Below are 47,369 nucleotides of genomic sequence, written 5' to 3' on the forward strand. Positions count from 1 at the left end.
CTGCCGGCGATGGGGAGCGTGCGTCTGTGAACCGGGAAATTCCCGCGGAAAGCGCCAGAAATGGCGAAATTCCGAAGTTCCAAAAGCCACTCTTCGGAACGACGCCACCTTCCGCCCTGTCAGGTCTCGTTGTTCAGACCTTCCCTAAGGCGCGCTCGCCCTTCAGTGCCAGGCTCCAGGCCTGCTCGGACAGGCGCAGACCATCGGCAGTGTGTGCGAGGTGCCAGGCGGCATCTTCGTTGTTGGAAGGATCCAGGCCGGTGTACTCGTACCAGCGTTGATTGAAGTAGTGCGGCCGTCCGTCCGGATCGGCGATGAAGATGATCTGCGGCAGCGTATTGGCGAGGCGGCGCAGGCGTGCTTCGTTGGCCGCGAGTTGCTGCTGCGCCTTGGCCCGTTGCATCGATTCCCAGCAGCGTGCCACAACCAATCGCACCAGTTCGATCTCCGCCGACAGCCAGCGCCGCGGTGCGCGCTGATGGACGCCGATCGCTGCCACCAATCGGTCGTGCTTGTGCAACGGAATGGCCAGCGAGGCGCGCAAGCCGGAGCGGCGGTACTGCTCGGCCACATAGTCCGGTGCACCCGGCGCCAGCGCATCGGTCGTGAACCAGGGGCGGTTTTCCAGCAGCGCATCGCGCAGGCCCCGTGCCGCCTCCAGTGGGAAATCGCCTTGCAGGCTCGGCATGTCCTGCACATGGTCGCTGATGACATGCATGGTGCTGCCATCGGCAGCGACCAGGCCGAATGCACAACGGTTCGCCTGCAGATGCTCGCCGAGCAAGCGCACGCTGGTGTCGATGATCTGCCGCGGATCGGACACGTACTGCAGTGCGTCTTCGAGCATCAATAAAAAACTGTCGCGACCATCGCTGCGGCGTTGTTCGCTGACATCAGTCGTTGAAACAGCAACGCCGATGTAGAGCGCGCCCAACTGCTCGCCCGATTGCAGCACTGGGCTGCATGACCAGCTCGCCAGATCCAGGGCGATTGTCGCTGCTGGCTCGCCATCGCCATCGGATGCATATGTCAGCGCCGCAAGCGGCTGCCCGAAGGCCGCCGGATGGCGTGGCCCCAGTAGTGCAATGCAGGCATCGTTGTAGATGCAGCGGTTGTCGCGGCCCCATACGAGCAGCATCGGAACCGGCGCATGCAGGCATATCGATAGCGCTGTGCGTAGCGCAGGGCTATCGCTTAGCAGCGCGTCCGCAGGATGCACTGACGCGGCCAGCAATGCTGCGGTTTCGCTCGTCTCCGGCAGCAAGCCGGCCAACGGCGACACGGCGATATCCATCCAGCGACCCGCCCGTCATTCTTCGATGGCAAATTCTAGTAGCAACCGGCCCGGCGCCGCTGATACCGCGCAGACGGCGATTCAGCTAATCGCTGCCCGCGCACCCAAAACAGCGCGCCGGTGGCGGGATGATGGGGTGTTAGAGAGAGGGCATGCGTGCCGCACCGGACGGTGGCACCGGGGCGGGCTGGCAGTGCGCCCGTGCTGTTGCTCAGCCCTCAGCGCCGCGCGACTCGCGCGCTTTGGACAATGCGCCAACCAGCTCTTCGGACAGATAGGGCTTGATCAGGATGACGCCACGTTCGAAACCGCTCGGGATGCTGCCGATGGCAACGCCGGTCGCCAGTACGAACGGGATACCGCGCTCCGACAACAGGCGTGCGACCGGTTCGCTGGTTTCGCCATTGCCCAAGCGATAGTCCAGCACTGCGATATCCGGTGCGTCGGCGGCGATCAGTTGCAAAGCATCGCGCACCTCGCCGACCGGGCCCATGACGACGGCACCCGCCTGAACAAGCTGCAGATCGAGCAGCATGGCATTCATGTCATCGTTTTCGACCACGAGTACCCGAACTCCACGCAACACCGACATTGCTTACTCCTTCACCAAGTCGGCCAGTATATCGGGACTGCCTGGACACGGCGCTGCAGACCCCGCTTGCACCTGAATTCGTCAGGCGCAAACTGACACTGTTCGTTTCAACAACAAGTCGCTATACTGCGCGGCCACGCCGAAGTGGCGGAATCGGTAGACGCAGCGGACTCAAAATCCGCCGCCCTTAAAAGCGTGTGGGTTCGAGTCCCACCTTCGGCACCAAGTTGTTGCAGCACCAGCGAAAGCCCTTCTGGAGAAGTCCGGTGGGGCTTTTTGCTGTATAGCCTTTCGTCAGGGTGTGGGGCTTGGTTGATCACAACGCGGACAGCGAGGCTGCCGACCGTCAGCGCGGTCCAGCCGAGCACGAAGGCGCAAGCGTGATCGTCGCGTGGTGCAGGACTGGCTGGGGCCGGCAGTCGATTCGCTTGCAAGTGCGTCTGCGTGGCGCAGATGCCTGATTGCCGGCTGTCCACGCATCGGGCACACAACTGCCGTGCGCCATGCAGTGCGCAGGTAACGGATGACGTTGCAGGCACGCGACCATCACGCCGCTTGCGTACCTTGGACGTTTCTTTTGAACAGGTGGCCCCATGGACTTCGATGCTTCGCAACAGCTACGCATCCTGCGCGACATCCACGACACCAAGCCGGTAGCCGACGAGGAGGGGAACTGGGCGGTACGCGCCGGCTATGCCACGCAAGCCGAAGATGGCGCATCGACCTGACGCACGAAGGTCGCAAGGCGCTGGATAGCGGGCAGACCTGAGGTGTTCCGCATAGTGCACTGCGTGGCTGGCTTCGAAATCGAACGGAGACTCTACTCATCGCAATAGCGTGCGATGGGGGCCCTGCGCCGCACTCGGAACGGATTGCGCGGTGGCGAGATGATCGGCTAGCGACGTAGCGGTTTGCGAGTGCGTAGAAGGGTGTTGCATGCAGGCTGCATCAGCGAGATGCACTTGCACCCCTCTGGTTGCCGCCCGCAATGGCCGCGACATACGTCCTAGATGCAGGTTAGGGACAGGCAAGAAAAAACCCCGGCAGTGCCGGGGCTTTTAGATGATTGGCGTCCCCACGGGGATTCGAACCCCGGTGTCCACCGTGAAAGGGTGGTGTCCTAGGCCTCTAGACGATGGGGACGCGTATCAAAACCTCGTTGTCCACTTGCGACGGCCTAATGTCTAAAGTGGTGGAGCCAGGCGGGATCGAACCGCCGACCTCCTGCATGCCATGCAGGCGCTCTCCCAGCTGAGCTATGGCCCCGCGTTGCTGCGAGCCGGCAATCATAGCGACATCGCCACGCGATGGGAAGTGGCTGGGCAACATTTGTAGCAAGAGCGCATCTGCCGGGGGAACTGCAAGGCCGTACGCGTCCGCTGCGACGATTGAACGGCAGCCGCGCCCACCTGGAACGCTTCAAGCGCCATCAGTCTTTGGTGTTCGCGGCGCAATGAATCGCGGTGACAGCGATATCGGCGCACTGGAGGCGTCGATGCCAGTGTGCGCTTGATTCGACAGCTGTCGATTTGCGAGCAACGGCTCTGCCGGGCCGGGCGTCAGGTCCGCTGCATCTGGTTTACAAGCAACGCCCGATCTTGCGTCCCTCGCTCGTCGTCATCGACGGCATGCGAGAGCGCGACCATCGCGCACACTGCGCTTTCGGCGCGGCGATCCTTAGCGACGCCGCTGGCAACGTCGCAACGTGGCAGCTGCGATGGCGGGCAGAGACATCTTCGGCAGCAAAAAATCCGCATGCGAACGCTCATGGGTTTGAGTAACACCGCAACTGGTCAAGCGCTGTGATCGAGCAGGCGTTGGCAGGGCGGTAATGGCCCGCCGAATGCCCGTGCGCGCGTACCGATGCGTGCACCAGGCGCTGCGCTCGCCGCGGCATGGATTCAGCTCTTCTATCCGCTGCATGATGCCAATGAACCCAGGGCATGCCCAACGTTGCGCGCGACTGGATTCGGCCAGGTGACAGGCAAAAAAAGCCCCGGCAGTGCCGGGGCTTTCAGATGATTGGCGTCCCCACGGGGATTCGAACCCCGGTGTCCACCGTGAAAGGGTGGTGTCCTAGGCCTCTAGACGATGGGGACGCGTATCAAAACCTCGTTGTCACTTGAGACGGCCTAATGTCTGAAGTGGTGGAGCCAGGCGGGATCGAACCGCCGACCTCCTGCATGCCATGCAGGCGCTCTCCCAGCTGAGCTATGGCCCCACGAAACTGAGAACGAAATGATAGCGGCCTGTTAATGTTCGCGCAAGCGCTTTTTCATTCCGAATGAGACGGTGTGGCGTCGCCTCCGCCTCAATTGACGCCGTGCAGATCGCGCAACTGCGTCTGCCGAGCACCGAAGTACGCTGCCAGGTCGGCGATGTCCTGATCGCTCAGCGCGGTGGCCTGGGCGGTCATCAACGGATGCTGACGGTCGCCGCTACGGTAGGCCTGCAGCGCATGCGCAAGGTAGTCGCCGTATTGGCCGCCCAGCTTGGGATAGCTGGGATCGATCGGCGCATTGCCATCGGCACCGTGGCAGTCCACGCAGCTCTGGCCGGTCGCCTTGCCCTTGGCATGGGCGAGCTTGTCGCCGGCGTCTGCGCGGCCGGTGGGCAGACCTGCCGACGAGCCGGAGCCGTGCTCGCCGCTGGCGTGACCGGGATCGCCGGCGGAGTGGTCGGTGGACTCAACCTGCGATTGGGAGCAGGCCGCCATCATCAGGGCAGCGACCAGGGCGATGGCTAGACGCGGAGCGTGCAGGGCGTTCGGCATGTGGGCGCTTACTTGAGGGTGGACAGAAAGGCGGAGATGTCGGCGATGTCCTGCTCGGAGAAGCTCTGCGCCTGTGCCTGCATGGTTGGATGTTTGCGCTTGCCCTGACGATATTCGGTCAACGCCTGGGTCAGGTACTGGCTGGTCTGGCCGCCAATCTTGGGCACGCGATAACTGGGGTAGGCGTTCTTATAGCCGGTGACGCCGTGGCAGCCCTGGCAGGTATAGGCGAGCAAGCGCCCATTTGACGGATTGCCGGTCGGCGCGGCAGGGGTTGCCACCGCGGCAGCAGGCGCCGGGGTGGCCGGAGCTACGGGTGTGGCCTGCGGTGTTGCTGATGCGCCCCCAAACGGCAGGAAGACGACCAGAGCGAGACAAGCGGCGAGCGGCTGCGGGCGCATGGTTTCGTATCCGGAAGACTGATTGAGCGTCCGCACGTGGGGGCGTGGCGGAACCGGACCGAGTATGCCTGCGATTTGGCGCGGCGCAAACCGGGTGAATAGGCCAACTTGAATAGACCATGACCTTTGGCGCATTGGCGGCATGTGCACTTGGGTGGTCTACTTGCCTACAACACCTGTTCACGCATCCACTAGGACACGACGATGTCGCCACTCTCCTTCTTGCCGGGTCGCAGCGGAACCTGCGCCGCTGCATTGTTGATCACCACAAGCCTGCTGCTGGGCGGTTGCAAGGCAGGAGAGGGGGAGGCCAAGGCGGCCGAGGAGAAGAAGGTGGTGGATGCAGTGCCGGTGGAAATCGCCAAGGCCGCGCGCCGTGCGGTCGCCGCCAGTTACACCGGCACCGCTGCGCTGGAGCCGCGCGCCGAGGCGCAAGTGGTGGCCAAGACCTCGGGCGTTGCGCTGTCGGTGATGGTGGAAGAAGGGCAGAAGGTATCGGCGGGCCAGGCGCTGGTGCGCCTGGATCCGGATCGCGCGCATCTGGCGGTCGCGCAGAGCGAAGCGCAACTGCGCAAACTGGAAAACAGCTATCGCCGCGCCACGCAATTGGTGGGCCAGCAGTTGGTCAGCGCCGCAGATGTGGATCAGCTCAAATTCGATGTCGAAAACAGCCGCGCGCAGCACCGGCTTGCAGCGTTGGAGCTCTCTTACACCACGGTGCAGGCGCCAATCTCCGGCGTGATCGCATCGCGCTCGATTAAGACCGGCAACTTCGTGCAGATCAACACGCCGATCTTCCGCATCGTCGACGATTCGCAGCTGGAGGCCACGCTCAACGTGCCCGAACGCGAACTGGCCACGCTCAAGTCGGGCCAGCCGGTGACCTTGCTAGCCGATGCGCTGCCTGGCCAGCAATTCGTCGGCAAGGTGGACCGCATCGCGCCGGTGGTGGATTCAGGCAGTGGCACGTTTCGTGTGGTCTGCGCGTTTGGCCAGGGGGCCGAAGCGTTGCAGCCGGGCATGTTCGGGCGCATCCGCATCGATTACGACCAGCGCAAGGACGCCTTGGTGATTCCGCGCTTGGCGTTGTTGGACGATGGCGAACCGGCAGTCTTCGTGGTGCGCAACGGCAAGGCCAGCCGCGTGCCGGTGAAGCTGGGCTATGCCGAAGGGCCATGGCTGGAAGTGCGGCAGGGCCTGAAGGAAGGCGATCAGGTGGTGACTGCCGGCAAGGTGGCGCTGCGCGACGGGACTGCGGTGCAAGTGATCGGCCAACCCGATCGCACGCCGGTCGCGACCAAGGCCGCTGCGCCCGCACATGATGAGACGCACGCATGAGCGAGAACGGCAACCCGCATGGACCCGTGCATGATCCGCACGCGCCACTGGCTGGCGGCGGTGGCCTGGTGGCCTTCGCCACGCGGCGGCGTGTGACCATCGCCATGATTACCGTAACGATGCTGCTGTTCGGGCTGATCGCGTTACGCAGCCTCAAGGTCAATCTGCTGCCCGATTTGAGCTATCCCACGCTCACCGTACGTACCGAATACACCGGCGCGGCGCCGGCGGAAATCGAAACATTCGTGACCGAGCCGGTGGAAGAAGCCGTCGGCGTGGTCAAGAACCTGCGCAAGCTCAAGTCGATCTCGCGCACAGGGCAGAGCGATGTGGTGCTGGAGTTCGCCTGGGGCACCAATATGGACCAGGCCAGCCTGGAGGTGCGCGACAAGATGGAAGCCTTGTCGCTGCCGCTGGAAACCAAGCCGCCGGTGTTGCTGCGCTTCAATCCTTCCACCGAGCCGATCATGCGGCTGGCGTTGTCGCCCAAGCAGGCGCCGGCCTCCGATACCGATGCGATCCGCCAGCTCACCGGCTTGCGCCGCTATGCCGACGAAGACCTGAAAAAGAAGCTCGAACCGGTGGCCGGCGTGGCAGCAGTGAAGGTCGGCGGCGGGCTGGAAGACGAGATCCAGGTCGACATCGATCAACAGAAGCTGGCCCAGCTCAACCTGCCGATCGACAACGTGATCACCCGGCTCAAGGAGGAGAACGTCAACATCTCCGGCGGCCGGCTGGAAGAAGGCTCGCAGCGCTATCTGGTGCGCACGGTGAACCAGTTCGTGGATCTGGACGAGATCCGCAACATGCTGGTGACCACGCAGAGCAGCAGCGGCAGCGCGGCCGAAGCGGCGATGCAGCAGATGTATGCCATTGCGGCGTCCACTGGTTCGCAGGCGGCGCTGGCGGCAGCGGCCGAAGTACAGAGCACCTCCTCCTCGTCCAGCAGCAGCATCGCCGGCGGCATGCCGGTGCGGCTGAAGGATGTGGCGCAGGTGCGCCAGGGCTACAAGGAGCGCGAGGCGATCATCCGCCTGGGCGGCAAGGAAGCGGTGGAGCTGGCGATCTACAAGGAAGGCGATGCCAACACCGTGTCCACGGCGGCGGCGTTGCGCAAGCGCCTGGAGCAACTCAAGGCGACCGTGCCGGGCGATGTGGAAATCACCACCATCGAGGACCAATCGCACTTCATCGAGCATGCGATCAGCGATGTCAAAAAAGATGCGGTAATCGGCGGTGTGCTGGCGATCCTGATCATCTTCCTGTTCCTGCGCGATGGCTGGAGCACGTTCGTCATCAGCCTGTCGTTGCCGGTGTCGATCATCACCACGTTCTTCTTCATGGGCCAGCTCGGACTGAGCCTGAACGTGATGTCGCTGGGCGGTCTGGCGTTGGCCACCGGCCTGGTGGTGGACGATTCGATCGTGGTGCTTGAAAGCATTGCCAAGGCGCGCGAACGCGGCTTGAGTGTGCTGGACGCGGCGATTGCCGGCACCCGTGAAGTGAGCATGGCGGTGATGGCGTCCACGTTGACCACCATTGCGGTGTTCCTGCCGCTGGTGTTCGTCGAGGGCATCGCCGGGCAGTTGTTCCGCGATCAAGCATTGACGGTGGCGATCGCGATCGCGATCTCGCTGGTGGTGTCGATGACGCTGATTCCGATGCTGAGCTCGCTCAAGGGCGCGCCGCCGATGGCGTTCCCGGACGAGCCGAGCCATCCGCAGTGGCAGCCCGAGCAGCGCTGGCTCAAGCCGGTGGCGGCTGGCCGGCGTGGTGCAGGTGCGAGCGTGCGCTATGGCTTTTTCGGAGCGGCATGGGCCGTGGTGAAGGTGTGGCGCGGGTTGAGCCGCGTGGTGGGGCCGGTGATGCGCAAGGCCAGCGACCTGGCGATGGCGCCGTATGCTCGTGCCGAGCGTGGCTATCTGGGGATCTTGCCGGCGGCACTGCGGCGTCCCTGGTTGGTGCTGGGACTGGCCGCGGCGGCGTTCATCGGGACGGTGTTTCTGGTGCCGATGCTGGGCGCGGATCTGATTCCGCAGTTGGCGCAGGATCGCTTCGAAATGACCGTCAAACTGCCTTCCGGCACGCCGCTGGCGCAGACCGACGCCGTGGTGCGCGAGTTGCAGCTGGCGCACGACAGGGACCCCGGCGTCGCGTCGCTGTACGGTGTCAGCGGCAGCGGCACGCGGTTGGATGCCAACCCAACCGAGAGCGGCGAGAACATCGGCAAGCTCACCGTGGTGATGGCCGGCGGCGGTAGCCCGGCGGTGGAAGCGGCGGCGACCGAGCGGCTGCGCAGCAGCATGGTCGGGCATCCGGGCGCGCAGGTGGATTTCGCGCGGCCGGCGTTGTTCAGTTTTTCCACGCCGCTGGAAGTGGAACTGCGCGGCCAGGATCTGGGCGAGCTGGAACGCGCCGGGCAGAAATTGGCGGCGATGTTGCGCGCCAACGGCCACTACGCCGACGTCAAATCGACGGTGGAAGAGGGCTTCCCGGAGATCCAGATCCGTTTCGATCAGGAGCGCGCTGGCGCTTTGGGGCTGACCACGCGCCAGATCGCCGATGTCATCGTCAAGAAGGTGCGCGGCGATGTGGCCACACGCTACAGCTTCCGCGATCGCAAGATCGATGTGCTGGTGCGTGCGCAGCACAGCGACCGCGCCAGTGTGGATGCGATTCGTCAGCTGATCGTCAACCCGGGCAGCAGCCGGCCGGTGCGCCTGGCCGCAGTTGCCGAGGTGTTGGCGACGACGGGGCCGAGCGAGATCCATCGTGCCGACCAGACCCGCGTGGCAATCGTGTCGGCCAGCCTGAAGGACATCGACCTGGGCGGTGCGGTGCGCGAAGTGGAGACGATGGTGCGCAAGGACCCGCTTGCAGCCGGCGTGGGCATGCACATCGGCGGGCAGGGCGAGGAGCTGGCGCAATCGGTGAAGTCGCTGCTGTTCGCGTTCGGGCTGGCGATCTTCCTGGTCTATCTGGTGATGGCTTCGCAGTTCGAGTCGCTGCTGCATCCGTTCGTCATCCTGTTCACCATTCCGCTGGCGATGGTCGGTGCGGTGCTGGCCCTGCTGATGACCGGCAAGCCGATCTCGGTGGTGGTGTTCATCGGCCTGATCCTGCTGGTGGGCCTGGTGACCAAGAACGCGATCATCCTGATCGACAAGGTCAACCAGCTGCGCGAAGACGGCGTGCCCAAGCGCGAGGCGCTGATCGAAGGTGCGCGCTCGCGCCTGCGGCCGATCATCATGACCACCTTGTGCACCTTGTTCGGCTTCCTGCCGCTGGCGGTGGCGATGGGCGAGGGCGCTGAAGTGCGCGCGCCGATGGCGATCACCGTGATCGGTGGATTGCTGGTCTCGACCTTGCTGACCCTGCTGGTGATACCGGTGGTGTACGACCTGCTGGATCGCCGCGCCGATGCGTATTACCTGGAGCGTGGCCGGCGCATGGGCGGGCAACGCGCGCAGGCGGCAGGCAACGTCGACGGGCTGGAGGCGCTATGAGCGTTGCCGCCTTCAGCATCCGTCGCCCCGTCACCACCATCATGTGCTTCGTGTCGCTGGTGGTGGTGGGCTTGATCGCGGCGTTCCGGCTGCCGTTGGAGGCGCTGCCGGATATTTCCGCGCCATTCCTGTTCGTGCAATTGCCCTACACCGGCTCCACGCCGGACGAGGTGGAACGCAACCTGGTACGGCCGGCCGAGGAAGCGCTGGCAACGATGACCGGCATCAAGCGCATGCGCTCGACCGCCACCGCCGACGGCGCGAACATCTTCATCGAATTCTCCGACTGGGACCGCGATATCGCCATTGCCGCCTCCGATGCGCGCGAGCGGCTGGACGCGGTACGCGACGATTTCCCGGAGGATCTGCAGCGCTTCCAGGTCTTCAAGTGGTCCAGCAGCGACGAGCCGGTGCTCAAGGTGCGCCTGGCCAGCCAGACCGATCTGACCGGCGCCTACGACATGCTCGACCGCGAGTTCAAGCGGCGCATCGAGCGCATCCCGGGCGTGGCCAAGGTGGAAATCTCCGGTGCGCCGCCGAACGAGGTCGAAATCGCGATCGCGCCGGATCGGCTCACCGCGCACGACCTCAGCCTCAACGACCTGAGCGAGCGCTTGGGCAAGCTCAATTTCTCGGTTTCTGCAGGCCAGATCGACGACAACGGCCAGCGCATCCGGGTGCAGCCAATCGGTGAACTGCGCGACCTGCAGGAATTGCGCGAGCTGGTGCTCAACGCCAAAGGCGTGCGGCTGGGCGACATTGCCGAGGTGCGGCTCAAGCCGACGCGCATGAATTATGGGCGGCGCCTGGATGGGCGCCCGGCCATCGGCCTGGATGTCTACAAGGAGCGCAGCGCCAATCTGGTGGAAGTGTCCAAGGCGGCCTTGAAAGAGGTCGAAGACATCCGCGCCCAGCCGGCGATGCGCGATGTGCAGGTCAAGGTGATCGACAACCAGGGCAAGGCGGTGACCTCGTCGCTGGCCGAGCTGGCCGAAGCTGGCGCGGTGGGCCTGTTGCTCTCGATCACGGTGTTGTTCTTCTTCCTGCGGCATTGGCCATCGACGTTGATGGTGACGTTGGCGATCCCGATCTGCTTCGCCATCACCTTGGGCTTCATGTATTTCGTCGGGGTCACGCTCAACATCCTGACCATGATGGGCTTGCTGCTGGCGGTAGGCATGCTGGTGGACAACGCCGTGGTGGTGGTGGAAAGCATCTACCAGGAACGCGAACGCATGCCCGACCAACCGCAGCGTGCCGCGCTGCTGGGAACACGCAGCGTGGCCATTGCGCTCAGCGCCGGCACCTTGTGCCATTGCATCGTGTTCGTGCCGAATTTATTCGGCGAAATCAACAACATCAGCATTTTCATGGCGCAGATTGCGATCACCATTTCGGTGTCGTTGCTGGCGTCGTGGTTGGTGGCGATCAGCCTGATTCCGATGTTGTCGGCACGCATGAAGACGCCGCCGATGGTGACCTCCGAGCGTGGCGTGATCGCACGGCTGCAGCGCCGTTACGCCCAGGTGCTGGCATGGACGTTGGCGCATCGCGGCTGGAGCGTGGCCGGCATCATTCTGGTCAGTGCGATCAGCCTGGTACCGATGAAGCTGACCAAGATCGACATGTTCGGTGGCGACGGCGGCAACGAGGCCTTCATCCAATACCAGTGGAAAGGCTCGTACACGCGCGAGCAGCTGGGCGAAGAGATCGGCCGGGTCGAAAACTATCTGGAAGCCAATCGCGCCAAATACCACATCACGCAGATCTACTCATGGTTCAGCGAGGTGGAAGGCAGCAATACGGTGGTGACCTTCGATGCGAGCAAGGTCAAGGACCTGCCGCCGCTGCTGGAAAAAATCCGCAAGGAGTTGCCGCGCTCTGCGCGTACCGATTACAGCATCGGCAACCAGGGCGATGGCGGCAATGGCAACCAAGGCGTGCAAGTGCAGTTGGTCGGCGATTCGACCGATGCACTGAAAGCGCTGGCCGACGATGTGATTCCGCTGCTGGCGCGGCGCAAGGAACTGCGGGATGTGCATGTCGATACGGGCGACCGCACCAGCGAGCTGGCGATTCGCGTCGACCGCGAGCGCGCAGCCGCATTCGGGTTCAGCGCCGAGCAAGTAGCCAGCTTCGTCGGGTTGGCATTGCGCGGTACGCCGCTGCGCGAGTTCCGCCGCGGCGACAACGAGGTGCCGGTGTGGGTGCGGTTTGCCGGCGCCGAGCAGAGCAAGCCTGAAGATCTGGCCAGCTTCACCGTGCGCACCAAGGATGGCCGCAGCGTACCGTTGCTGAGTCTGGTGGAGGTGCAAATCCGTCCGGCCGCCACGCAGATCGGGCGCACCAATCGGCAGACCACGTTGACCATCAAGGCCAATCTCGCCGAGAAGGTCACCGTGCCGGAGGCGCGCGCGGCGATGGAGGTGCCACTCAAGGCGATGCGTTTCCCGGCCGGCTACAGCTACACCTTCGACGGCGGCGATTATCAGAACGACGGCGAGGCGATGGGCCAGATGGTGTTCAATCTGGTGATCGCGTTGGTGATGATCTACGTGGTGATGGCGGCGGTGTTCGAGTCGCTGCTGTTCCCGGCGGCGATCATGAGCGGGGTGCTGTTCTCGATCTTCGGGGTGTTCTGGCTGTTCTGGATCACCGGTACCTCGTTCGGCATCATGTCCTTCATCGGCATCCTGGTGCTGATGGGCGTGGTGGTGAACAACGGCATCGTGATGATCGAGCACATCAACAACCTGCGCCGTCGCGGCATGGGGCGCACGCAGGCCCTGGTCGAAGGCTCACGCGAGCGTTTGCGGCCCATCATGATGACGATGGGCACCGCGATCCTGGCAATGGTGCCGATCTCGCTGACCAGCACCACGATGTTCAGCGACGGCCCGCCGTACTTCCCGATGGCGCGCGCCATCGCCGGTGGCCTGGCGTTTTCGACGGTGGTGAGCCTGCTGTTCCTGCCGACGATCTACGCGATCCTCGACGACATGAGCAGCGGTGCGGCGGCACTGGTACGCCGCGCACGGGGTGTGCCGAAGGCGAGGCCGTCGAGCGCTGCGCTGGAGTCGTGAAACCAACAGCGCGCAAGTCTCCAACGACATGATGCGCTTGAAGCCCCCCTCCCCACGGGAGAGGGGTGAGGGTACGGTGTGTACGGCCGGTGCAAGAATTGAAGCCCCCGCCTGTTAGTCACCGGCTTCGGTGAGGGGCGACAGCGCGGCCGGGGATCGGCTCTTCGGCGCGGCAGACATCCTGTCTGACGCGCCGTCGCGGCACATCCCTGTGCCGCTCTCCGCCGATCCCCGGCCACGCTGCCGCCCCGGTATGTCATTGCCAGGGCTTCGAGTGGAAAAGCCGCGCGCTCAAGGATGCTTCGAAAGATTTTCTTCGGCCTACGAGCGAACACTGCAGTGATCGCCGTCATGCAGGATCACTCGATCTTCAATGCCGTCCTTAGCGAATCCGTACACCTGTATCGACGTACAGATTCGAAGTCTTCCAACGATCAACCCGCTGGAGATGGCGTCAGCGCGTCAGCCCGCCCGCACCTGCCGCACGATCGCCGCCGCCTTGGCCGAACTTTCCCTGACCTTGTCCCACTGGCCTTGTGCCAGCCAGTCCTTGGGGACCATCCACGAACCGCCGATGCACAGCACATTCGGCTGCGACAGGAACTCGGCGGCGTTGGACTCGCTGATGCCGCCGGTGGGGCACAGTTTGAGCTCGGACAACGGGCCAGCCAGGCCCTTGAGCATCTGCAAACCGCCCACAGCGGTGGCCGGGAACAGCTTGCAGACGCGGAATCCCAGTCCCATCAATGTCAGTAGCTCGGTCGGGGTGGCCGCGCCAGGAACCGCCGGGATCGGCGCATCCGCCAGCAAGCGCGCCAGCGGCGCCGGCGTGCCCGGGGTCACCAGGAAGTCTGCACCGGCATCCACCGACTGACGCAGCTGCAATTCGCTCAGCACGGTGCCGGCGCCGATCACGATGTTGGGCAACTCGCGCTTGAGCATCGCCAGCGCATCGATCGCAACCGGCGTGCGCAGGGTCAGCTCGATCGCGGGCAGGCCGCCTTCGAGCAGCGCATCGGCGACGCGGCGCGCCTGGTCCAGCGTGTCCACGGTGACCACCGGCAGGATGCCGGCATCGCGCAGCAACTGTTCGGCGGTGTTCTGGGTCTGGGCAATCGTCATTGCAACTCCGGGTGACGGCGACCGGCGGAGCGGTCGCAGGGAGGGAAGGGGGTCAGGCGTCCTTGGACTCGTGCGGTGCCGCGGCGGCTGCGGCATCGGCACCGAGTTCGTACTCGGCGTCGTAGCTCCACAGCGCACCGTCCGGATGGGTCGGGCCGCAGGAAATCGAGATCGCGCCCTGGTCGGCGGGGCCGACGACCTGGCGGTTGATGGCGAACAGATTGCGGCCCAGGTCGTTGCCGGCAATGGACGTATTGGGGGCAACCTCGCGCGATGCCCATTCTTCGGCCGAGACCAGCACTTCCAGGGTGCCGGCTTCGCCGTCCAGGCGCACGATGTCGCCTTCGCGTACGCGGCCGATCGGGCCGCCGCGCGCCGCTTCGGGCGTCAGGTGGATTGCGGCCGGGAACTTGCCCGAGGCACCGGACAGGCGACCGTCGGTGACCAATGCCACGCGCCGGCCCTGGTTCTGCAGCAGGCCCAGCAGCGGCGCCATCGAATGCAGCTCAGGCATGCCGTTTGCGCGCGGGCCCTGGTAGCGCAACACCACCACGAAATCGTGCGGCAACACGCCGGCGGCGTGCAGTTTGTTGAGTACCTGCGGTGTATCGATCACCACCGCAGGTGCCTGGATGCTGCGGTGCTGCGGCTTGACTGCCGACAGCTTGATCAACGAGCGGCCGAGGTTGCCGCGCAGCAGGCGCAGCCCGCCTTGCGATTCGAAGGCATCGCCGACCGGACGCGCCACGCTGTCGTCGGCGGTAGTGGCGGTGCCCGGCACGTAGGACACCTTGCCGTCCTGCAGGCGCGGCTCATTGATGTAGGCACGCATGCCGCCTTCCACCACGGTGGGCAGATCGTCGTGCATGTAGCCGGCGTCCATCAGTTCGCGGAACACGAATGCCGTGCCGCCTGCGGCCTGGAAGCGATTCACGTCGGCTTCGCCGTTCGGGTAGATACGGGTCAGCAGGGGCACGGTCTGCGAGATCAGGTCCATGTCGTCCCAGGTCAGTACGATGCCGGCCGCACGCGCCACTGCGATCCAGTGGATGGTGTGGTTGGTCGAGCCGCCGGTCGCCATCAACGCGACCACGGCATTGACGATGGCGCGCTCGTCGATCAAGCGGCCGAACGGACGGAAGTCCTCGCCCAATGCCGAGATCGCCAATGCGCGCGCGGTGCCTTCGCGGGTCAACGCATCACGCAACGGCAGCTCCGGATTGACGAACGAGGCACCGGGCAGCTGCACGCCCATCGCTTCGAGCAATACCTGGTTGGAGTTGGCCGTGCCGTAGAAGGTGCAGGTGCCTGGCGAGTGGTAGGACGAGGCTTCGGCCTCCAGCAGCTCGGCGCGGGTGGCTTCGCCAGCGGCGTAGCGTTCGCGCACTTCGGCCTTCTGCTTGTTCGGGATGCCCGGCGTCATCGGGCCGGCCGGCATGAAGATCGCCGGCAAATGGCCGAACGCCAGCGCACCGATCAGCAGGCCCGGCACGATCTTGTCGCATACACCCAGGTACACCACGCTGTCGAACATGTCGTGGCTCAGGCCGATGGCTGTCGCCTGGGCGATGTTGTCGCGCGAAAACAGCGACAGCTCCATGCCGGCGCGGCCCTGGGTCACGCCGTCGCACATCGCCGGCACGCCACCAGCCACCTGTGCGGTAGCACCAAGCGTGCGGGCAGTCTCGCGGATCAGCTGCGGGTAGTGCTCGAACGGCTGATGTGCCGACAACATGTCGTTATAGGCAGTGATGATGCCCAGGTTCGGCGTGGCCGCACCGCGCAGACGCGATTTGTCGCCCGGCTCGGACGCAGCGAAGCCGTGCGCAAGATTGCCGCAGCTCAACCGGCTACGGAACGGGCCCTCACGCAGGGCGGCATCGAGACCGGCCAGATACGCCGCGCGCGAGGGAGCGCTGCGCTTGCGGATACGGTCGGTGACGGCTTGGATATTCGGATGCAGGCTCATTGGCTACCGGCTATGAGAAACAGGGGGAAGGAAATGCTCTTTTAATTCCCCGCACATGGATGTACGGGCTGTTGCGAGGGACTCGCATCACATCGGCTGTTGCGAGGAACTCGCATCAAACCACTTGCATTCAAGCACACCAATGCACCCGCAACCGCGGACCAGGCTGCTGCAGCGCCACGCGGATGGGATATTCGTTGACATCGTCGCCTGCAAGCGCAGCCTGCAGCACGTCCAGCTTCTGCTTGCCACGCAACAGCAGCAGGCGCGTTGGAATGCTGGCAAGGCCTGCAGGCGTCAGGGTGATGCGCAACGGCCATTGGTTCGAGCCCGGGCAGCCCGTGGCATCCAGCGATGCGTACGGCTGCGGGCTGGCGAGCGCTTTGGGCAGGTCGGTGGCACCCGGAAACAACGAGGCGGTGTGCCCGTCGCCGCCCATGCCCAGCACCGCCAGACAGGCTGGTTCGGCATGCCTGGCCTGCAGGTTGGCGGTGTGCACGCATTCGGGCAGTTGCTTGCCCGGACGGACCAGCGGAATGAAGGTCGCGGCCGGTGCGTGGGTCAGGAAGCTGTGATTGACCAGCCAGGCATTGCTGTCCTGATCCTGCGGCGACAACCAGCGTTCATCGACCAGGCCAACTTCCACCCGCGACCAGTCCAGCGGCCGGTGGGCGAGGGACTCGTATACCGGCGCCGGCGTGGTACCGCCGGACAACAGCATGCGTGCCTGGCCACGCCGGGAGATCTCCTGTTCCAGCAGGTCGGCCATTTCGCTGGCCACCGCCTCGGTCCATTCGGCCGGGTCGTCGTAGCGCACCAGGGTGATGCGCGGGTTGTTTTGCAGATTCATCGCTGCTCCCCGGGGTGCTGACGTTGTGCATCCACCGCGTAGGCGGCGGCGCCCAGCAGGCCGGCATGCGGGTGCATGACCGCCAGCGATGGCACCTTCGACATGATCGCGGAGAAACGGCCCTTGTGTTCGAAGCGCTGGCGAAAGCCGGAATGCTGCAGCGAATCCAGCACCTTGGGCACCAGCCCGCCGGTGAGGAACACGCCGTCCCAGGCGCCCTGCATCAGCACCATGTCGCCGGCGATCGCACCGAAGATGGCGCAGAACAGATCGATGGTGCGCGAGGACCGCGGGTCGCCCGCAGCCGCGCGTGCGGTGATGTCCTTGGGTTGCAGCGGGCCCGGATCGACCCCCGCGATCTCGCTCAACGCGCGATGGATATTGACCAGGCCCGGACCGCAGATCAGCCGCTCGTTGGAGACCCGGCCGAACTGCTCGGACAGGATTTCCAGGATGCGGATTTCTTCCGGCGTGCCGGGCGGGAAGCTGACATGGCCGCCTTCGGTTTCCAGCGGAAAGCAGCGCCCGTTGCGGATGATCAGGCCGCCCACGCCCAGGCCGGTGCCCGGGCCGATCACGCCATAGTTGCGCGCTTGATCGATCGGTGCCGGACGCCAGCTGGCGCCGCCTACCTGCACCACGTCCTGTGGACGCAGCAGGCTGATCGCCATTGCCTGCGCGGCAAAGTCATTGATCAGATGCAAGGTGCTGAAACCCAGCATGGTGGCGGTGCGCGAGCGCGAGATCACCCACGGGTGGTTGGTGATACGCGCTTCGTCGCCATCCACGCGGCCCGCCACGGCGAACACACCCTGGGTGGCCTGCACGCCGATCTGGTCGAGGTAATAGCGCGCCGCTTCGCCCAGCGAACCGAAGTCCACCACCGCAAATTCGCGCGAGGTGTCATCCAGCAACGGCACCGAGGCGTCGACATCGGCCAGCGCGAAGCGCGCATTGGTACCGCCGATATCGGCAACCAGCACCGGCTTAGAAGGAGCGGTCATGCGTTGTTTCCCTGTGCGTCGGTGGCCGGGGGCAGGAAGTGGGTGGCCGATTCGGGACCCCAGCTGCCGGCCGGGTAGGGCTGCAGCGGCAGTGCGGCGTCTTTCCAGGCGTCGCTCACGCTGTCGATCCACGACCACGCCGCCTTGACCTCGTCGTCGCGCACGAACAGCGCCGGGTTACCGTTGAAGGCGTCGACGAACAGACGTTCATAGGCGATACGACGGTGCAGGCCGGTCGGCACCGACAGTTCCAGTTCCAGCGGCTGCAGTTCGATCGCGCCCCATTCCGGGCCAGCCAGGCTGCTCATCAGGCCGAGTTCGATGTTTTCCTGCGGCTGCAACTGGAAGGTCAGGCGGTTCGGCACCGCGTTCTGGCGGTCGGGGCGTTCGAACAGCCAGTGCGTCACCGGCTTGAGCGTCACCACGATGCGGGTGGAGCGCTCGGCCAGACGCTTGCCGGTGCATAGGTGGAACGGCACGCCGGCCCAGCGCCAGTTATCGATATGCGCGGTGACGGCGACAAAGGTTTCCACGTCGCTGCCTTCCGGCGGGTGGTAGGCCTGCGCCGGCTGGCCGTTGATGCTGCCGGCGGTGTAGCGGCCGCGCACGCAGTCGTGCGCGGCGTGCTCGGCGGTCATCGGGCGCAAGGCGCGCAGCACCTTGACCTTCTCATCGCGGATGCGGTCGGCTTCCAGCGAGGCGGGCGGCTCCATTGCCACCAGGCACAACAGCTGCAGGATATGGCTCTGCACCATGTCGCGCAGGGCGCCGGAGCGGGCGTAGTAGGCGTCACGCCCGTCAACGCCTTCGCTTTCGGCGACCAGGATCTGCACCGACTCGATGTAGGTCCGGTTCCAGACCGCCTCCAGCAGCGTGTTGCCGAAGCGCAGCGCGATCAGATTCTGCACCGCCGCCTTGCCCAGGTAATGGTCCAGGCGGAACACGCGGTCTTCGTCGATCAGCGCGCCAATCGACTGCAGGATGCCACGGGCGCTGTCCGAGTCGTGGCCGATCGGTTTTTCCAGCATCAAGCGATGCGGTGCCGCCAGCGCGCCACCCAACGCCAGGCCCTGGCAGGTACTGATGTACAGGCCGGGCGGGATCGCCAGATAGCTCACACACCGACCGCTGGCCAGTTCGCGGACCGCGTCGGCCACCGAATCGGCATTGCGCAGATCCACCGAGCGATAGTCGACCCGCTGTAGCAGCGTGTCGATCTGTTCGGCGGTAGCGATCGGCAGCGCTTCGGTCAGGCGCGGCCGCAGCACGTCGCGAAATCCATCGGTGTCGTGCGGCGACAGCGCCAGCGCACGGATGCGGAAGTCGTCCGGCAGCAGGCCGTCGATGAACAGACGCAGCAGGGAGGGAAAGAGATAGCGCTGGGCAAGATCGCCGGTGGCGCCGAACAGGATCAGGGTGTTGTGCATGGACCGCGTTTCAGATTCTGGAGACATCGTTATCAGCAGCTTGGCGGAAAGGCGCCGGTCGGCCGGCGGTCGGTACGTCTGTTCCTGAGCGACACTTGCGTGCGCGCAGCGGGGGATGGACGCTGACACCCAATCCCGGATTGTTGCAGCAACTGGCGATCAGCGGTTAGCGCCACGGCGGCATAGCTGCACCTGCGTGACGGCATGCCATGCTGCGTGCGGCGAGCTGCACTGCAGGCAATGGCGTCATGACTGAGTGGTGGCATGCTCCTCCGGCGATCGATGTTGCCATGTGAAAACGATTACATGTCAGAATAAACCAATGCATTCGTTTGCAGGAAGTTCCTTGCAAGCGCATGTCGCGTCACCGCCATCGGGAGGGCCGAGGGCAGGGCGCACAACTTACGTTGAGGCCGAACGATGGCGAAAGTGCAGTTGGAAGGTGTCCGCAAGGTCTACGACAATGGCCAGGTGGCGGTGCAGGGCGCGAGTTTCGAAGTGGCCGACGGCGAGCTGATGGTGCTGGTGGGGCCGTCCGGCTGCGGCAAGTCGACCTTGTTGCGCATGATCGCCGGGCTTGAAGACATCAGCGCCGGCACGCTGAAGATCGGCGAGCGCGTGGTCAACGACGTGGCGCCAAAGGATCGCGACATCGCCATGGTGTTCCAGAGCTACGCGCTGTATCCGCACATGACCGTGGCCGAAAACCTGGCGTTCGGGCTCAAACTGCGCGGGCATCCCAAGCAGGTCATCGCCGAACGCGTCAACAACGCCGCGGAGTTGTTGGGTCTGACCCCGATGCTGGACAAGCTGCCCAAGGCGATGTCCGGCGGTCAGCGTCAGCGCGTGGCGCTGGGCCGGGCGATGGTGCGCGAATCCTCGGTGTTCCTGCTCGACGAGCCGCTGTCCAACCTGGACGCCAAGTTGCGCCACAGCGTGCGCACCGAGATTGCGCAGCTGCACCGCAAGCTTGGCACCACCATGATCTACGTCACCCACGATCAGGTCGAAGCGATGACGCTTGGCCAGCGCATCGTGGTGCTCAAGGATGGCGTGATCCAGCAGATCGACAGCCCGATGGCGCTGTACGACCGTCCGGCCAATCTGTTCGTCGCCGGTTTCCTGGGCAGCCCGGCGATGAACGTGCTGCAGGGACGTTTGGACGCGCACGACGGCCTGCACCTGGTCATGGCCGATGGTTGGCGCGTCCCGCTTGGCGCGGCGCGGGTCGATGCGGGTTGGTTCGGCCAGGACGTGATCGTCGGCGTACGCCCGGAACACTTGCAGCCGTCCGACGATGCGGTGCTGGGCTTCGATGCGCGTGTCGATGTGATCGAGCCGGTCGGCAACGAGATCTTCCTCAATCTCGACCGTGGCGGTCAGCCACTGGTGATCCGTGTCCCGCCGCAGAGCTTGCCGGCGGTGGGCCAGCCGTTGCGCCTGGCATTGCGCAGCGAGGCCTTGCACTTTTTCGATCCAGCCACCGGGCAGCGGCTGGAGGCCGCGTAGGCCGACTGGTCAAACAGGCACGCCGCCGCCAGACGGGCACGGCTGGCGTTCGGAATCGGCGGGTGCCGCTTTGTCACTGAGGTGCTGCATGACGTCGACGCCCACCTGGCACGGCTCGCGACTGTGTTAGCTGCTAACGCTCCAGCCCCGTCGTAAGTGCGCGTGGCCGGGCGCCATGCGTGCCTGCCTGCAACGCGGTACCGGCGTCCAGCGTCAGCTCCAACGGCAATACCGCCAGCGCAAGGTTACCCGCCACGCTCACCACTGTGCCGATCGCGCTACCGTCCAGTGCGACGGCATCGCCTGCATTCACGGCAGCACCGGTTTCCAGCAACTGCAACGCGCGCTTGGCCTTGCCCAGAAAGTGCGTCCGCGCCACGATTTCCTGGCCCGGGTAGCAGCCTTTCTTGACGCTGTACGCCTGCAGGCGGTCCAGTGCCAACTGCTGCGGCGTCCATTGTTCGCGCTGGCCCTCGACCAGCCGGGCGAGCCCCAGTTGCAGATCGGTCGTCCGCCACTGCGCATCTGCACTCGGCAGTTCGATAGGCGTCGCCAATGCATCCGGGCTGTAGAGCAATAACGTGCGCGGCAGCGCGGCGCTGCCCAGATCCAGCTCGATACGCTGCGTTCCGATCTCGGCCCGTGCGGCATGCGCGTGCTCCGGTGCTGCGAAGCCGCCGTAGGCAAACAGCGTGGCAGTAACGATTTTCAGCTTGCGGCGGAACACGAAACGGCTGAGTTGCGTGGCGATCTCGGCCGCGTTGCCGTCCGGCAACAGCATCAGTAAGTGTGCGTCGTCCTCACGCAGGAGTGCGAAGATGGCAATCACGCGCCCCTTCGCCGTCAGCCACGCGTTCCACTGCCACTGCCCAACCGCCAGCGCCTGTACGTCGTTGGCAAATTGGGCATGCGCAAACGCCACTGCATCCGTACCGGCCAGTCGGACGTATTGCATGTCGTGCAGGGAGCCAAAACCCTGCGGAATGAGATTCAGGTTGTCAGCCACGGAAGGGGAGGACTAAAATCGCCAAGTTGTGAGAGCACTATGATAGGCCATCCAACCCCCACCCCAGCGCAGGATTCCGAGACGCAGCCTTCTTCTCAGGAGCATATTCCCGAGAAAAAGCCACTGCCGAAGGAGATTGGTGGGCGCGACGGCCCCGAGCCAACGCGCTACGGCGACTGGGAAAAAAATGGACGCTGCATCGATTTTTGAGCAGCTTTTAGCCACAGCGGCCTAGTGCCGCCCAGCCGAGAAAACGAGCCCAGCGAATGGCGATCCGCGAACGTCCTCTCTCCCCGCATCTCCAGGTATACCGTTGGCAGATACAGATGGTGACCTCGATTCTCAATCGAGCCACCGGCATCGTACTGTCTGTCGGCGCACTGGGAATTGCCGCTGCCTTGCTCACATTGATGCTTGGCCCCGACCATTGGAATTGTTTCCGCGATCAGGCGGCAACCTGGTATGGGCAGGTCTTCCTGTTCGGCTGGACCTGGTCGTTCGCCTTCCACCTGTTCGGTGGCCTGCGCCACATGCTGCAGGACTTCGGGCAAGGCTACGCCGTGCGCTCGTTCATCAGCATGGGTTGGTTGTCGGTGGTTCTGAGCCTTGTGCTCACCGCTGCCATCTGGGCTTACGTGTTGCTGTCCGGAGGTGCCGTATGAGCCGCTACCGTACCCCGCTGAAGAATGTGCGCGGCCTGGGTGCCGCCAAGACCGGTACCGAACATTTCGTGATCCAGCGCTTGACCGCGGCCGCACTGGTACCGCTGTCGATCTGGTTCCTGATCTTCGTGCTGAGCCTGATCGGTGCCGATCACGCTGCTGCCAGCGCGGCAGTGGCCAAGCCGTGGAATGCGATCCTGCTGGTGGCCTTCCTCGTCGCTTCGTTCTGGCATGCGCAACTGGGCATGCAGGTGGTGTTGGAAGACTACGTGCACGACGCGTTGCTCGCACTGATTGCGCAAACCCTCGTGCGTTTTGTTGCCGTGCTGGGCGCCATCGTCAGCGTGTTTGCCGTGGCGCGTATCGCGCTGGGCATGAGCTGAGTCGTCAGCGACCAAACAGGAACCCATAATTCGATGTCCGCTTACAAGATCACAGAACACAAGTACGACATGGTCGTGGTGGGCGCCGGTGGCGCCGGCCTGCGCGCCACGTTCGGCCTGGCCCAGAAGGGCCTGCAGACGGTCTGCCTGACCAAGGTCTTCCCGACCCGTTCGCACACCGTGGCAGCGCAGGGCGGTATTTCCGCAGCGCTGGGCAACATGGGCGAAGACGATTGGCGTTATCACTTCTACGACACCATCAAGGGCTCCGATTGGCTGGGCGACCAGGACGCGATCGAGTACATGTGTCGCGAGGCGATTCCGGCCATCATCGAACTCGAACACTACGGCGTGCCGTTCTCGCGGACCGAAGAGGGCAAGATCTACCAGCGCCCGTTCGGTGGCATGACCACCAAGTACGGTGAAGGCCCGTCCGCGCAGCGTACCTGCGCCGCAGCCGATCGTACCGGCCACGCCATGCTGCATACGTTGTATCAGCAGTCGTTGGCGCACAACGCACGCTTCATGATCGAGTACTTCGCGCTCGATCTGATCTTCGACGAAGAAGGCGTCTGCCGTGGTGTGCTCGCACTGGACATGGCCGAAGGTTCGCTGCATCTGTTCCGCGCCCACGGCGTGGTGCTGGCGACCGGCGGTTACGGCCGTGCCTACTTCAGCGCCACCTCCGCACACACCTGTACCGGTGATGGCGGCGGCCTGGTGATGCGTGCGGGCCTGCCTGTGCAGGACATGGAATTCGTGCAGTTCCATCCCACTGGCATCTACGGTGCGGGCTGCCTGATCACCGAAGGCGTGCGCGGCGAAGGCGGCATCCTGCGTAACAGCAATGGCGAGCGCTTCATGGAGCGCTACGCACCGCATTACAAGGACCTGGCTTCGCGCGACGTGGTGTCGCGTTCGATGACGGTGGAAATTCGCGAAGGCCGCGGTGTAGGCGAGCACAAGGATCACATCCTGCTCGACCTGACCCACCTTGGGCCGGAAGTGATCAACGAAAAGTTGCCCGGCATCGCCGAAAGCGCACACATCTTCGCCGGTGTGGACGTGACCAAGCAGCCGATCCCGGTGCTGCCGACGGTGCACTACAACATGGGCGGTATTCCGACTAACTTCTACGGCGAGGTCGTGCGCAAGCAGGGCGACGATGCGGATGCCGTGGTGCCGGGCCTGTATGCCATCGGCGAGGCGGCGTGCGTCTCGGTCCATGGTGCAAACCGTCTGGGCTCGAACTCATTGCTGGACCTGGTGGTGTTCGGTCGCGCGGTCGCCAACCGCTGCGCCGAAACGGTCAAGCCGAATCAGCCGCACAAGACCTTGCCGTCCGATGCCTGTGACAAGGCCTTGGGCTTGCTGGACAAGCTGCGTCACGCCAACGGCTCCACGCCGACGGCCGTGATCCGCGACAACATGCAGCGCACCATGCAGTCGGACGCCGCCGTGTTCCGCACCAGCAAGACGCTGAAAGAAGGCGTGGACAAGATGGCCGAGATCTTCGCCACCTTCGAGGACGTCAAGGTGTCGGACCGCTCGCTGGTGTGGAATTCGGACCTGATCGAGACCTATGAATTGAACAACCTGCTGCTCAACGCGGTGGCGACGATCAATTCGGCCGAACAGCGCAAGGAAAGCCGCGGCGCGCACTCGCACGAAGACTTCCCGGACCGCGACGACGTCAACTGGCAGAAGCACACGTTGGTGACCGTCGACGACAAGGGCAAGTGCGAGTTCGACTACCGCCCTGTGCACATGTACACGCTGAGCCAGGATGTGGACGTGGTCCCGCCGAAGCCGCGCGTTTACTGATCGATGCGCATGCAGCGACCCACCGTTGCCTTGTCATCGCTCGTCATCGCCTCTGCGCGTGGCAGCGAGGCGGTGCAGCAGTTTGGTCGTCGCATGACGCTGGAGCAGCGCCGGCAGATGGCTGGTCGCTGCGCGACTGCTTCGGCAGTGGCATTCGTCATCTTTACCTTCATGCGCACGGTGCGGTTGTCGTTCGCACCGCGCATCGCCTGAGCCAACGAGAGCAGCTATGGCAGAGTTCACCCTCCCCAAGAATTCAAAGATCGGCAAGGGCAAGCATTACCCTGCACAGGGCGCCAAGAACACGCGCACCTTCAAGGTCTACCGCTGGGATCCGGACGTCGACGCCAACCCGCGCACCGACAGTTACGAGATCGATCTGGATAAATGCGGCCCGATGGTCCTGGACGCGCTGATCAAGATCAAGAACGAGATCGACCCGACGCTGGCATTCCGTCGCTCCTGCCGCGAGGGCATCTGCGGCTCGTGCGCGATGAACATCGACGGCACCAATACGCTGGCCTGCACCAAGGCGATTGCCGCGTGCGGCAAGTCCGAGGTGCCGATCTATCCGCTGCCGCACATGAGCGTGATCAAGGACCTGGTGCCGGACCTGACGCACTTCTATGCGCAGTACGCGTCGATCAAGCCGTGGATTCGCACCCAGACGCCGCCGCCGCCGGATCGCGAGCGCCTGCAGTCGCCGGAAGACCGCCGCAAGCTCGATGGATTGTACGAGTGCATCCTGTGCGCCTGCTGCTCGACCAGCTGCCCGAGCTACTGGTGGAATGGCGAGCGGTATCTGGGCCCGGCCATCCTGCTGCAGGCCTATCGCTGGATCATCGATTCGCGCGACGAAGACACCGGTGCGCGCCTGGACGATCTGGAAGACCCGTTCAAGCTGTATCGCTGCCACACCATCATGAACTGCGCACGGACCTGCCCGAAGGGCTTGAATCCGGCGCTGGCGATCGCCGAAATCAAGAAGTTGATGATGGCGCGTCGCGCCTGATCGCACGGCATTGATTCCCCACCACGGGGATGTGGTTCGCAGCGGCACCGGCCCTTGGGTCAGGTGCCGCTGTCGTTTTCGGACCGCCATGCGGTGCGGTGGAGAGATGAGATGGACGAACAAACCCTGCTGAAAAAGTTGCGCTGGCGTTGCCGGCGCGGAATGCGCGAACTCGATCAATTGTTCGGGCGCTACCTTGATCAACGCTGGGCGCAGGCTCCCGACGCCGAGCGCGCGGTTTTCCTACAGCTACTGGATTGCGAAGACGATAAGTTGTGGCGCTGGTTCATGGGATACGAGGCTTGCCCCGATGCCGCCAACGCCGCACTCATCGCCGATATTCGCGCCTTGCCGGCTTGAATGGCGACCCTCGCGCTGGCTGATTTGCGCATTGAGCGTGTTGATGGCGCTCGCCGTGTGGGCGGTGTGGCGCAGTGGCGTACCGCTGTGGTTGGCCCTGTTGTCGTCTGCATACGTGGTGCTTGCAGGCGGGCGAGCAATGCGTCAGCTGTTGCGTTCGCCGGTGAGGCAATTGCTGGTGCCATGGACGCAAACGCCCGCCAGCATTGACGGTGTGCAGGTGGAAGAGCTGCAGGTACGCTGGCGCGGGCCGCTTGCGGTGGTGTCTTGGAAGCGAGCGGATGGCCGGCGCGAGCGCCTGCATTTCTGGCCGGACACCCTGCCGGCGCCGCAACGACGTGAACTGCGTCTGGCCGCTCAGGCCCACGCCATTTCGTCCGGGCGGCCGCTAGTGGCACCATAGCGTCCCCTTCCCGGTTGAACCGCATGTTCAAACCTATTCCGGTTGCCATCGGCTTGCGCTATCTGCGTGCCAAGCGGCGCAATGGTTTCATCTCGTTTATTTCGATGGCGTCGATCCTGGGCATCGCCCTGGGCGTGACCGTGCTGATCACCACGCTTGCAGTGATGAGCGGTTTCCAGAAGGAGATACGCGACCGCCTGCTGCAGATGGCTGCCCACGCGACCGTCAGTGCAGAAGGCGCGCCGATGCGCGATTGGCAGCACGCGGTCGAGGTCGCCATGTCCGATCCGCGCGTGGCCGGTGCCGCGCCCTACATCGAAACCGAATCCTTATTGCAGGGCCCGCGAAAGCAGCCGGCCATCGTGCGCGGCGTGATTCCTGCCGAAGAAGGCAAGGTGTCGGTGCTGGCCAAGAAGATGCAGCAGGGCTCGGTCGACAGCCTGACGCCTGGGTCGTACAACATCGTCATCGGCAAGGAGCTGTCGTTGTGGCTTGGCGTGGATGTTGGCGACAGCATCGTCGTGTTGCTCAGCGACACCCAGGCGACGCCGCTGGGCGCGATGCCGCGGCTCAAGCGCTTTACCGTGAGCGGTATTTTCGAGGCCGGATACAACGAAATCGACCGCGGCCTCGCCGTGGTGAACATGCAGGATCTGGCGCGCGTGCTGCGTATGGACGGCGTCACCGGCGTGCGCCTGCGCCTGCATGACATGGATCAGGCCTGGCCGGTGGCGCGCGATCTGGCGGTGAAGTTGCACGGCCCGTATCGGGTCAGCGACTGGACCCAGGAAAACGCCAACCTGTACCACTCGTTGAAGATGGAAAAGACGGTGATGGGCATCCTGCTGTCGCTGATCGTGGCGATGGGTGCATTCAACCTGGTGTCCTCGCAGGTGATGCTGGTGACCGATAAGCAAGCCGATATCGCCATCTTGCGCACGCTCGGGCTGTCGCCGGGCGGGGTGATGCAGGTGTTCATGGTGCAGGGTTCGTTGATCGGCTTCATGGGCACCTTCATGGGCGTGATCGGCGGCATCGTGCTAACGCTCAATCTTGAACGCATCCTCGGCGTGATCGAAACGATTTTCAGCGTCAAGTTGCTACCCGAAGACGTGTACTACATCACCGGCCTGCCGACCGATATGCAAACCCAGGACGTGGTGGTGATCACCGTGGTGGCATTGGTGATGAGTTTCCTCGCGACCTTGTACCCGGCGTGGCGCGCTTCGCGCACCCAGCCAGCGGAGGCGCTGCGTTATGAATGAGATCCGGGAAACGCTCGTGCAAACACCAGAACAGGCAACAGCGGTGATCCGCGCCGAAGCGCTGGCCAAGACCTACGCCGAAGGCAAGATGCGCACGCCGGTATTTGATGGCCTGGATCTATCGGTGGCCACCGGCGAAACCGTGGCGATCGTCGGCGCCTCCGGTGCCGGCAAGAGTACCTTGCTGCATCTGCTCGGCGGGCTGGATATTCCGACCTCCGGCGAAGTGTATGTGGCCGGCGAGCGCATGTCGGCGCTGTCCGACGCGCAGCGCGGCAAGCTGCGTAACCAGGCGCTTGGCTTCGTCTACCAGTTCCATCACTTGTTGCCGGAATTCACCGCGTTGGAGAACGTGATGATGCCGGTGCTGTTGTCCGGCAAGGATGTGGCCGTCGCCAAGGGTCAGGCACTGCAGCTGCTGGAATCGGTCGGGCTTGGGCATCGCGTCGAACACAAGCCCAGCGAACTCTCCGGGGGCGAACGTCAGCGCTGTGCGGTGGCGCGTGCACTGGTCAACAGGCCGGGCTGCGTATTGGGCGACGAGCCCACCGGCAATCTGGACGACAAGACCGCGGGCACCGTGTTCGAGCTGATGCTGGAGCTCAACCGCGCCCAGCGCACCAGCCTGGTGTTGGTGACGCACGACCGCGGCTTGGCACGGCGCCTGGACCGCGTGCTGGAGCTGCACCAGGGCAAGCTGCGCGAATTGGCGCCGTCTGCGGTGTAAGCGCATGTAGACGCGGTCGATCGGCAGACGATCGCGTTGCGGATGAGCGTGGATTTGCGGCGGGCACTGGTGTTGTGCCCGTTAGCCGAAATGGTGGCGCATTTTGACGTGCAGCGGCAGCGCACAATCGCATGCAGCGCGACTGCCATGGCACATGCCGCACGATCTCCGCAGGCCAGTGCAGCCTGCGAAGATGCCACAGCATCGGTCAAGGAATGATGCGCAGTGCCCGCAGGCGGGTAAACAGTTCGAAGAACGAGGCGCGGCTGTCGTAGAAGTCGAGAAAGCCCAATTCACGGCTCTTGGTCATGTCGTTGACGCACTCGATCTCGCGGCCCAGGTCGGCATCGGTATGCCACCACGATGCAAGCCGACTGACGTCGGACTCTACCAGCTTGTGCTGCGCGGCCACCTCAGCCCACAGGGCAGGGGCGGTCTGGCTCATGCGTGGTTCCAGCGGTTCCGGCACAGCGGGGCAGGGCGCAGCGTCGAGCTCGAAGAACTTCGCAATCTCACCCCACATCCAGCGCCAGCGGAATACATCGCCATTGACGGTGTTGAAGGCCTGATTGCGCGCCGCGGGGCTAAGCCCGGCCCAGGCCAGTTGGCGGCCAAGCAGCCCGGCATCGGTGAGGTCGGTGAGGCTGTTCCACTGCGCTTGCGACCCTGGAAACACGAAAGGTTGCCCGGTGTGCTTGCACAGCGACGCATATACCGCCAGCGTCACGCCCATGTTCATGGCATTACTGCCGTTGGCCATGCCGATCATGGTGTGCGAGCGATGTACGCTCCAGCCGAAACCATGCTGCTGCGCATGCGCGAACAGCAGGTCTTCCAACGTGTAGTAGAAGTTTTCCCCCGGCTGGCGCGGCTCGCTTTCGCGAAACGGCGTCTCGGCCTTGCCGCTGCCGTAATTTTCGAACGCGCCCAGGTAGTGCTTGGTGCCGGTGACCAGCGCCATGTGCTGCAGCGGCGCATCGCTGAGCGCATCGCACAGGTGCCGCATCATCGCGCCGTTGGCCTGGACGTTCTCGCGCTCGGTATCGCGACGCGTCCAGGTGCAGAAGAACACGTGGGTAATCGGTAGACCACGCAACGCGTTGTGCGTGCTCTCGGCGTCCAGCAGATCGGCCGCCACCGGAATGACACCGTCGTGGGGCAGTGGCCGACGTGCAAGGCCGTACACGGTCCAGCCGTCGGCGAGCAGCACGTTGGCAAGGTTGTAACCGGAGATGCCGGTCACACCGACGATCAATGCAATGCCTTTACGCATGGGGAGGCTCCTGAAAAAACGGATCTCACCTTAGCGGTGACACCATGAAATCGGGGCGAACGCTAGGCCGGAGGGCATGCTTGCGCCGTTGATCGCTCGATCTGCTGCGGCATGCATCTTCACGTGTGCAGATGTGCGACGCACCGCATCAAGTGATTGCGATGTGCCGCAGGACGTCGTTCGTATGCGTAATCAGCGACCGCCGCAGCAGTGTTCTTCCTACCCAGGCTTGGGCAGATCTCCGCTGTGCGTGGAAAGTGTCGCGATCTAAGGTGAAGACGTTGCTCGATAGGGTCCAGGATGGCGACCGACAGCATGGAAGTGTCAGCGCACCCAGCGCCGCCACAGATGGGATCGGCGGTGGTCATCGCGGCCGCGTTATTGCTGGGCGTGGTGGCGTGCGCCTGGTCGCCCATACTGCTACCGCGGATGGTTTACGCCGGCTGCGTGTGCGTTGCGTTGCTGGGCAGCGGCGCGACGGTGTGGCTGCGCCCTTGCTGGAGTGCGCTATTGCTGGCCGGCGCAGCGGCACTCCTGGGATTCGGAGCGATGGGATGGCAGGTGACTGGCGCGCTGCAGGCGCAGTTGCTTCCGCGGGATGAAACACGCGATGTCACCGTGCGCGGACAGATGGTCGGGCTACCGATCGCCGAGCAACGCCGTACCCGCTTTCAGCTGCGCGTGGACGGGGCTCCGGCGCAGCCGGCGGCACTGCGCGGCAAGCTCCTGCAGGTGGCCTGGTACGACGACTTTGGCGCCGAGCGCATCGGCCCGCGCGCGGCCCTACATGCAGGTGCGCGCTGGCAGCTGCGGCTCAAGCTGCGTGCGCCACGCGGCTTGCGCAATCCCGGAGGCTTCGATGCCGAGCGCCAGGCACTGGCGCAACGCATCGCTGCGACGGGCTATGTGCGCATGCCTGCAATCGCACGCCATACCGCACCGCCGCAAGGCGTGGATGCCTGGCGCGAACGGATGTCGCACCGCATCGCCGAGCGTGTCGGCGGCCCCTCTGCGCCGTACCTGCGGGCGCTCGCGCTCGGAGATACTCGGGGGCTGGACGATACCGCATGGGCAACGTTGCGCGCGACCGGGCTCAGCCATCTGATCGCCATCTCTGGATTTCATGTCGGGCTGGTCGGGGCATTCTTCGCGCTGCTGGTCGCTGGCATATGGCGCTGGCAGCCGCGACTGGGCACATTCATGCCGCGTCTGCATGCGGCATCGATTGCCGCGCTACTCGGCGCTGCGGCCTACGCGCTACTGGCTGGCCTGGCGCTGCCGACGGTACGCACCGTGTTGATGATTGCGGTGGTGGCCCTTGCCAGGGTGCTGCGTAGACGCGCCTCGACCGCGCACGTCCTCTCGCTCGCCTTGTTGGCGGTGTTGCTGTGGGATCCGCTCAGCGTGCTGGTGGCTGGCTTCTGGCTCAGCTTCGCCGGCGTGGCATGGCTGGTCTGGTGCCTGCCGTCTGACGATCGCGCCATCGTGCGCGGCTTCCTGTCTGCGCAGACCGTGGCCACCGTTGGCCTGCTGCCATTGACGGTCAGCTTGTTCGGGCAGGCGTCGCTGGTCGGGCCATTCGCCAATGTGGTCGCCATTCCGTGGTGGACTTTCGTGGTGGTACCGCTATGCCTGTTGGGGACCGCACTGGAGGCGATCTACCCGGGGACCGGCGTGTGGGCGTGGCAGCTTGCGGGCTGGTGCTTTGAGCTGACCTGGCCGGGGTTCGTCTGGCTTGGGCAGACCGCGGTGGCGTTGTGGTGGGTGCCCGAGTCCGATGGCGTTGCCCTGATCGCCGCCCTGCTCGGTGCGTTCTGGCTGTTGCTGCCGCGCGCGACGCCGGGTAAATCGCTGGCGGCGCTGCTGTGGCTGCCGTTGCTCTGGCCGGATCGCGAGCTACCCGCCGCAGGCGAGGCGGAAGTGCAGTTGCTGGACGTGGGGCAGGGCTTGGCGGTGCTGGTGCGCACGCAACGTCATGCGCTGTTGTTCGATACCGGTCCGGCGGTACGCGACGGCTTCGATGCCGGCGAGCGCGTCGTGCTGCCGGCGTTGCGCGCGCTTGGTGTGCGCCGGCTGGACGCCATCGTGCTCAGCCATGCCGATGCCGATCATGCTGGTGGCTATGCCGCGGTGCGCACGGGGCTGCCGGTGGCACGCACGGCTGCGCCACCGGGTGCGCCATTGGACGTCACCGCACGCTGCCGCGCCGGGCAGCAGTGGGAGTGGGACGGGGTGCGCTTTCGCTTCCTGCATCCCGGCGTGGGTTTTCCTTACCTACGCAACCAATCCAGTTGCGTGCTGCGGGTCGAGACCGCGTATGCGAGCGCACTGTTGCCGGGCGATATTGGCGACATCGTCGAGCGTCGCCTGCTGCGCGGGCACGCCTCCGACCTGCGTGCCGACCTGGTGATCGTCCCGCACCACGGCAGCGCCGACGGCTCGCACGCCGGTTTCATCGCCGCCACCGGCGCACGCCTGGCGTTGGTGTCGTCCGGTCATGGCAACAGATTCGGGCATCCGCGCGCCGAGGTCATGCAACGCTGGAAGTCAGGCGGGGCAGGGGTGTTGGACACCGCCCAGTCGGGAGCGATCCGGGTGTGGCTCGGTGCCGCGGGCCTGCAACTGCGCGAGCGACGGCGCTGGCAGCCGCGGCTATGGGATGCTGCGGAACGGCGGCGGTCGGCTGCTATCCTATCGGTCAGCGAACAGGCGGCCGCGTTGCCGGAGGAATCGAATCGTGTTGGAGCTGGTCAAGGCAGGCGGTTGGCCGATGGTGCCGTTGCTGTTGCTGGGCGTGATCGCCCTGGCGATCGTGCTGGAGCGTCTGTGGAGCCTGCGCCGCAATGAGGTGACGCCGCCGGGCCTGGGTGAAGAAGTGCGCAATTGGGCCGCGCGCGGCAACCTGGATCCCACCCACATCGAGTCGCTGCGCCGCAATTCGCCGTTGGGCGCCTTGCTGGCCGCTGCGCTGGACGTGCGTGGCCGCCCGCGTGACGTGATCCGCGAACGTATCGAAGACACCGGCCGGCATGTGGTGCATCGCATGGAGCGCTATCTGAACGCGTTGGGCACGATCGCATCGGCCGGGCCATTGTTGGGTCTGCTCGGTACCGTGGTCGGCATGATCCAGATGTTCATGGGCATCCTCGATCACGGCGTAGGCGATGTGAATCAGCTCGCCGGCGGCATTGGCAAGGCGCTGGTGTGCACTGCGACCGGCATGATCATCGCGGTTCCGGCATTGATGGCACATCGCTTCTTCAAGGGGCGGATCGCCGGCTACATCGTCGAGATGGAGCAGGAAGCCATCTTGTTGCTGGACACCATGGATGGCCGTGTCGTGCCGGCCGCCTTCGCGCCGGCTGCAGCGGGCGCCAAGCCTGTCACGGCAAAGGCTTGACGGATGCGCATCGGCAGCGACCGAAGCCAGGACGAGCCGCATATCGACCTGGTGCCATTGATTGACGTCATCCTCGTCCTCATCATCTTTTTCGTGGTGACCACAACCTTCGACGCGCGCTCCACGCTGCAGCTGCAGTTGCCGACCGCCAGCGACCAGCACAGCGGTGCACCGCCACGTTCGTTGAGCGTGCTGGTCAACGCCGATGGGCGTTACTTCATCAACGATCAGGAAGTACTGCGCTCGGATGTGGATTCGCTCAAGCAGACCATCGCCCAGATCGCCAGCGATGACCGCGAACAGACCGTGCTGATGCGCGCCGATGCGCGGACCCCGTATCAGGCCGTGGTGACCGCGCAGGATGCGCTGGGCCAGCTCGGCTTCCGGCGCATTGCCATCGCCACCGCGCCTCCGGCCAGCGCCGCCAGTACGACCGGCAAGACAAGCACCAACGGAACCCGCCAGTGACCATCTCCACCGGCCGCCCGGCGCCAGTGTCTTCCTGGCGCACGTACCGTCGCCTGCTGGCGTTTGCCAAGCCATACCGTTTGTTGCTGGTGGCCGCGCTGATCGCTGCGTTGATCGAAGCGGCCGGCACCACCGGTTTTCTGGCGTTGATGAAGCCGATCACCGACGAGACCTTCATCTACAAGAACGCCGAGGTCAGTCGCTGGCTGCCGGTGCAGATCATCCTGCTGTTCGTGGTGCGCGGCGTGGCCGGCTACGTCACCGACATGGCGATGGGCAAATCCGCACGCAGCATCGCGCGCGATCTGCGCATCAAGGTGATGGCCAAGTATCTGCGCCTGCCGGGGTCACGCTTCGATTCGGAGCCGGTGCCGTCGATGCTGATACGCCTGGGCTCGGATTCGGACCAGGTTGCGCAGGCCGCAGTGGATGCGGTCAAGGTCATGATCCAGCAATCGCTGCAGGTGATCGGTGCGCTTGCGCTGATGCTGTGGCATAGCTGGCAGGTGACATTGACCATCCTGGTGCTTGCCCCGGTGCTGGCCTGGGTGATGGACAAGGTGGCGCGGCGCTACCGGCGTATCAGCCACAGCATCCAGGAAAGCGGTGCGCAGCTGCTGCAGGCCGCCGACCAGACCTTGTCCAGCCATCAGGAGGTCAAGATCTACGGGGCTCAGCAGACCGAAATGGAGCGCTATGGCGCGCTGGCCAATCGCAACCTGCGCCTGGCGATGAAGGTCGAATCCACCCGCGGCATTTCCACTGCCACCGTGCAGATGATCGGCGCGATCGGCTTGTCGGCATTGCTGTTCGTGGCCGGTGCGCAGGCCTTGGCCGGGCGGTTGACGGCCGGCGATTTCGTCGTGCTGATGACCTCGATGCTGACGATCATTCCTGGCCTCAAGCAGCTGACCAATGTGCAGAACATGGTGCAGCGCGGCCTGGCATCGGCCGAGCGTCTGTTTTCGGTGCTCGACAGCCCGGACGAGCCGGATCAAGGTACCGTGCCGCTGACGCGTGCCAAGGGTTTGATCGAATTTCGCGATGTCACGGCGCGCTACCCCGGCCAGGTCAATCCGGCACTGGCCGATGTCAGCTTCGTTGCGCAACCGGGCACCGTCACCGCCATCGTCGGGCGTTCCGGGAGCGGCAAATCCAGTCTGATCAAATTGATTCCGCGTTTTTACGAAGCCGAGGCCGGGCAGATCCTGCTCGACGGGCATCCGGTACAGGCGTATGCGTTGGCGGATCTGCGCAGGCAGATTGCGCTGGTCGGCCAGCAGGTGATGTTGTTCGACGGCAGCATCGCCGACAACGTGGCGTTCGGCGAAATGCGCAATGCCGATGCCGGCCAGTTGGAGCGCGCGATTCTGGGCGCCAATGCGATGGAGTTTGTCGCGCAGCTGCCCGACGGTCTGCAGTCGCATGTCGGCACCAAGGGTGGGCGTCTGTCCGGCGGCCAGCGCCAGCGTCTGGCGATCGCACGCGCCATGCTCAAGGACGCGCCGGTCCTGATTCTGGACGAGGCCACCGCAGCGCTGGACAACGAATCCGAGCGATTGGTGCAGGACGCCCTGCACAAGCTGATGCCGGACCGCACCACGCTGGTCATCGCCCATCGCCTGTCCACCATCGAGCATGCCGATCAGGTGCTGGTGATGGACCAGGGCCGGATCGTCGAGCGCGGTACGCATCACCAATTGCTGGCGCAGGGCGGCTTGTATTCGCACCTGCACGGCATGCAATTCCGCGAACGCCAGGCATGAGCAAGCGCGGCACCCGCACCCCGGGTTACTGGTACGACAACACGCCGATCCCATTGCCGGCGCGCATCCTGGCGCCGGTCTACGGCGCTGCGATCGCATTGCGACGGGCGCTGTATCGCCGCGGCTGGCGCAGGCGCCACGGGGTGCCGGTGCCGGTGGTCGTGGTCGGCAATGTCACCGCCGGCGGCACCGGCAAGACGCCGCTGACGATTGCCTTGGTCGCGAAGCTGCAGGAAGCCGGCTGGACCCCTGGGGTCGCCAGCCGTGGCTACGGCCGCGATGACGCCGGCACCGCCCGCTGGGTCGAAGCGGACACGCCGGTGGCGCTCGGCGGCGACGAACCGGTGTTGATCGCCTGGAAGACCGGTGCGCGCGTGCGCGTCGACAGCGACCGGCTCGCTGCTGCGCGGGCGCTGGTCGAGGCGGGCTGCGACATCGTGATCTGCGACGATGGGCTGCAGCATTACCGTCTGGCGCGCGATGTCGAGATCGAAGTGGTCGATGGCCAGCGACGCTACGGCAACGGACGCCTCTTGCCTGCCGGCCCGCTACGCGAACCGGCCGCGCGGGCGCACGATTGCGATTTTCGCGTGGTCAATCTCGGCCAGGCCAGTGCCACTGCCGCACCGCAGGCGCCGGATGATGCCGGTTTCGGCGAATGGCAGATGCGTTTGAGCATCGACAGCGTGCAGCCAATGGACGGCAAGCGTGCGCAGCCCTTGGGCATGCTTGCCGGACAGCGCGTGCATGCAGTGGCGGGCATCGCGCATCCGGAACGGTTCTTCGCCATGCTGCGCGCGCGCGGCATCGGCGTGGTGCCGCACGCGTTTCCCGATCATCACGTCTATCGCGCCGCGGATTTCAGCTTCGGAAGCCGCCTGCCGGTGCTGATGACCGAAAAGGACGCGGTGAAATGCCGTCCGTTCGCCGACGAGTGGCTGTACAGCGTGCCACTGAAGGCGGAACTGCCGGCCGCTTTCTGGGTGAGTCTGCTGGACCGGTTGAACAAATTGGCGAGCCGGCAGGGCGTGTGAGCGAGTCGGCTTGCAGTTGGACGGTTGCTGGCCAAGCATCGGCAGCCAGGCGTTGAGTGCGCTCTTGCGGCTGTGATGCGTCATCCATGCTGGATGAAATCTCGCACCACTCGGGTAAAGGTCTACCCGAAAATATTGGTGCGCATCGCTGCGATCAGGGCGCGCGGCGCGTTTTGATGTCGTGCAGCGCAGCGCCAACTGAATACCGCCACTTCGCTCAATCACACATCGGCATCAAGCGATTCGGTTCTTTCGTCCCCCCCCACTTCCTACTGCATCCAGAGCGCGCACGTATGACACCCACCACGCCTGCCGATTTCGTTGTCGCCATTCCCGCCCGTTACGCTTCCACGCGGCTGCCGGGTAAACCGCTGCAACTGATCGGTGATCGACCGATGATCCAGCACGTGGCCGAGCGTGCATTGCTGGCGGGTGCGCGCGAGGTGTGGGTGGCCACCGACGACGCGCGTATCGCAGCGGCGATCGAGCATCTGCCCGGAGTGCATGTGGCGATGACCGGCACCGCGCATCTTTCCGGCACCGACCGCCTTGCCGAATGCGCGCGCGTTGCCGGATGGGACGAACAGACCTGCGTGGTCAATCTGCAAGGCGACGAGCCGTTTGCGCCGGCTGCAGGCATCCGCGCGGTTGCAGATCTGCTGCAGCACTCCGGTGCCCAGATGGCCACGCTGGCCGCACCGGTGGACAACGCGCACGACCTGTTCGATCCCAACGTGGTGAAGCTGGTGCGCACGGCCGGCGGTGACGCGCTGTATTTCAGCCGTGCGCCGATTCCCTGGCACCGCGACAGCTTCGCCAGCCAGCACGATAGCGTGCCTGCAGAAGGTCAGTGGCTGCGTCACATCGGCATCTACGCCTATCGCGCAGGCTTCCTGCAACGCTTCGCAGCCATGCCGCCCGGCATGCTGGAGCGCACCGAATCGCTGGAACAATTGCGCGTGATGGAAGCCGGCTATCGCATCGCCGTGGCGGTGACGCCTGAGCCGTTTCCGCCGGGCATCGATACCGCGGACGATCTCGTTCGCGCGCAGATGCGGGTGGCTTCGGCATGAAGGTGCTGATCGTCTGCCTGGGCAATATCTGCCGGTCACAGATGGGCGAGGGTGCCTTGCGTGCGCAACTGGACAAGGCACGGCTGTCGCGGCGCATCGAGGTCGATTCGGCCGGGACCGGCGATTGGCATGCCGGCGATCCGCCGGACCCGCGCGCGATCCGCTGCGCGGGCGGTCACGGCGTGGATATTTCGGGTCTTCGCGCGCGCCAGGTGAAGCACTCGGATGTCGAGCATTTCGATTGGCTGCTATGCGCAGACGGCAACAACCTGCGCGATCTGCAGCGGCTGGCCCCGGCAGCGCAGCGCGACAAGCTCGCCTTGTGGCTGCCCTGGGCCGGCATCGACGCGCGCGATGAAATCCCCGACCCGTATACCGGCAGCATGAATGACTTCGAGCAGGTATGGCAGCTGGTCGACACTGCCGCGCGCCTCACCGTAGCCAGACTCACCCGCGGCTAATCGCGCTTGGGCATAATCACCACATGAACGCCCAGCTCACCCAGGAACTGCCGGAATTTCCCACCTGGCTCAATGCCAGGCCCTCCACCTTGCAGGAGCATCGCGGGCGTGCGCTGGTGCTGGCGTTCGTCAACGCCAGCTCGGTGTGGTGCGCAGAACGCCTGGCCGAGCTTGCCCACTGGCAGGCGCGCAGCCCTGGCCGGCTCCAGGTGATCGTGGTACAGGTGCCGCGTTTCGACAGCGAACGGCTGCCGCAACGCTCGCTTAAACAACTGCGCGGACACGGCGTGAGTGCGCCGATCCTGCTCGACAAGGACTGGGAAACCTGGCGCCGCTTCGGTATCGAAGCCTGGCCCACGCTGGTGCTGCTGGATGCCTATGGCCGCGAGCGGCAGCGCCTGGTGGGCGTCACCGGCGATCTGGACAAGGCCCTGACTGCCCTGTGCGAAGGCCAGCCGCCCCCGTCTGACGCCGACCTGCACGGCGTGGCCGAGCGCGAGCCCGAGCCGCATCTGGCGTTGCGTTTTCCTACTGGTTTGGCGGCGACCGAAGACCGGCTGTACGTCGCCGATACCGGCCACCACCGCGTGCTCGAGTGCACGCACAGCGGGCGCGTGCTGCGCCAGTTCGGGCATGGCAATGCTGATCTCATCGACGGCGGTGTCGGCGAAGCAGCATTTCGGCGGCCGCAAGGTTTGGCGTTGGAACGCGATCAGCTGTATGTCGCCGATACCGGCAACCATGCGCTGCGTCGTATCAACCTGCGCAGCGGGCAGGTGGATACCTTGTGCGGCACCGGTCGTTCCGGCGAGCCGGTCGAAGGCCCGTTGGCGTCGCCCGGTGGCTCTGCGCTGAACTACCCGCAAGGTCTGGCCATCGCCGACAACCAGGTGTTGATCGCCATGGCCGGCGATAACCGGATCTGGAGTTATCACCTGGGCCGCGCCGCGCTGACCGCGCGCGCAGGCACCGGTGCCCTTGAAATTCGCGACGGCAGTGGCCATCTCGCTGCTTTCGCACAGCCGGCAGGCTTGGCGTCGGTGCAGCAAGTGGCCTATGTCTGCGACGGGCTGGGCTCGTCGATCCGCACCATGCAACTGCGCGGCGATCTGGTGCAGACCTTGGTGGGCGGGCAGGGCACCTGGCAGTTTGGGGATCAGGACGGCCCACGCAGCACGGCGCGTCTGCAGTTCCCACAGGCCATTGCACTGGCGGCCGATTCGCCGCTGCTGTGGATCGCCGACACCGGCAATGGCTGCCTGCGCTGCCTGCGCCTGGGCGGTGGCGAATTGACCACGGTGACGCTGCCGCGTCGTCTGCATGGTCCGGCCGGTCTGGCGGTCACCGCCGGTGCGGTCTGGATCGCAGAAACCGATGCACATGCCATCTTGCGGTACGACCTTGCAAGCGGCGCACTGAGTGATGTTTCGATAGACGAATGAGCGTAAGGCCCCAAAACGATTTCGATGGAAAAGCGTTTGCTGCGCAACTGAGCACCGCGCCTGGCGTCTATCGCATGTATGCGGGCGACGACACCTTGTTGTACGTCGGCAAGGCGGGCGCGTTGCGCAAGCGTGTGGGAAGTTATTTCAACGGGACGCCGAAGAACGCCCGGTTGACCTCGATGCTGTCGCAGGTCGCGCGCATGGACGTCACCGTCACCCGCAGCGAAGCCGAAGCGCTACTGCTGGAAAACCAGCTGATCAAATCGCTGTCGCCGCGCTACAACGTTTCGTTGCGCGACGACAAAAGCTACCCATACGTGTTGCTGACGCGCGAACAATGGCCTCGTATTGCCTTGCACCGCGGCCCGCGTGCGGTGCAAGGGCGTTATTTCGGCCCTTACACGGGCGTCACCGGTGTACGCGAAACGCTGAGCCTGATGCATAAGCTCTTCAAGCTGCGCAGTTGCGAGGACAGCGTGTTCCGCAACCGTTCGCGGCCATGCCTGCAATACCAGATCGGGCGTTGCAGCGGACCGTGCGTGGATTTGGTGGCGCCTTCGGATTACGCCGAATCGGTGCGCCGCGCCACCATGTTTCTCGAAGGCAAGAGCGATCAGCTCGGCGAAGAGATCATGCACTCGATGCAGCAGGCCAGCGAGGCGCTGGAATTCGAGCGCGCCGCGCGTTTGCGCGATTTGCTCTCGTCGCTGCGCAGCATGCAGAACCGTCAATACGTCGATGGCCGTGCAGCGGACCTGGACGTGCTGGCCTGCGCCACGCAATCCAGCCAGGCCTGCGTCCTGTTGCTGAGTTTTCGCGATGGCCGCAATCTCGGCACGCGCTCGTTCTTTCCAAAGACCAACGGGGAAGACAGTGCCGACGAAATTCTTGGCGCGTTCGTATCGCAGTACTACGCCGAGCACTCTCCTCCGCGCGAAATCCTGCTCGACCGCGAGATCCCGGAAGCCGAGCTGATCGAAGCCGCGCTCAGTACGGCCGCCGAGCACAAGGTGGCACTGAAGTGGAACGTGCGCGGCGAGCGTGCCGGCTATCTGCTGCTGGCCACGCGCAATGCGCAGCTGACCCTGGTCACCGAGCTCACCAGCCAGAGCGCGCAGCATGCACGCAGCGAAGCCTTGCGCGAGATGCTTGGACTTGCCGAGCCGGTCAAGCGCGTGGAGTGTTTCGACATCAGTCACACCATGGGCGAGGCGACCGTCGCCTCGTGCGTGGTATTCGACGCCAGCGGCCCGGTGCGTGGCCAGTACCGGCGCTTCAATATTTCCGGCATCACGCCGGGCGACGACTACGCAGCCATGCGGCAGGCGATCGAGCGCCGTTTCCGTCGCGCCGTGGAAGAGAACGGCGTGCTGCCCGACGTGCTGCTGATCGACGGTGGCGCAGGCCAGCTGGCGCAGGCCCAGGCCGCGCTGGCCGATCTTGGGGTCGAGAACGTGTTGCTGGTCGGCGTGGCCAAGGGCGAAGAGCGCCGGGCAGGGCACGAAGCGTTGATCATGGCCGACGGGCGCGAGCTAAGGCCGGGCGCGGCCTCGCCTGCGCTGCAATTCATCCAGCAAGTGCGTGACGAAGCGCACCGCTTTGCGATCACCGGCCACCGTGGGCGCCGCCAGAAGGCGCGCATGACCAGCAAGCTCGAGGATATCCCCGGCATCGGCCCTCGGCGCCGCGCGAGCCTGCTCAAGCATTTCGGAGGACTGGTCGGGCTCAAGGCCGCTGGCGAGGCCGAGATTGCGCGGGTGGAGGGGGTCAATGCCGCACTTGCCGCGCGAATCTACGCTAACCTGCACGGGCTGGCGCTTCCCGATGCGGCAGGCGAGGCAAGTCCGCAATGAAGTTGACCATCCCCACGTGGCTGACACTGCTGAGGATCGTTATGATCCCGGTGTTGGTCGTGGTGTTCTACCTGCCCTACACGTGGACGAACTTCGCGTCCGCCGGCGTGTTTGCGCTGGCCGCCATCACCGACTGGCTGGATGGCTGGGTCGCGCGGCGTTATCACCAATATTCCGCATTCGGCGCATTTCTGGACCCGGTCGCCGACAAGTTGATGGTCGCGGTGGCGCTGTTCCTGATTGTGCAGGGCCATCCCACGCCGTGGATGGCGTTCTGGGCTGCAGTCATCGTCGGACGCGAGATTGCCGTCTCTGCACTCCGTGAATGGATGGCCGAGATCGGCCAGCGTGCCAAGGTGCGCGTGGCGGCAATCGGCAAGATCAAAACCACGGCACAAATGGTGGCGTTGCTGTGCCTGTTGTATTCGGTCACCCCAGGGCAGATGCCCACGCATGAAATCTGGCTGGGCAACCTGATTTTTCGTGCGGGCTACTGGACGCTAGCCATTGCGGCCTTGCTGACGCTGTGGTCAGGGTTTCAGTATCTGCAGGCCGCATGGCCAAGCCTGCGCGCCGACGAGAAAGCAGCGATCAGCAACAAGCCGAAAAAAATCGAAAGCAACAGTTGACAGCTATCCTGTTCACTGTAGAATTTCGCCTCCCAAGCGGGAATAGCTCAGTTGGTAGAGCGCAACCTTGCCAAGGTTGAGGTCGCGAGTTCGAGTCTCGTTTCCCGCTCCAGATGTAGACAGGACCCCGCGTCAGGGGTCTCGTTGTTTCAAGGCAGGATGCCTTGGGTTTGATGTTTCGGCCTGGTGGTAGAGTGGTTATGCAGCGGACTGCAAATCCGCGTACGCCGGTTCAATTCCGGCCCAGGCCTCCACATCGCATGCGGTATTCCTGCCATCGATAACGACGACAGGGCTAGCGCAACGAAGTAATACGCTGTACAATTTTGCTCCACGCGGGAATAGCTCAGTTGGTAGAGCGCAACCTTGCCAAGGTTGAGGTCGCGAGTTCGAGTCTCGTTTCCCGCTCCAAATTCGAACCCTGGATATCGCTCGATATCCAGGGTTTTTATTTGTCGCATGTTATTGGCCGGGGACGTTCACGCATTAAGCGGCTGCCGCTAAATACGAGCAGTGGCGCTGCGGTGTCCGATAATGAATGCCTGTTCCGGTGCGCGCACATATGTGCCTGGGCGCTTTGGACACAGGCGGTCGAATGCACGCGGGAATCGAAGACGCAATCTGAGCTCGGGTGACCACCACATTGGCCGCACGGTGCGAATGATCATGCGTGGACATCAGCAGGTAAGCGTCGCGCGGCGCGAACACGATTGCGCCGACTCGATTACCTGATAAATGCGTGCCCGGGGCGGGGGTCGAACCCGCATAGCCTTGCGGCTGAGGGATTTTAAGTCCCTTGCGTCTACCAATTTCGCCACCCGGGCATGGCGATAGCGTGCCTGATTGCGCGGCGATTGTGAATCTTTGCAGCGTACTTCCTGCACTGCCTGGCTCCTGCGGCCTGCGTTATGCTGCCGCCGCATAGCGCGTCGCCACCGGCTGCGCACCATTCCAAGGAACCGCATGTCCGGCACCACGCTTCTCGCCCTCGCACAGGGGCGCATCGCCGTCATCGGCTTAGGTTACGTCGGCCTGCCATTGGCGGTTGGATTCGGGGAGCAACGCGACACTTTGGGCTTCGACATCGATGCGCAGCGCGTTGCGCAACTGCGTGACGGCCACGATGTCACGCTGGAACTGGACGATGCCGAATTGGGTGCCGCAACGCGTCTGCGCTACAGCGCAAACGCCGCGGATCTGGCTGCGTGTCGCATTTTCATCGTGACCGTGCCGACGCCGATCGATAGCTTCGAGCAACCGGATCTGGAGCCGTTGCGTAGCGCCACGGCCTTGATCGCCGCCGTACTCAAACCCGGCGATCTGGTGATCTACGAATCCACGGTTTATCCAGGAACCACTGAAGAAGTTTGCGTGCCCTTGCTCGAAGCAACCTCCGGGCTGCGTTTCAACCACGACTTCTTTTGCGGCTACAGCCCCGAGCGCGTCAATCCCGGCGATCGCCAGCGGCGTCTGCGTGATATCCGCAAGATCACCTCGGGCTCGACGGCAGACGCCGCCGATGCCGTCGATGCGCTATACACCAGCATCATCACTGCCGGTACCTGGCGCGCTCCGTCGATGCGCGTGGCCGAAGCGGCAAAGGTGGTCGAAAACATCCAGCGCGACGTCAATATCGCGCTGGTCAACGAGTTGGCGTTGATTTTCGACAAGTTGGGAATCGACACCCTCGATGTGCTCGATGCCGCAGGAACCAAGTGGAATTTCCTGCCGTTTCGCCCTGGCCTGGTCGGTGGGCATTGCATCGGGGTGGATCCGTACTACCTGATGCACAAATCCGAAAGCGTGGGCTATCACCCGGACCTGATCCACACCGCGCGGCAGGTCAATAATCGTGTCGGCCGACATGTGGCCGAGCGCGTGTGCGGCATGCTGGCCATGCGTGGCGTCGCGCTTGCGCAGGCGAGGGTGCTGGTGCTGGGCGCGACGTTCAAGGAGAACTGCCCGGATCTGCGCAACAGCCGCGCCCTGGAATTGGTGCAGTTGCTGCAGGCCGCCGGCGTGCAGGTGGACACCTGCGACCCGTGGGCAGACCCGGCTGAAGCGCTGCAGCACGGCGGTGTGCACTTAAGCGAGATGCCGGAAGACGGCGCCTACGATGCCGTAGTGCTGGCGGTGGCGCACGCGCAGTATCGCGACTACGACGTGGAGCGGATCGCCGCGCTCGGCAAACCGGGCGCGGTGGTGTACGACGTCAAATCGGTGTGGCCGCGTGCGGCAGTCAGCGATCGCCTGTAGCAGCGCGTACGTCGCGCTGCGCTAGCCACTGCACAGCGCCGCGTGCGGCGCGTCGGCCGCTGGCGAAACAGGCGGTGAGCAGATAGCCGCCGGTTGGCGCTTCCCAATCGAGCATTTCGCCAGCGCAAAACACGCCAGGTTGCGCGAGTGCCATCAGCTGGTCGTCCAGCGCTTCCAGTCGTACGCCGCCCGCCGAACTGATCGCTTCGGCGAGCGGACGTGGCCGCAACAGGCGCAGCGGCAACTGCTTGAGCGTGCGTGCGACCAACGCGACAGCGTCGCCCGCCTGCTTGCCGAGTTCTTCGTAGAGGAGAGCCGCCTTGACGCCATCGATGCCGACCTGGCGGCGCAGATGCTCGCTGAAACTGCGTCCCTTGCGCGGTTGGGCCAGTTCGGCATGCACGCGTTCGAGCGAGCGACCGGGAATCAGATCCAGCACGAGTTCGGCGACGCCGTGCGCATCGATCTGCTCGCGCAGGTCCGCGGCCAAGGCATAGATCAAGCTGCCCTCGATGCCGTTCGCTGTGGCCACGCATTCGCCCTGCAATGCATGCTGCATGCCGTTGCTGTCCTGCCAGTGCGCAACGACCGGTTTCAGCGGCGCACCTGCATGACGCTGCACGAAGTGCGCGCTCCAATCGATATCGAAGCCGCAGTTGGCCGGAACCAGGGGCGCTACCGCGATCCCGCATTGCTGCAATGAGGCTTGCCACTGCCCGTCGGAACCGAGCTGCGGCCAGCTGCCGCCACCAAGCGCCAGCACGACTGCCTCTGCACTGCACTCCACCGTGCCGGTGGGGGCGTCGAAACGGAGTGCGCCGTTTTCAGACCAGCCCAGCCAACGGTGCTGCACATGAAACACGACGCCCTGTTCCTTGAGCCGACGCACCCAGCCACGCAGCAGGGGGGCCGCCTTGCGGTCCATCGGAAAGACACGGCCGGAACTGCCGACGTAGGTCTCGACACCGAGCTCTCGCGCCCAATCGCGCAGCGCATCAGCATCGAAGTCCTGCAACCATGCGGAAACCGGTTGTTGACGGTCGCGATAGCGTTGCGCAAACAGCGGCATCGAATCGGAATGCGTGAGATTCAAGCCGCCTTTGCCAGCGATCAGGAACTTGCGTCCCACCGAACCCTTTGCCTCGTACAGATCCACTGCCAGGCCCGCCGCACAGGCCACTTCCGCCGCCATCAAACCGGCCGGCCCACCGCCGATCACTGCCAGCCGCTGCCTGCTCAGATCAGTCATCGTCAGGCACTCAACGCGGCTGCACGCCCAGCAATTCAACATCAAACACCAGCGATGCACCAGGCGGTATCACGCCACCGGCGCCGTTGTCGCCGTAGCCGTAATCGGGCGGGATCATCAAGGTGCGCTTACCGCCGACACGCATGCCGGCCACGCCGTCGTCCCAGCCGCGGATGACCTGGTGGCCACCTAATACGAATTGGAACGGCTCGGCGCGATCCAGCGAGCTGTCGAACTTCTTGCCATGTTTGTCGGCGGCTTTTTCGTCGTACAGCCAGCCGGTGTAGTGCACGGTGACCATTGCGCCCGGTGTGGCCTCTGCGCCGGTCCCCACGTTGCGGTCGATCCGTTCGAAACTGGCGATGGTGCCGCCGGAGGGCGGCAGGGCAGGTGCGCAGCTTGCGAGCAACAAGGCGGCGACGAGCGTCAACAAAAGGCGCATGGCAGGGTCCATGAAGAAAGACGGCCATTATCGCACCTGGCTCCCGGTATCATCGCGGCATGGCCAAGCTACTGCTCAATCTGCGCAATGTCCCCGACGACGAAGCCGACGAGGTGCGGGCGCTGATGCGCGAGCAGGGCGTGCAGATCTACGAAACGCGCCCCAGCAACTGGGGGATTTCCGCTGGCGGTATCTGGCTTGGCGACGATGCCGACTATCCACGCGCCAAGGCGGCGATGGATGCCTACCAGGCGCAGCGCGGCGCGATTGCGCGTGCCCAGCGACAGGAAGAACTTGCAGCCGGCACTGCGGAGACCTTTGGCGCATTGCTGCGCAGGCGACCGGTGTTCGTGATCGTGACGCTGATCGGCATGCTGATCGTCGCCTCGCTGGTGTTGCTGCCGTTTGTGCTGTTGCGCGGCTGAGTGCGAAGCAGCACGCGGTTGCAGGCTCGCTGCTGCACCGCGTTGGGCGCCCCGCTCACAGCGCTCGCTAGGGGCTGCCCGCGGCTCTAAAATAGCCGCATGATTACCAATACCGCCGCCTACCAGTTCGCCACCATCCAGGATCCGCAGACACTTGCCACCAGCGTGCTTGCGCAGGCCGAACAGCACGCGCTGAAAGGATCGGTGCTGGTGGCCGAAGAGGGCATCAACCTATTTCTGGCAGGCGCTGCCGAGCAGATCGGCGGGTTCTATACCTGGCTGCAGTCCGATACGCGGTTTGCGCAGATGCGCATCAAGTACAGCGAAAGCAAGCATCAGCCGTTTGCGCGGCTCAAGGTCAAGATCAAGCCGGAGATCATCAGTTTTCGGCGCGACGATGCATCGCCGCTGCAAGGTCGTGCGCCTTCGGTGACGCCTGCCGTGCTGCGCAATTGGCTGCGTAACGGGCAGGATGATCGCGGCCGCCCGTTGGTGTTGCTGGACACGCGCAATGCGCAGGAAGTGAGATACGGAACCTTCCAGGGTGCGTTGACGCTGCCGATCGACAAGTTCACCGACTTGCCTGGCGCGCTGGAGGTGCATCGTGCTGCCTTGGCCGATGCCACGGTGGTCAGCTTCTGCACCGGTGGCATCCGTTGCGAAAAGGCCGCGCTGTGGATGCAGGCCGATGGCATGGACAACGTGCTGCAACTGGAGGGCGGAATCCTGGGCTACTTCGAAGAGGTCGGCGGCGAAGGCTACGACGGCCGCTGCTTTGTCTTCGACGAACGCGTCGCACTGGATCCCGAGTTAAACCCCTTGGTGGACGCCGACCGTACCGCCTAGCCAGTGGAAATCTGACCGAGCGCGACTGCATTGCCCGATGTCACCTGTCGGCCTGGCGCCCGCATCATCGACATACGTTGCAACATCTTGCCTAGGGAAGGTCTGAACAACGAGACCTGACAGGGCGGAAGGTGGCGTCGTTCCGAAGAGTGGCTTTTGGAACTTCGGAATTTCGCCATTTCTGGCGCTTTCCGCGGGAATTTCCCGGTTCACAGACGCACGCTCCCCATCGCCGGCAG

At 64.5% G+C, this 47,369-nt stretch carries 40 protein-coding genes, 9 tRNA genes and 1 pseudogene; 32 read left to right on the forward strand and 18 right to left on the reverse strand.

The genetic code is table 11. The features are described 5' to 3' along the window. Positions 1–148 precede the first annotated feature (148 nt). Positions 149–1,294 (reverse strand): annotated as a pseudogene (locus tag J7367_RS04510) (GAF domain-containing protein); the annotation flags it as partial. 211 nt (positions 1,295–1,505) lie between these two features. Next, entirely contained in the window at positions 1,506–1,886 is a 381-nt protein-coding gene (locus J7367_RS04515) for a response regulator (protein ID WP_007964402.1), read from the reverse strand. Between the two features lie 138 nt (positions 1,887–2,024). On the opposite strand from J7367_RS04515, the gene J7367_RS04520 reads away from it, so the two are divergent. Both J7367_RS04520 and J7367_RS22450 read left to right on the forward strand, forming a co-directional pair. Next, positions 2,025–2,111: transfer RNA gene (locus J7367_RS04520), tRNA-Leu, on the forward strand. A 368-nt stretch (positions 2,112–2,479) separates the two neighbouring features. Beyond that, positions 2,480–2,614, forward strand: a complete 135-nt coding sequence (locus J7367_RS22450; RefSeq protein WP_254894404.1) for a hypothetical protein — start codon at positions 2,480–2,482, stop codon at positions 2,612–2,614. A gap of 339 nt (positions 2,615–2,953) precedes the next feature. Here J7367_RS22450 and J7367_RS04525 read toward each other — a convergent pair. From J7367_RS04525 to J7367_RS04550, 6 genes are all read right to left on the reverse strand, one after another. Further along, a tRNA-Glu gene (locus J7367_RS04525) sits at positions 2,954–3,029 on the reverse strand. Between the two features lie 47 nt (positions 3,030–3,076). Next, a tRNA-Ala gene (locus J7367_RS04530) sits at positions 3,077–3,152 on the reverse strand. Between the two features lie 757 nt (positions 3,153–3,909). Beyond that, a tRNA-Glu gene (locus J7367_RS04535) sits at positions 3,910–3,985 on the reverse strand. 46 nt (positions 3,986–4,031) lie between these two features. Further along, positions 4,032–4,107: transfer RNA gene (locus tag J7367_RS04540), tRNA-Ala, on the reverse strand. Positions 4,108–4,197: 90 nt separating this feature from the next. Further along, positions 4,198–4,659, reverse strand: coding sequence for a cytochrome c (locus J7367_RS04545; protein ID WP_005915693.1), 462 nt, complete (start codon positions 4,657–4,659; stop codon positions 4,198–4,200). Positions 4,660–4,667: 8 nt separating this feature from the next. Further along, positions 4,668–5,060 (reverse strand): c-type cytochrome, encoded by a 393-nt coding sequence (locus J7367_RS04550; RefSeq protein WP_057662211.1) that lies wholly within the window; start codon positions 5,058–5,060, stop codon positions 4,668–4,670. Between the two features lie 204 nt (positions 5,061–5,264). Between J7367_RS04550 and J7367_RS04555 the strand changes: the two genes are divergently transcribed. Genes J7367_RS04555 through J7367_RS04565 form a run of 3 tightly spaced genes read left to right on the forward strand, consistent with a single transcriptional unit; the run spans position 5,265 to position 12,987 of the window. Further along, complete coding sequence (locus J7367_RS04555) at positions 5,265–6,398, forward strand: efflux RND transporter periplasmic adaptor subunit (RefSeq protein ID WP_057662209.1); 1,134 nt, start codon at positions 5,265–5,267, stop codon at positions 6,396–6,398. After that, positions 6,395–9,904, forward strand: a complete 3,510-nt coding sequence (locus J7367_RS04560) for an efflux RND transporter permease subunit (RefSeq protein WP_057662205.1) — start codon at positions 6,395–6,397, stop codon at positions 9,902–9,904. Before J7367_RS04555 ends, J7367_RS04560 begins: the two co-directional genes overlap by 4 nt. After that, a complete protein-coding gene (locus tag J7367_RS04565; RefSeq protein ID WP_057662202.1) occupies positions 9,901–12,987 on the forward strand; it encodes an efflux RND transporter permease subunit in 3,087 nt (1,028 codons plus the stop codon). The genes J7367_RS04560 and J7367_RS04565 overlap by 4 nt, the downstream gene beginning before the upstream one ends. 462 nt (positions 12,988–13,449) lie before the next feature. Here the strand turns inward: J7367_RS04565 and J7367_RS04570 are convergent, their stop codons facing one another. The 5 genes from J7367_RS04570 to zwf form a co-directional block, all read right to left on the reverse strand. Then, the gene (locus J7367_RS04570; RefSeq protein ID WP_057662197.1) at positions 13,450–14,109 is read right to left on the reverse strand and encodes a bifunctional 4-hydroxy-2-oxoglutarate aldolase/2-dehydro-3-deoxy-phosphogluconate aldolase; all 660 of its coding nucleotides are present in this window, start codon (positions 14,107–14,109) and stop codon (positions 13,450–13,452) included. 52 nt (positions 14,110–14,161) lie between these two features. After that, entirely contained in the window at positions 14,162–16,078 is a 1,917-nt protein-coding gene (edd, locus tag J7367_RS04575) for a phosphogluconate dehydratase (protein WP_007963533.1), read from the reverse strand. Between the two features lie 130 nt (positions 16,079–16,208). Beyond that, positions 16,209–16,928 (reverse strand): 6-phosphogluconolactonase, encoded by a 720-nt coding sequence (gene pgl / locus J7367_RS04580; RefSeq protein ID WP_022559168.1) that lies wholly within the window; start codon positions 16,926–16,928, stop codon positions 16,209–16,211. Then, a complete protein-coding gene (gene glk / locus J7367_RS04585; protein WP_005929801.1) occupies positions 16,925–17,932 on the reverse strand; it encodes a glucokinase in 1,008 nt (335 codons plus the stop codon). Before glk ends, pgl begins: the two co-directional genes overlap by 4 nt. Then, complete coding sequence (gene zwf / locus J7367_RS04590; RefSeq protein WP_057662194.1) at positions 17,929–19,359, reverse strand: glucose-6-phosphate dehydrogenase; 1,431 nt, start codon at positions 19,357–19,359, stop codon at positions 17,929–17,931. The genes glk and zwf overlap by 4 nt, the downstream gene beginning before the upstream one ends. A 420-nt stretch (positions 19,360–19,779) precedes the next feature. Here zwf and ugpC point away from each other — a divergent pair, with 420 nt between their 5' ends. Continuing rightward, positions 19,780–20,868, forward strand: coding sequence for a sn-glycerol-3-phosphate ABC transporter ATP-binding protein UgpC (ugpC, locus tag J7367_RS04595; RefSeq protein ID WP_007963519.1), 1,089 nt, complete (start codon positions 19,780–19,782; stop codon positions 20,866–20,868). Between the two features lie 133 nt (positions 20,869–21,001). Here the strand turns inward: ugpC and J7367_RS04600 are convergent, their stop codons facing one another. After that, entirely contained in the window at positions 21,002–21,874 is an 873-nt protein-coding gene (locus J7367_RS04600; protein ID WP_057662191.1) for a folate-binding protein YgfZ, read from the reverse strand. Positions 21,875–21,913: 39 nt separating this feature from the next. On the opposite strand from J7367_RS04600, the gene J7367_RS22205 reads away from it, so the two are divergent. From J7367_RS22205 to lolD, 10 genes are all read left to right on the forward strand, one after another. Next, complete coding sequence (locus tag J7367_RS22205) at positions 21,914–22,084, forward strand: DUF1674 domain-containing protein (protein ID WP_005929790.1); 171 nt, start codon at positions 21,914–21,916, stop codon at positions 22,082–22,084. Positions 22,085–22,140: 56 nt separating this feature from the next. Next, the gene (sdhC, locus tag J7367_RS04610; protein WP_007963517.1) at positions 22,141–22,536 is read left to right on the forward strand and encodes a succinate dehydrogenase, cytochrome b556 subunit; all 396 of its coding nucleotides are present in this window, start codon (positions 22,141–22,143) and stop codon (positions 22,534–22,536) included. After that, entirely contained in the window at positions 22,533–22,919 is a 387-nt protein-coding gene (gene sdhD / locus J7367_RS04615) for a succinate dehydrogenase, hydrophobic membrane anchor protein (protein ID WP_022559171.1), read from the forward strand. The genes sdhC and sdhD overlap by 4 nt, the downstream gene beginning before the upstream one ends. Before the next feature lie 33 nt (positions 22,920–22,952). Then, positions 22,953–24,743 (forward strand): succinate dehydrogenase flavoprotein subunit, encoded by a 1,791-nt coding sequence (gene sdhA / locus J7367_RS04620; protein ID WP_057662188.1) that lies wholly within the window; start codon positions 22,953–22,955, stop codon positions 24,741–24,743. Positions 24,744–24,752: 9 nt separating this feature from the next. Next, entirely contained in the window at positions 24,753–24,956 is a 204-nt protein-coding gene (locus J7367_RS04625; RefSeq protein WP_033481041.1) for a hypothetical protein, read from the forward strand. 16 nt (positions 24,957–24,972) lie between these two features. Next, on the forward strand, positions 24,973–25,755 hold the full coding sequence (locus J7367_RS04630) for a succinate dehydrogenase iron-sulfur subunit (RefSeq protein WP_007963513.1): 783 nt from the start codon (positions 24,973–24,975) through the stop codon (positions 25,753–25,755). Positions 25,756–25,866: 111 nt separating this feature from the next. Next, positions 25,867–26,115: a succinate dehydrogenase assembly factor 2 gene (locus J7367_RS04635; RefSeq protein ID WP_003482785.1), complete on the forward strand. Its 249-nt coding sequence runs from the start codon at positions 25,867–25,869 to the stop codon at positions 26,113–26,115. Then, positions 26,066–26,518 carry a hypothetical protein gene (locus J7367_RS04640; protein WP_007963510.1) on the forward strand — a complete coding sequence of 151 codons (453 nt, stop codon included), beginning with the start codon at positions 26,066–26,068 and terminating at the stop codon, positions 26,516–26,518. Before J7367_RS04635 ends, J7367_RS04640 begins: the two co-directional genes overlap by 50 nt. Positions 26,519–26,541: 23 nt before the next feature. After that, the gene (locus J7367_RS04645) at positions 26,542–27,783 is read left to right on the forward strand and encodes a lipoprotein-releasing ABC transporter permease subunit (RefSeq protein ID WP_057662185.1); all 1,242 of its coding nucleotides are present in this window, start codon (positions 26,542–26,544) and stop codon (positions 27,781–27,783) included. Further along, positions 27,776–28,510 carry a lipoprotein-releasing ABC transporter ATP-binding protein LolD gene (gene lolD, locus J7367_RS04650; RefSeq protein ID WP_022559176.1) on the forward strand — a complete coding sequence of 245 codons (735 nt, stop codon included), beginning with the start codon at positions 27,776–27,778 and terminating at the stop codon, positions 28,508–28,510. Before J7367_RS04645 ends, lolD begins: the two co-directional genes overlap by 8 nt. 208 nt (positions 28,511–28,718) lie before the next feature. Here lolD and J7367_RS04655 read toward each other — a convergent pair whose 3' ends face one another. Further along, positions 28,719–29,783, reverse strand: coding sequence for an SDR family oxidoreductase (locus J7367_RS04655; RefSeq protein WP_057662182.1), 1,065 nt, complete (start codon positions 29,781–29,783; stop codon positions 28,719–28,721). 300 nt (positions 29,784–30,083) lie between these two features. On the opposite strand from J7367_RS04655, the gene J7367_RS04660 reads away from it, so the two are divergent. The 13 genes from J7367_RS04660 to J7367_RS04720 all read left to right on the forward strand — a co-directional run bounded on the left by J7367_RS04660 (position 30,084) and on the right by J7367_RS04720 (position 42,323). Continuing rightward, positions 30,084–32,630 carry a DNA internalization-related competence protein ComEC/Rec2 gene (locus J7367_RS04660; RefSeq protein WP_057662179.1) on the forward strand — a complete coding sequence of 849 codons (2,547 nt, stop codon included), beginning with the start codon at positions 30,084–30,086 and terminating at the stop codon, positions 32,628–32,630. Then, the gene (locus J7367_RS04665; protein ID WP_057662177.1) at positions 32,521–33,183 is read left to right on the forward strand and encodes a MotA/TolQ/ExbB proton channel family protein; all 663 of its coding nucleotides are present in this window, start codon (positions 32,521–32,523) and stop codon (positions 33,181–33,183) included. The genes J7367_RS04660 and J7367_RS04665 overlap by 110 nt, the downstream gene beginning before the upstream one ends. 3 nt (positions 33,184–33,186) lie before the next feature. Then, the gene (locus J7367_RS04670; RefSeq protein WP_057662174.1) at positions 33,187–33,651 is read left to right on the forward strand and encodes a biopolymer transporter ExbD; all 465 of its coding nucleotides are present in this window, start codon (positions 33,187–33,189) and stop codon (positions 33,649–33,651) included. Next, positions 33,648–35,417 carry a lipid A export permease/ATP-binding protein MsbA gene (msbA, locus tag J7367_RS04675; protein WP_057662171.1) on the forward strand — a complete coding sequence of 590 codons (1,770 nt, stop codon included), beginning with the start codon at positions 33,648–33,650 and terminating at the stop codon, positions 35,415–35,417. The genes J7367_RS04670 and msbA overlap by 4 nt, the downstream gene beginning before the upstream one ends. Next, entirely contained in the window at positions 35,414–36,451 is a 1,038-nt protein-coding gene (lpxK, locus tag J7367_RS04680) for a tetraacyldisaccharide 4'-kinase (protein WP_057662167.1), read from the forward strand. The genes msbA and lpxK overlap by 4 nt, the downstream gene beginning before the upstream one ends. Positions 36,452–36,744: 293 nt before the next feature. After that, positions 36,745–37,524: a 3-deoxy-manno-octulosonate cytidylyltransferase gene (gene kdsB / locus J7367_RS04685; RefSeq protein ID WP_057662164.1), complete on the forward strand. Its 780-nt coding sequence runs from the start codon at positions 36,745–36,747 to the stop codon at positions 37,522–37,524. Beyond that, positions 37,521–37,985: a low molecular weight protein-tyrosine-phosphatase gene (locus tag J7367_RS04690; RefSeq protein WP_057662161.1), complete on the forward strand. Its 465-nt coding sequence runs from the start codon at positions 37,521–37,523 to the stop codon at positions 37,983–37,985. Before kdsB ends, J7367_RS04690 begins: the two co-directional genes overlap by 4 nt. Positions 37,986–38,008: 23 nt before the next feature. Further along, the gene (locus J7367_RS04695) at positions 38,009–39,427 is read left to right on the forward strand and encodes a nhl repeat protein (RefSeq protein ID WP_033481027.1); all 1,419 of its coding nucleotides are present in this window, start codon (positions 38,009–38,011) and stop codon (positions 39,425–39,427) included. Then, entirely contained in the window at positions 39,424–41,283 is a 1,860-nt protein-coding gene (gene uvrC / locus J7367_RS04700) for an excinuclease ABC subunit UvrC (RefSeq protein WP_007964421.1), read from the forward strand. The genes J7367_RS04695 and uvrC overlap by 4 nt, the downstream gene beginning before the upstream one ends. Then, positions 41,280–41,912, forward strand: a complete 633-nt coding sequence (pgsA, locus tag J7367_RS04705) for a CDP-diacylglycerol--glycerol-3-phosphate 3-phosphatidyltransferase (protein WP_005916703.1) — start codon at positions 41,280–41,282, stop codon at positions 41,910–41,912. The genes uvrC and pgsA overlap by 4 nt, the downstream gene beginning before the upstream one ends. 36 nt (positions 41,913–41,948) lie before the next feature. Then, positions 41,949–42,024 (forward strand) — tRNA-Gly (locus J7367_RS04710). A 68-nt stretch (positions 42,025–42,092) separates the two neighbouring features. Then, positions 42,093–42,166: transfer RNA gene (locus J7367_RS04715), tRNA-Cys, on the forward strand. A gap of 81 nt (positions 42,167–42,247) precedes the next feature. Then, positions 42,248–42,323: transfer RNA gene (locus tag J7367_RS04720), tRNA-Gly, on the forward strand. Between the two features lie 329 nt (positions 42,324–42,652). Here the strand turns inward: J7367_RS04720 and J7367_RS04725 are convergent. Next, a tRNA-Leu gene (locus tag J7367_RS04725) sits at positions 42,653–42,736 on the reverse strand. Between the two features lie 139 nt (positions 42,737–42,875). Between J7367_RS04725 and J7367_RS04730 the strand changes: the two genes are divergently transcribed. Beyond that, positions 42,876–44,168 carry a nucleotide sugar dehydrogenase gene (locus J7367_RS04730; protein ID WP_057662156.1) on the forward strand — a complete coding sequence of 431 codons (1,293 nt, stop codon included), beginning with the start codon at positions 42,876–42,878 and terminating at the stop codon, positions 44,166–44,168. Here the strand turns inward: J7367_RS04730 and J7367_RS04735 are convergent. Both J7367_RS04735 and J7367_RS04740 read right to left on the reverse strand, forming a co-directional pair. After that, the gene (locus tag J7367_RS04735) at positions 44,152–45,417 is read right to left on the reverse strand and encodes a TIGR03862 family flavoprotein (RefSeq protein ID WP_057662153.1); all 1,266 of its coding nucleotides are present in this window, start codon (positions 45,415–45,417) and stop codon (positions 44,152–44,154) included. The two genes, J7367_RS04730 and J7367_RS04735, sit on opposite strands and share 17 nt — an antisense overlap. 10 nt (positions 45,418–45,427) lie before the next feature. Continuing rightward, a complete protein-coding gene (locus J7367_RS04740; RefSeq protein ID WP_007964429.1) occupies positions 45,428–45,859 on the reverse strand; it encodes an FKBP-type peptidyl-prolyl cis-trans isomerase in 432 nt (143 codons plus the stop codon). Positions 45,860–45,918: 59 nt separating this feature from the next. On the opposite strand from J7367_RS04740, the gene J7367_RS04745 reads away from it, so the two are divergent. Both J7367_RS04745 and J7367_RS04750 read left to right on the forward strand, forming a co-directional pair. Continuing rightward, on the forward strand, positions 45,919–46,284 hold the full coding sequence (locus J7367_RS04745) for a DUF6164 family protein (protein ID WP_007964431.1): 366 nt from the start codon (positions 45,919–45,921) through the stop codon (positions 46,282–46,284). A gap of 99 nt (positions 46,285–46,383) precedes the next feature. Then, positions 46,384–47,130, forward strand: a complete 747-nt coding sequence (locus J7367_RS04750; protein WP_057662149.1) for a sulfurtransferase — start codon at positions 46,384–46,386, stop codon at positions 47,128–47,130. Positions 47,131–47,369: the final 239 nt, after the last annotated feature.

Source organism: Xanthomonas sp. D-36-1 (assembly GCF_017746155.1).
Classification (GTDB): Bacteria; Pseudomonadota; Gammaproteobacteria; order Xanthomonadales; family Xanthomonadaceae; genus Xanthomonas; species Xanthomonas cissicola.

Coding starts and splice junctions, on each gene's coding strand:
- J7367_RS04645 (WP_057662185.1), top strand. CDS start 26,542: ATGTTCAAACCTATTCCGGTTGCCATCGGCTTGCGCTATCTGCGTGCC.
- J7367_RS04730 (WP_057662156.1), top strand. CDS start 42,876: ATGTCCGGCACCACGCTTCTCGCCCTCGCACAGGGGCGCATCGCCGTC.
- glk (WP_005929801.1), bottom strand. CDS start 17,932: ATGACCGCTCCTTCTAAGCCGGTGCTGGTTGCCGATATCGGCGGTACC.
- J7367_RS04570 (WP_057662197.1), bottom strand. CDS start 14,109: ATGACGATTGCCCAGACCCAGAACACCGCCGAACAGTTGCTGCGCGAT.
- lpxK (WP_057662167.1), top strand. CDS start 35,414: ATGAGCAAGCGCGGCACCCGCACCCCGGGTTACTGGTACGACAACACG.
- ugpC (WP_007963519.1), top strand. CDS start 19,780: ATGGCGAAAGTGCAGTTGGAAGGTGTCCGCAAGGTCTACGACAATGGC.
- J7367_RS04565 (WP_057662202.1), top strand. CDS start 9,901: ATGAGCGTTGCCGCCTTCAGCATCCGTCGCCCCGTCACCACCATCATG.
- J7367_RS04670 (WP_057662174.1), top strand. CDS start 33,187: ATGCGCATCGGCAGCGACCGAAGCCAGGACGAGCCGCATATCGACCTG.
- J7367_RS04655 (WP_057662182.1), bottom strand. CDS start 29,783: ATGCGTAAAGGCATTGCATTGATCGTCGGTGTGACCGGCATCTCCGGT.
- J7367_RS04690 (WP_057662161.1), top strand. CDS start 37,521: ATGAAGGTGCTGATCGTCTGCCTGGGCAATATCTGCCGGTCACAGATG.
- J7367_RS04750 (WP_057662149.1), top strand. CDS start 46,384: ATGATTACCAATACCGCCGCCTACCAGTTCGCCACCATCCAGGATCCG.
- sdhA (WP_057662188.1), top strand. CDS start 22,953: ATGTCCGCTTACAAGATCACAGAACACAAGTACGACATGGTCGTGGTG.
- J7367_RS04745 (WP_007964431.1), top strand. CDS start 45,919: ATGGCCAAGCTACTGCTCAATCTGCGCAATGTCCCCGACGACGAAGCC.
- J7367_RS04550 (WP_057662211.1), bottom strand. CDS start 5,060: ATGCGCCCGCAGCCGCTCGCCGCTTGTCTCGCTCTGGTCGTCTTCCTG.
- kdsB (WP_057662164.1), top strand. CDS start 36,745: ATGACACCCACCACGCCTGCCGATTTCGTTGTCGCCATTCCCGCCCGT.
- lolD (WP_022559176.1), top strand. CDS start 27,776: ATGAATGAGATCCGGGAAACGCTCGTGCAAACACCAGAACAGGCAACA.
- J7367_RS04555 (WP_057662209.1), top strand. CDS start 5,265: ATGTCGCCACTCTCCTTCTTGCCGGGTCGCAGCGGAACCTGCGCCGCT.
- J7367_RS04735 (WP_057662153.1), bottom strand. CDS start 45,417: ATGACTGATCTGAGCAGGCAGCGGCTGGCAGTGATCGGCGGTGGGCCG.
- sdhD (WP_022559171.1), top strand. CDS start 22,533: ATGAGCCGCTACCGTACCCCGCTGAAGAATGTGCGCGGCCTGGGTGCC.
- zwf (WP_057662194.1), bottom strand. CDS start 19,359: ATGCACAACACCCTGATCCTGTTCGGCGCCACCGGCGATCTTGCCCAG.
- uvrC (WP_007964421.1), top strand. CDS start 39,424: ATGAGCGTAAGGCCCCAAAACGATTTCGATGGAAAAGCGTTTGCTGCG.
- J7367_RS22450 (WP_254894404.1), top strand. CDS start 2,480: ATGGACTTCGATGCTTCGCAACAGCTACGCATCCTGCGCGACATCCAC.
- J7367_RS04560 (WP_057662205.1), top strand. CDS start 6,395: ATGAGCGAGAACGGCAACCCGCATGGACCCGTGCATGATCCGCACGCG.
- pgl (WP_022559168.1), bottom strand. CDS start 16,928: ATGAATCTGCAAAACAACCCGCGCATCACCCTGGTGCGCTACGACGAC.
- pgsA (WP_005916703.1), top strand. CDS start 41,280: ATGAAGTTGACCATCCCCACGTGGCTGACACTGCTGAGGATCGTTATG.
- J7367_RS22205 (WP_005929790.1), top strand. CDS start 21,914: ATGATAGGCCATCCAACCCCCACCCCAGCGCAGGATTCCGAGACGCAG.
- J7367_RS04660 (WP_057662179.1), top strand. CDS start 30,084: ATGGCGACCGACAGCATGGAAGTGTCAGCGCACCCAGCGCCGCCACAG.
- J7367_RS04630 (WP_007963513.1), top strand. CDS start 24,973: ATGGCAGAGTTCACCCTCCCCAAGAATTCAAAGATCGGCAAGGGCAAG.
- J7367_RS04740 (WP_007964429.1), bottom strand. CDS start 45,859: ATGCGCCTTTTGTTGACGCTCGTCGCCGCCTTGTTGCTCGCAAGCTGC.
- sdhC (WP_007963517.1), top strand. CDS start 22,141: ATGGCGATCCGCGAACGTCCTCTCTCCCCGCATCTCCAGGTATACCGT.
- J7367_RS04635 (WP_003482785.1), top strand. CDS start 25,867: ATGGACGAACAAACCCTGCTGAAAAAGTTGCGCTGGCGTTGCCGGCGC.
- J7367_RS04515 (WP_007964402.1), bottom strand. CDS start 1,886: ATGTCGGTGTTGCGTGGAGTTCGGGTACTCGTGGTCGAAAACGATGAC.
- J7367_RS04640 (WP_007963510.1), top strand. CDS start 26,066: ATGCCGCCAACGCCGCACTCATCGCCGATATTCGCGCCTTGCCGGCTT.
- J7367_RS04625 (WP_033481041.1), top strand. CDS start 24,753: ATGCAGCGACCCACCGTTGCCTTGTCATCGCTCGTCATCGCCTCTGCG.
- J7367_RS04695 (WP_033481027.1), top strand. CDS start 38,009: ATGAACGCCCAGCTCACCCAGGAACTGCCGGAATTTCCCACCTGGCTC.
- edd (WP_007963533.1), bottom strand. CDS start 16,078: ATGAGCCTGCATCCGAATATCCAAGCCGTCACCGACCGTATCCGCAAG.
- J7367_RS04545 (WP_005915693.1), bottom strand. CDS start 4,659: ATGCCGAACGCCCTGCACGCTCCGCGTCTAGCCATCGCCCTGGTCGCT.